Origin of the sequence: Mitsuaria sp. BK037 (genome assembly GCF_014193045.1) — a bacterium.
In the GTDB taxonomy this organism is placed as follows: Bacteria; Pseudomonadota; Gammaproteobacteria; order Burkholderiales; family Burkholderiaceae_C; genus Roseateles.
This window is the reverse complement of the sequence record NZ_JACHYS010000004.1, coordinates 281,000-338,670: the sequence shown is the minus strand read 5'-3', so window position 1 is coordinate 338,670 and position 57,671 is coordinate 281,000. Positions and strand designations below refer to the sequence as shown.

General features: G+C 69.2%; 48 protein-coding genes and 1 pseudogene (2 of these 49 running past the window's edge). 32 read left to right on the top strand and 17 right to left on the bottom strand.

What is annotated here, in order from left to right:
* From FHT37_RS22455 to eutC, 3 genes are all read left to right on the top strand, one after another.
* Positions 1-869, top strand: the 3' portion of a protein-coding gene (locus tag FHT37_RS22455; protein WP_147240635.1) for a pirin family protein. Its footprint begins 211 nt before the window's first position; only the last 869 of its 1,080 coding nucleotides appear in the window; the start codon falls outside the window, past its left edge; it ends in the stop codon at positions 867-869.
* A 71-nt stretch (positions 870-940) separates the two neighbouring features.
* Positions 941-2,344, top strand: coding sequence for an ethanolamine ammonia-lyase subunit EutB (locus FHT37_RS22450; protein ID WP_183484777.1), 1,404 nt, complete (start codon positions 941-943; stop codon positions 2,342-2,344).
* Between the two features lie 10 nt (positions 2,345-2,354).
* Complete coding sequence (gene eutC, locus FHT37_RS22445; RefSeq protein WP_183484774.1) at positions 2,355-3,146, top strand: ethanolamine ammonia-lyase subunit EutC; 792 nt, start codon at positions 2,355-2,357, stop codon at positions 3,144-3,146.
* 95 nt (positions 3,147-3,241) lie between these two features.
* Here the strand turns inward: eutC and FHT37_RS22440 are convergent, their stop codons facing one another.
* Positions 3,242-3,583 (bottom strand): nuclear transport factor 2 family protein, encoded by a 342-nt coding sequence (locus FHT37_RS22440; RefSeq protein ID WP_091720650.1) that lies wholly within the window; start codon positions 3,581-3,583, stop codon positions 3,242-3,244.
* Between the two features lie 1,062 nt (positions 3,584-4,645).
* Here FHT37_RS22440 and FHT37_RS22435 point away from each other — a divergent pair.
* Positions 4,646-6,586, top strand: coding sequence for a LamG-like jellyroll fold domain-containing protein (locus FHT37_RS22435; RefSeq protein WP_255489909.1), 1,941 nt, complete (start codon positions 4,646-4,648; stop codon positions 6,584-6,586).
* A gap of 46 nt (positions 6,587-6,632) precedes the next feature.
* Here the strand turns inward: FHT37_RS22435 and FHT37_RS22430 are convergent, their stop codons facing one another.
* Complete coding sequence (locus FHT37_RS22430; RefSeq protein WP_255512020.1) at positions 6,633-6,794, bottom strand: DUF3224 domain-containing protein; 162 nt, start codon at positions 6,792-6,794, stop codon at positions 6,633-6,635.
* Positions 6,795-7,003: 209 nt separating this feature from the next.
* On the opposite strand from FHT37_RS22430, the gene groES reads away from it, so the two are divergent.
* From groES to FHT37_RS22410, 4 genes are all read left to right on the top strand, one after another.
* Entirely contained in the window at positions 7,004-7,294 is a 291-nt protein-coding gene (gene groES / locus FHT37_RS22425) for a co-chaperone GroES (RefSeq protein ID WP_091720640.1), read from the top strand.
* A gap of 56 nt (positions 7,295-7,350) precedes the next feature.
* Complete coding sequence (groL, locus tag FHT37_RS22420; RefSeq protein ID WP_183484771.1) at positions 7,351-8,988, top strand: chaperonin GroEL; 1,638 nt, start codon at positions 7,351-7,353, stop codon at positions 8,986-8,988.
* 328 nt (positions 8,989-9,316) lie between these two features.
* Entirely contained in the window at positions 9,317-11,398 is a 2,082-nt protein-coding gene (locus tag FHT37_RS22415; protein ID WP_183484768.1) for a DUF1631 family protein, read from the top strand.
* Between the two features lie 91 nt (positions 11,399-11,489).
* A complete protein-coding gene (locus FHT37_RS22410) occupies positions 11,490-13,841 on the top strand; it encodes a patatin-like phospholipase family protein (protein ID WP_183484765.1) in 2,352 nt (783 codons plus the stop codon).
* On the opposite strand, the gene yihA is transcribed toward FHT37_RS22410, so the two are convergent.
* Positions 13,817-14,521, bottom strand: coding sequence for a ribosome biogenesis GTP-binding protein YihA/YsxC (gene yihA / locus FHT37_RS22405; RefSeq protein ID WP_255489974.1), 705 nt, complete (start codon positions 14,519-14,521; stop codon positions 13,817-13,819). The two genes, FHT37_RS22410 and yihA, sit on opposite strands and share 25 nt — an antisense overlap.
* A 506-nt stretch (positions 14,522-15,027) precedes the next feature.
* On the opposite strand from yihA, the gene FHT37_RS22400 reads away from it, so the two are divergent.
* The 6 genes from FHT37_RS22400 to FHT37_RS22375 all read left to right on the top strand — a co-directional run bounded on the left by FHT37_RS22400 (position 15,028) and on the right by FHT37_RS22375 (position 21,812).
* Complete coding sequence (locus tag FHT37_RS22400; protein ID WP_409072721.1) at positions 15,028-15,618, top strand: c-type cytochrome; 591 nt, start codon at positions 15,028-15,030, stop codon at positions 15,616-15,618.
* 126 nt (positions 15,619-15,744) lie between these two features.
* Positions 15,745-17,883, top strand: a complete 2,139-nt coding sequence (locus FHT37_RS22395; RefSeq protein ID WP_254783165.1) for a cytochrome c biogenesis protein ResB — start codon at positions 15,745-15,747, stop codon at positions 17,881-17,883.
* A gap of 1 nt (position 17,884) precedes the next feature.
* A complete protein-coding gene (gene ccsB / locus FHT37_RS22390) occupies positions 17,885-19,303 on the top strand; it encodes a c-type cytochrome biogenesis protein CcsB (protein ID WP_183484760.1) in 1,419 nt (472 codons plus the stop codon).
* A gap of 187 nt (positions 19,304-19,490) precedes the next feature.
* Positions 19,491-20,483 (top strand): protein-methionine-sulfoxide reductase catalytic subunit MsrP, encoded by a 993-nt coding sequence (gene msrP, locus FHT37_RS22385; RefSeq protein ID WP_091720610.1) that lies wholly within the window; start codon positions 19,491-19,493, stop codon positions 20,481-20,483.
* A gap of 70 nt (positions 20,484-20,553) precedes the next feature.
* Positions 20,554-21,228, top strand: coding sequence for a sulfite oxidase heme-binding subunit YedZ (locus FHT37_RS22380; RefSeq protein WP_091720606.1), 675 nt, complete (start codon positions 20,554-20,556; stop codon positions 21,226-21,228).
* 62 nt (positions 21,229-21,290) lie between these two features.
* Positions 21,291-21,812 (top strand): GNAT family N-acetyltransferase, encoded by a 522-nt coding sequence (locus FHT37_RS22375; protein WP_183484758.1) that lies wholly within the window; start codon positions 21,291-21,293, stop codon positions 21,810-21,812.
* A gap of 8 nt (positions 21,813-21,820) precedes the next feature.
* On the opposite strand, the gene FHT37_RS22370 is transcribed toward FHT37_RS22375, so the two are convergent.
* Positions 21,821-22,270 (bottom strand): NUDIX hydrolase, encoded by a 450-nt coding sequence (locus tag FHT37_RS22370; RefSeq protein WP_183484756.1) that lies wholly within the window; start codon positions 22,268-22,270, stop codon positions 21,821-21,823.
* A 142-nt stretch (positions 22,271-22,412) separates the two neighbouring features.
* Between FHT37_RS22370 and FHT37_RS22365 the strand changes: the two genes are divergently transcribed.
* The 8 genes and pseudogenes from FHT37_RS22365 (at position 22,413) to FHT37_RS22335 (ending at position 29,896) form a co-directional block, all read left to right on the top strand.
* The gene (locus FHT37_RS22365) at positions 22,413-23,243 is read left to right on the top strand and encodes an APH(3') family aminoglycoside O-phosphotransferase (protein ID WP_255489908.1); all 831 of its coding nucleotides are present in this window, start codon (positions 22,413-22,415) and stop codon (positions 23,241-23,243) included.
* 149 nt (positions 23,244-23,392) lie between these two features.
* On the top strand, positions 23,393-24,055 hold the full coding sequence (locus FHT37_RS25730; protein WP_183484754.1) for a response regulator transcription factor: 663 nt from the start codon (positions 23,393-23,395) through the stop codon (positions 24,053-24,055).
* Between the two features lie 219 nt (positions 24,056-24,274).
* A pseudogene (locus tag FHT37_RS22355) lies at positions 24,275-25,255 on the top strand (FAD-dependent oxidoreductase); the annotation flags it as partial.
* An 84-nt stretch (positions 25,256-25,339) separates the two neighbouring features.
* Complete coding sequence (locus FHT37_RS25520) at positions 25,340-25,708, top strand: dihydroneopterin aldolase (RefSeq protein ID WP_254783363.1); 369 nt, start codon at positions 25,340-25,342, stop codon at positions 25,706-25,708.
* A 106-nt stretch (positions 25,709-25,814) separates the two neighbouring features.
* Positions 25,815-26,810 (top strand): tRNA 2-thiocytidine(32) synthetase TtcA, encoded by a 996-nt coding sequence (gene ttcA, locus FHT37_RS22350; protein ID WP_183484750.1) that lies wholly within the window; start codon positions 25,815-25,817, stop codon positions 26,808-26,810.
* A gap of 248 nt (positions 26,811-27,058) precedes the next feature.
* Positions 27,059-27,700 (top strand): DUF4136 domain-containing protein, encoded by a 642-nt coding sequence (locus tag FHT37_RS22345; RefSeq protein ID WP_091720579.1) that lies wholly within the window; start codon positions 27,059-27,061, stop codon positions 27,698-27,700.
* A 154-nt stretch (positions 27,701-27,854) separates the two neighbouring features.
* Positions 27,855-29,228 (top strand): bifunctional UDP-N-acetylglucosamine diphosphorylase/glucosamine-1-phosphate N-acetyltransferase GlmU, encoded by a 1,374-nt coding sequence (glmU, locus tag FHT37_RS22340; RefSeq protein ID WP_183484748.1) that lies wholly within the window; start codon positions 27,855-27,857, stop codon positions 29,226-29,228.
* Positions 29,229-29,419: 191 nt separating this feature from the next.
* The gene (locus FHT37_RS22335; protein WP_183484747.1) at positions 29,420-29,896 is read left to right on the top strand and encodes a hypothetical protein; all 477 of its coding nucleotides are present in this window, start codon (positions 29,420-29,422) and stop codon (positions 29,894-29,896) included.
* A 174-nt stretch (positions 29,897-30,070) separates the two neighbouring features.
* Here the strand turns inward: FHT37_RS22335 and FHT37_RS22330 are convergent, their stop codons facing one another.
* A complete protein-coding gene (locus FHT37_RS22330) occupies positions 30,071-30,901 on the bottom strand; it encodes a transposase (RefSeq protein ID WP_091720566.1) in 831 nt (276 codons plus the stop codon).
* 201 nt (positions 30,902-31,102) lie between these two features.
* Positions 31,103-31,588, bottom strand: a complete 486-nt coding sequence (locus FHT37_RS22325) for a thioredoxin family protein (protein ID WP_091724904.1) — start codon at positions 31,586-31,588, stop codon at positions 31,103-31,105.
* Between the two features lie 113 nt (positions 31,589-31,701).
* Here FHT37_RS22325 and FHT37_RS22320 point away from each other — a divergent pair, with 113 nt between their 5' ends.
* The 5 genes from FHT37_RS22320 (at position 31,702) to FHT37_RS22300 (ending at position 36,098) form a co-directional block, all read left to right on the top strand.
* Positions 31,702-32,616 carry a DUF808 domain-containing protein gene (locus FHT37_RS22320; RefSeq protein WP_183484745.1) on the top strand — a complete coding sequence of 305 codons (915 nt, stop codon included), beginning with the start codon at positions 31,702-31,704 and terminating at the stop codon, positions 32,614-32,616.
* 6 nt (positions 32,617-32,622) lie between these two features.
* Complete coding sequence (locus FHT37_RS22315; protein ID WP_091720554.1) at positions 32,623-32,865, top strand: hypothetical protein; 243 nt, start codon at positions 32,623-32,625, stop codon at positions 32,863-32,865.
* A 67-nt stretch (positions 32,866-32,932) separates the two neighbouring features.
* Complete coding sequence (locus tag FHT37_RS22310; protein WP_091720550.1) at positions 32,933-33,544, top strand: UPF0149 family protein; 612 nt, start codon at positions 32,933-32,935, stop codon at positions 33,542-33,544.
* Between the two features lie 92 nt (positions 33,545-33,636).
* Positions 33,637-35,136: a M48 family metalloprotease gene (locus FHT37_RS22305; protein ID WP_183484743.1), complete on the top strand. Its 1,500-nt coding sequence runs from the start codon at positions 33,637-33,639 to the stop codon at positions 35,134-35,136.
* Positions 35,137-35,516: 380 nt separating this feature from the next.
* Positions 35,517-36,098 carry a DUF4148 domain-containing protein gene (locus FHT37_RS22300; protein ID WP_147241951.1) on the top strand — a complete coding sequence of 194 codons (582 nt, stop codon included), beginning with the start codon at positions 35,517-35,519 and terminating at the stop codon, positions 36,096-36,098.
* A 226-nt stretch (positions 36,099-36,324) separates the two neighbouring features.
* Here FHT37_RS22300 and FHT37_RS22295 read toward each other — a convergent pair whose 3' ends face one another.
* Positions 36,325-38,994, bottom strand: coding sequence for a prolyl oligopeptidase family serine peptidase (locus tag FHT37_RS22295; protein ID WP_183484741.1), 2,670 nt, complete (start codon positions 38,992-38,994; stop codon positions 36,325-36,327).
* 142 nt (positions 38,995-39,136) lie between these two features.
* Between FHT37_RS22295 and FHT37_RS22290 the strand changes: the two genes are divergently transcribed.
* The 4 genes from FHT37_RS22290 to FHT37_RS22275 all read left to right on the top strand — a co-directional run bounded on the left by FHT37_RS22290 (position 39,137) and on the right by FHT37_RS22275 (position 41,742).
* Entirely contained in the window at positions 39,137-39,739 is a 603-nt protein-coding gene (locus FHT37_RS22290) for a hypothetical protein (protein ID WP_217648368.1), read from the top strand.
* Between the two features lie 65 nt (positions 39,740-39,804).
* Positions 39,805-40,101, top strand: a complete 297-nt coding sequence (locus FHT37_RS22285) for a hypothetical protein (RefSeq protein ID WP_091720540.1) — start codon at positions 39,805-39,807, stop codon at positions 40,099-40,101.
* 178 nt (positions 40,102-40,279) lie between these two features.
* Positions 40,280-40,855 carry a DUF6932 family protein gene (locus FHT37_RS22280; RefSeq protein WP_091720537.1) on the top strand — a complete coding sequence of 192 codons (576 nt, stop codon included), beginning with the start codon at positions 40,280-40,282 and terminating at the stop codon, positions 40,853-40,855.
* Positions 40,852-41,742, top strand: a complete 891-nt coding sequence (locus tag FHT37_RS22275) for a hypothetical protein (protein ID WP_091720534.1) — start codon at positions 40,852-40,854, stop codon at positions 41,740-41,742. The genes FHT37_RS22280 and FHT37_RS22275 overlap by 4 nt, the downstream gene beginning before the upstream one ends.
* Positions 41,743-41,786: 44 nt before the next feature.
* Here the strand turns inward: FHT37_RS22275 and uvrA are convergent, their stop codons facing one another.
* Positions 41,787-47,423 (bottom strand): excinuclease ABC subunit UvrA, encoded by a 5,637-nt coding sequence (gene uvrA, locus FHT37_RS22270; RefSeq protein ID WP_183484739.1) that lies wholly within the window; start codon positions 47,421-47,423, stop codon positions 41,787-41,789.
* A gap of 336 nt (positions 47,424-47,759) precedes the next feature.
* Here uvrA and FHT37_RS22265 point away from each other — a divergent pair, with 336 nt between their 5' ends.
* Entirely contained in the window at positions 47,760-48,281 is a 522-nt protein-coding gene (locus FHT37_RS22265) for a response regulator (RefSeq protein WP_175538143.1), read from the top strand.
* A gap of 76 nt (positions 48,282-48,357) precedes the next feature.
* Here FHT37_RS22265 and FHT37_RS22260 read toward each other — a convergent pair whose 3' ends face one another.
* The 9 genes from FHT37_RS22260 to FHT37_RS22220 form a co-directional block, all read right to left on the bottom strand.
* On the bottom strand, positions 48,358-49,203 hold the full coding sequence (locus FHT37_RS22260; protein ID WP_183484737.1) for an alpha/beta fold hydrolase: 846 nt from the start codon (positions 49,201-49,203) through the stop codon (positions 48,358-48,360).
* Positions 49,200-50,267, bottom strand: a complete 1,068-nt coding sequence (locus tag FHT37_RS22255) for a branched-chain amino acid ABC transporter permease (RefSeq protein ID WP_217648423.1) — start codon at positions 50,265-50,267, stop codon at positions 49,200-49,202. Before FHT37_RS22255 ends, FHT37_RS22260 begins: the two co-directional genes overlap by 4 nt.
* Before the next feature lie 17 nt (positions 50,268-50,284).
* The gene (locus FHT37_RS22250; RefSeq protein WP_183484735.1) at positions 50,285-51,322 is read right to left on the bottom strand and encodes a branched-chain amino acid ABC transporter permease; all 1,038 of its coding nucleotides are present in this window, start codon (positions 51,320-51,322) and stop codon (positions 50,285-50,287) included.
* Positions 51,319-52,080: an ABC transporter ATP-binding protein gene (locus tag FHT37_RS22245; RefSeq protein WP_183484733.1), complete on the bottom strand. Its 762-nt coding sequence runs from the start codon at positions 52,078-52,080 to the stop codon at positions 51,319-51,321. Before FHT37_RS22245 ends, FHT37_RS22250 begins: the two co-directional genes overlap by 4 nt.
* Positions 52,077-52,832, bottom strand: coding sequence for an ABC transporter ATP-binding protein (locus tag FHT37_RS22240; protein WP_091720508.1), 756 nt, complete (start codon positions 52,830-52,832; stop codon positions 52,077-52,079). Before FHT37_RS22240 ends, FHT37_RS22245 begins: the two co-directional genes overlap by 4 nt.
* A gap of 26 nt (positions 52,833-52,858) precedes the next feature.
* Positions 52,859-54,139: a PHB depolymerase family esterase gene (locus FHT37_RS22235; RefSeq protein ID WP_183484731.1), complete on the bottom strand. Its 1,281-nt coding sequence runs from the start codon at positions 54,137-54,139 to the stop codon at positions 52,859-52,861.
* A 173-nt stretch (positions 54,140-54,312) separates the two neighbouring features.
* Positions 54,313-55,515 carry a substrate-binding domain-containing protein gene (locus FHT37_RS22230; RefSeq protein ID WP_183484728.1) on the bottom strand — a complete coding sequence of 401 codons (1,203 nt, stop codon included), beginning with the start codon at positions 55,513-55,515 and terminating at the stop codon, positions 54,313-54,315.
* Between the two features lie 219 nt (positions 55,516-55,734).
* Positions 55,735-57,372, bottom strand: coding sequence for a methyl-accepting chemotaxis protein (locus tag FHT37_RS22225; protein ID WP_183484726.1), 1,638 nt, complete (start codon positions 57,370-57,372; stop codon positions 55,735-55,737).
* Between the two features lie 170 nt (positions 57,373-57,542).
* Positions 57,543-57,671 carry the 3' portion of a sigma-54-dependent Fis family transcriptional regulator gene (locus FHT37_RS22220; protein ID WP_183484722.1) on the bottom strand. The gene runs 1,464 nt beyond the window's last position, so 129 of the gene's 1,593 nt are visible here — the last part of the coding sequence; its start codon lies beyond the right edge, outside the window; the stop codon is at positions 57,543-57,545.

Here is a 57,671-nt window from a genome sequence, read left to right as displayed (position 1 = left end):
ACCACGGCCAGCAGGTGCCTGGCTTCCCCGCCCACCCGCACCGCGGCTTCGAAACCGTCACCATCGTGCGCCAGGGCCGCATCGACCATTCCGATTCGCTGGGCGCCGGCGCGCGCTTCGGCGGCGGCGACGTGCAGTGGCTGACGGCCGGCAAGGGCATCGTCCACGCGGAGATGTTCCCGCTGCTGCACACCGACCGTCCCAACCCGCTGGAGCTGTTCCAGATCTGGCTCAACCTGCCCGCGGACAGCAAGATGGTGGAGCCGCACTTCACGATGTTCTGGTCGCAGGACATCCCGCGGCACACCTTCGTCGACGACGCCGGACGCGCGACGGAGGTGGTGGTCATCGCGGGCGCCCTGCCGGACGCCGCTCATGCCGGCGCGACGGTGACCAAGCCGCTCGCGCCGCCGCCGGACTCGTGGGGCTCGCGGCTGCATTCGGACCTGGCCATGTGGACCCTGCGCCTGGAGCCCGGCGCGCAATGGACCTTGCCCGCGGCACTGGGCGACGGCACGCGACGCAAGCTGTACTTCTTCGCCGGCGGCCGCATCACGATCGGCGACGAGCCCGTGACCGTCGGCCATTCCATCGAGGTGCGGGCCGGCCTCGACGTCGTGCTTGTCAATGGCGAAGAACCCGCCGAGTTGCTGATGCTGCAGGGCCGTCCCATCGGCGAGCCGGTGGCGCAGTACGGCCCCTTCGTCATGAACACCGAGCAGGAGCTGCGTCAGGCCTTCGAGGACTACCGTCGCACCGAGTTCGGGGGCTGGCCGTGGCCGGACCCGGCCCCGGTGCACGGCGACCAGGAGGACCGATTCGCGCGGCATGCGGACGGCCGGACGGAGCGGCCGCCGGCGCAGGACTGAGTCACCGCCAGCGAGGCGCCGGTCACACGATCGGACAGGGACACGGTTAAGCTGGACGCAAGGAGGCAGCGATGAATGTTTCCCAGCGCGTCGGCGCCATCAGCTACCGTTTCGACAGCCTGCGCGAGCTGATGGCCAAGGCCACACCGGAGCGTTCGGGCGACCGGCTCGCCGGCGTCTGCGCCGGGTCTGAGCAGGAACGCGTCGGCGCGCAGATGGCCTTGGCCGATCTGCCGCTGAAGACCTTCCTCAGCGAGGCCCTGATCCCATACGAGGACGACGAGATCACCCGACTCATCGTCGACGGCCACGACGCCGCGGCCTTCCAGCCGATCACCCACCTGACGGTCGGCGGGTTGCGCGAGTGGCTGCTCTCGGACGCGGCGGACACCGCGGCGCTCACGCGCCTGGCGCCCGCCCTCACGCCCGAGATGGTGGCTGCGACCAGCAAGATCATGCGGAACCAGGACCTGATCCTGGTCGCTCGCAAGTGCCAGGTCGTCACACGCTTTCGCAATACGCTGGGACTCACGGGCAGGCTGTCTACGCGCCTGCAGCCGAATCATCCGACCGACGACGCCAGCGGGATCGCCGCGAGCGTGCTTGACGGTCTGATGTACGGCAGCGGCGATGCGGTCATCGGCATCAATCCCGCCACCGACAACCTGACCCAGGTCGCGCATCTGCTACGCCTGCTGGCGGAGGTCATCGAGCGCTTCGAGATCCCCACCCAAAGCTGCGTGCTCACGCACGTGACCAACACGATGCAGTGCATCGAGCGCGGCGCGCCGGTCGATCTGGTGTTCCAGTCCATCGGCGGCACGGAAGCGACCAACCGCGGTTTCGGTGTCGACCTGAAGCTGCTGGCCGAGGCGCGCGCGGCGGCCTTGTCGCTGGCGCGGGGCGCCTACTTCGACGACGGCCAACGCGGGCAGCACGTGATGTACTTCGAGACCGGCCAGGGCAGCGCGCTGTCCGCCGGCGCGCACCACGGTTGCGACCAACAGACCCTCGAGGCCCGGACCTACGCGGTGGCGAGGCACTTCGAGCCGCTGCTCGTGAACACGGTGGTCGGGTTCATCGGGCCGGAGTACCTGTACGACGGCAAGCAGATCATCCGGGCCGGGCTGGAGGACCACTTCTGCGCCAAGCTGCTGGGCCTGCCGATGGGCTGCGACATCTGCTACACGAACCACGCGGCGGCGGATCAGAACGACATGGATGTGCTTCTCACGCTGCTGGGCGTGGCGGGCTGCAACTTCATCATGGGCATCCCGGGCTCGGACGACGTGATGCTCAACTACCAGACCACCTCGTTCCACGACGCGCTGTACGCCCGCCGGGTGCTGGGCTTGCGCGCCGCGCCGGAGTTCGAGCGCTGGCTCGAACGCATGCGCATCGCGCGACCCGGCGCGCCGGGGCATCTGGTCGACGCCATGTCCCCGGCCTTCGCTGCCTTGCTGCCATCGTCGTGAGCGAAACACCATGAGCGACGCGATCACTCCCAATCCCTGGCACACGCTGCGGCGCCACACGCCGGCGCGGATCGGGCTGGGCCGAGCGGGCGTCAGCCAGCCGACGGTGGCGCACCTGGCCTTCCAGTTGGCCCATGCGCAGGCGCGGGACGCGGTGCATCGCGAGCTGGATCAGGTGGCGCTCGCGGCGGCCCTGAACGAGGCCGGGTTGGAGACGCTCGATCTGCACAGTGCCGCCGCGGATCGGGCGGCGTACCTTCAGCGACCGGATCTCGGTCGACGGCTCGACGACCGGTCGACGGCCGTGCTGTCCTCGCTCGATGCGCAACAGCAGCCGGATCTGGCGCTGGTCGTGGCCGATGGCCTGTCCGCGTTGGCGATCGAGCGGCATGCGGTCCGGTTCGTCGAAGCGCTCCGGCCGCTGCTCGCCGACGGCTGGCGTTGGTCGCCCGTCGCCATCGTCCGTCAGGCGCGCGTCGCGATCGGAGATCCGATCGGTCAAGCGCTGGGAGCGAAGCTCGTCGTGGTGCTCATCGGCGAGCGCCCTGGATTGAGCTCCCCCGACAGCATGGGCGTCTACGTCACCTGGGCGCCTCGCCCCGGCCGCGTGGACGCGGAGCGCAACTGCATCTCCAACGTGCGACCGGAAGGATTGGCGCCGGCCACCGCGGCGGCGCGGCTGGCGTGGTTGCTCCAGGAAGCGCGGGCTCGTCAGGTGACGGGTGTTGCGTTGAAGGATGAAAGCGTGGAAGTGGCGCCGGCGGTCGAGACTCGGGAGCCGTTCCGGCTCGACAGGCGCTGATCGCGGAGGCAGCGGCCGCCGCGGATATCGATGGCTGCGTCCGATGGTTCCGACCGTTGTCAGGTTGATCGGACTCGGTGGGCGGCTCCGGGACGCTAGACGACGAAAGCGCGCAGTTCAGCCAACAAGCCATCACGGAAGCGCCAGACATCGCAGTACTCATGCCGGGAGGCTTCCCCCTTGTCGTCCTTGAGCGTGATCTCGCCGATCGCAATGACGAAGTCGCCCTCTGCCACCATTCGATGGACGTCGAACTCGGGGGGCTCGCGATAGGTGTCGGCCATCCACTTGCGAACGGCTTCCTTGCCCCTGAGCGTCCGCTCGCCGACAAAGGTCCACTCGGTATCCTCGGTGCAGAACTGCAGGAATCCTTCGAAGTCGCGCTTGACGATGGCTGCGTTCGCCTTCTCAAGAATCGATTTATGGGCGTGAGACATGCAGGTTCTCCTGGTCAGATCGGTCCCAACAACAACGGCAACCCGCTTGCCATCTGGATCCGTGTCCGTGTCCTGTCGCAAGGCGTCTCGTTCGACACGACTTCTGTAATTCCCGTTGCGGCGCCGTTACCTCATGTAGCGAATTCCAGGGGCACCGCATTCAACGCCCGACCTATCATGCCGCCGCAACGATTTAACGCTAAATCGCCGCAAACACTCGAGTAGCCCGGCATCTCGCTGCAATCGGTCATCGACGCCAAAAGCGGCTCGACGTCGTGCTGGCTCGCAGCGAGGGGGAGCGCAAGGCGGGTCGCACGACGCGAGAGAGGGGGCTCGCCATGGCGACGCTGCAGCCCGGTGTGGCCGGCGCCGCCACCGTGATGCGTGAACCGCGCCAGCCAAGCCATCCGGTTGCGTGACGAAGTGGCGAGATCAGCCACGCGATCACGCGCCGTTATGACTGCCGCGCACGCCGGCCATAGCGTGGCGCACTTCAACAAGACCACCGCAATGACGATATTCAGACCCGGGGCGGAGCACGCGGCCCTTGACGACTTTCCGGACGCGCACCGGCGCCTGCTGACCTTGGGCGTCGGCCTGTTCCCGATCCTGCCGCTTCTGCCGGGATGCGGCGGCGGCCCGGTCAGCGAGGCGGGTACCCCGTTGCTCGGCGGAGCGGATGAAGCGGCGGCGGGCATCGGGACGCCGCCGCCGCCAGACACGACACCGGATCCTCGGCCCGACGATCCGATTCCAGCCCCCGCGCCGGCGCCGGCGCCCCCTCCCGCCCCGACCGAGCCCATGCCGCCCGCCCCGGCTGCGCCTGCACCCGCGCCTTCACCGGCGCCCGCACCCGCACCCGCACCTGCGCCTGCACCTGCACCTGCACCTGCACCTGCACCTGCACCTACACCTGCGCCTGCACCCGCACCTGCACCTGCACCTGCGCCTGCGCCTGCGCCTGTGCCTGCACCTGCACCTGCGCCCGCACCGGCACCCGCGCCTGCGCCAGGCGGGCTGGTCCATCCGGGGCTGCTTCATACGCAGGCGGACCTTCAGCGCATGCGCGATCAGGTCGCCGCCGGCAGGCAGCCGTGGCTCGGCAGTTGGAACCTGCTGCTCGCCGCGCGTCGTGCCGAGCTGGGCGTGAAGCCCTCACCGCTGGAAGTCGTGAGTCGCGGCGGAACCGGCGAGAACTTCTGGGTGATGGTCACCGACATGATGCGCGCGTATCACCTCGCGCTGCGCTGGAAGGTCACCGGCGACGAGGCCTATGCGAAAGACGCGGTGAAGTTCCTCAATGCCTGGTCGTCGACCTTGAAGCGGCTGGCCGGCGATTCCAATCGTTACCTGGCGTCGGGCCTCTACGGCAACCAATGGGCCAATGCCGCCGAGGTGATGCGCACCTATCCGGGTTGGGCCAAGGAGGACGTCGCACGGTTCCAGACCATGCTGCTCAACGTGTTCTATCCGGAGTGCCACGCGTTCCTCACCGACCACAACGGCACCGAGATCAGAAAGGTCACGCACTACTGGGCCAACTGGGACCTGGCGAACGTCTGCAGCATGTATGCCATCGGCGTGTTCTGCGACCGACAGGACATCGTCGCTGAGGCCAGCAACTACTACAAGAACGGCCGGGGCTGTGGATCGCACGGCAACAACGTCTACTACCTGCATCCCGGCTACCTGGGCCAGTGGCAGGAAAGCCACCGCGACCAAGGACACTCCACCCTTGGCATCGCGCTGGCCGGCATGCTGTGCGAGATGGCCTGGAACCAGGGCGAGGACCTCTACGGGCTCTGGAACAACCGCCTCCTCGCCGGTGCGGAGTACGTCGCGAAGACCAACGTCCTGGTCGGACCGCCGCCCGACTACATCGCGTACCCGATGCCCTTCACCCCCTACACCGGCGTCCATGGATCCAGCACCACGGTGTCCGGTGGGGACAACCCTCGCCCCTGCTGGGAACTCATCCTCAACCATTACGTCGCCCGCAAAGGCCTGTCGGCCCCATGGACCCAGAAGATGGTGAACAAGCAGCGTCCTGAACGGGTGGACGGTGGGGATTCGCCGGGCCTGGGATCCTTGCTTTACGTCCGTGACGCCGTCGCGCCCGCCCGGCCGAGCGGCCTGAGCGCCGTCCTCCATGAGGGCAAGGTGCTGATGTCGTGGTGGGGCAGCGCCGATGCAACGGACTATCTGGTGCAGCGCGCGAGTTCCTCCGCCGGCCCCTTCACCACCCTTGCGCGAGTGACCGACCCGCGCACCTACACCGACGCACCGGCTGCGGGCACCTGGTACTACCGCATCAGCGCCGTCACCGGCCAGGGCGAGCGGGTCGGGGCGGACACCCTGCGCGTGGCGGTGCCCGGAGAACTGTGGCTGCATCTGCCACTCAACGGCAGCACCGATGACCTCAGCGGCAACGGCCGATATGGCGTGCTCATGGAAGGCGCGACCTGGGGCGAGGGGCGCAACGGCAGCACCTGCGTCGTGTTCGACGGCCGCCGTGCCCATGTGCGCCTGGTCGATGGCGTGGTGTCGGCATTGGGCGACTACACGGTGGCGATGTGGGTCTACTGCGACAACACCGGCCCCAGTTCGCGCTTCTTCGATTTCGGCTCCAACGACGTGTCGTACATGGCGCTCACCCCGCGGGAGTCGACGCGCCCGCCCGTCCCCAGCCTGATGCGCCTCATGTCCACACGCAATCAGTTCTGGATGCCGTCGCCCTTGGCGGCGCCCATTCCGCCCAACGGTCGCTGGACCCATGTGGCCATCACGCTCTCTGGCACGGTCGGCACGCTTTACGTCGACGGCTCACCGGTCGCCACCAGTCCCGAAATCTGGATGGCGCCCTATCAGTTCGGCCACACGACGCGGAACTGGCTGGGACGCTCGCAGTACGGGGGCGATCCATTCTTTAAGGGGCGGATGCAGGACTTCCGGATCTACAGCGGAGCGCTGACCGCCGCCGCCGTTGCGAACCTCGCCCGCTGACAGCCTTGCCCCCGCCCTTGGGCGGGGCAAGGCGAGCGCGGAAGCTTCACGTCAACTCATACGCCAGCTCAGAGAAATGCCGCCCGTCCCGGATGTCGACGCTCAGTTGCCCGCTGAGCCCGGTCAGCCCGCCGGTCCCTGAATCCGGCACCACCTGCACGGTCAGTGTCGGCTGGCCGCGGTTCATCTCGCCGGTGTGCATCAGCACGAAGCTCCCCTCCCAAGTTAGCTGAATGTCGACACCCGCCCTTGAAAGCGCCAAGCCCGTCCATATAATCTCCCTGCTAGCACTCGCGTCGGTCGAGTGCTAACAAGCCCCACGACGTCCCTCGCGGGGCTTACTTCTTGTGGGGGTTGGCCAGTGCGAGAACCGCACGGCGGGCCCTTGAAGCAAGTCCGCACAGTCAAGGAGATCTGATGAAACTGCGTCCTCTGCACGATCGCGTGATCGTTAAGCGCCTGGAAAACGAAACCAAGACGGCCTCCGGCATCGTCATCCCCGACAACGCCGCCGAGAAGCCCGACCAGGGCGAGGTGCTGGCCGTCGGCCCGGGCAAGCGCAACGACAAGGGTGAATTCATCGCCCTGAACGTCGCCGTCGGCGACCGCGTGCTGTTCGGCAAGTACAGCGGCCAGACCGTCAAGGTCGACGGCGAAGAGCTGCTCGTGATGCGCGAAGAGGATCTGTTTGCGGTCATCGCCAAGTAATCGGCGACCACCCTCACAGACCCCATTCATCTAGATAGAGATTCGGAGAGATACACATGGCAGCAAAAGACGTTGTCTTCGGCGGCGAAGCCCGTGCCCGCATGGTCGAAGGCGTGAACATCCTGGCCAACGCGGTCAAGGTCACGCTGGGTCCCAAGGGCCGTAACGTGGTGCTGGAGCGCTCGTTCGGCGCCCCCACCGTCACCAAGGACGGTGTCTCGGTCGCCAAGGAGATCGAGCTCAAGGACAAGCTGCAGAACATGGGCGCCCAGATGGTCAAGGAAGTCGCTTCCAAGACCTCGGACAACGCCGGTGACGGCACCACCACCGCCACCGTGCTGGCCCAGGCCATCGTGCGCGAAGGCATGAAGTACGTGGCCGCCGGCATGAACCCGATGGACCTCAAGCGCGGCATCGACAAGGCCGTCGCCGCCCTGGTCGAGCAGCTGAAGAAGGCCTCCAAGGCCACCACCACGTCCAAGGAAATCGCCCAGGTCGGCACGATCTCGGCCAACTCCGATGACTCGATCGGCAAGATCATCGCCGACGCGATGGACAAGGTCGGCAAGGAAGGCGTGATCACCGTCGAGGACGGCAAGTCGCTGGCCAACGAGCTGGACGTCGTCGAAGGCATGCAGTTCGACCGCGGCTACCTGTCGCCCTACTTCATCAACAACCCGGAGAAGCAGTCGGCGATCCTGGACAACCCCTTCGTCCTGCTCTACGACAAGAAGATCTCCAACATCCGCGACCTGCTGCCGACGCTGGAAGCCGTAGCCAAGGCCGGCCGTCCGCTGCTGATCATCGCGGAAGAAGTCGACGGCGAAGCGCTGGCGACCCTGGTGGTCAACACCATCCGCGGCATCCTGAAGGTTGTCGCCGTGAAGGCCCCGGGCTTCGGCGACCGCCGCAAGGCCATGCTGGAAGACATCGCCATCCTGACCGGCGGCAAGGTCATCGCCGAGGAAGTCGGCCTGTCGCTGGAGAAGGTCACGCTGGCTGACCTGGGCCAGGCCAAGCGCGTCGAAGTGGGCAAGGAAAACACCACCATCATCGACGGCAACGGCGCCGGCGCCGACATCGAGGCGCGCGTCAAGCAGATCCGCGTCCAGATCGAGGAAGCCACCAGCGACTACGACCGCGAGAAGCTGCAGGAACGCGTGGCCAAGCTGGCCGGCGGCGTGGCCGTCATCAAGGTCGGTGCCGCCACCGAAGTCGAGATGAAGGAGAAGAAGGCCCGTGTCGAAGACGCGCTGCACGCCACCCGTGCCGCCGTCGAGGAAGGCATCGTGGCCGGTGGCGGTGTCGCGCTGCTGCGCGCCCGTCAGGCCGCTGGCGACATCAAGGGCGACAACGCCGACCAGGACGCCGGCATCAAGCTGATCCTGAAGGCCATCGAAGCCCCGCTGCGCGAGATCGTCTACAACGCCGGCGAAGAAAGCTCGGTCGTCGTCAACAACGTGCTGGCCGGTTCGGGCAACCACGGCTACAACGCCGCCAACGGCACCTATGGCGACATGATCGAGATGGGCATCCTGGACCCGACCAAGGTGACCCGCACCGCGCTGCAGAACGCCGCCTCCGTGGCCTCGCTGATGCTGACGACCGAGTGCATGGTCGCCGAAGCGCCGAAGGATGAGTCCGCCGCGCCCGCGATGCCGGGTGGCATGGGCGGCATGGGCATGGACATGTAAGAGTCCGGCCGAGCCCGCGACGATCGACGCCCGCCGTCGATCGTTGACGCTCAGCAAAAGGGGTCGCTTCGGCGACCCCTTTTTTTCATTGCGCGGGCCGCAACGGGAAAAAGATCGCCGCCCGGGGGCCGCTCTGTTTCCGTTGGATACGAACCGGGCAACGCGCTTGCTGGTCATCCCGGTCGGCATGCGCCCAGAATTGCCGGACCCGCCAGCCTCTTCGGCTCGGCACCGCAGGGGCTTTCCCCAGGTCGCACGGCCCCACGGGCCTGGGGGATGTCACTTGAATCAGGGGCGACCATAATGCGCTGACAACTTGTCACAAACGATGGCCCACGCCGCTTCGCCTTCCCTTCAAAGCCTGGTCGACGAGACCCTCGCCCACGTGCCCGCGCTGTCGCATGCGGTCTACAACGGCTTGCAGGACGAGCTCAAGAGCCGGCTGGAGCACCACCAGTTGCTGGCCGGATGGTCCAAGCGACGCGCCCACTTCGCGTCCGACCTCGAAGGCTCGCTGGGTCGCCTGCTGGGCTTGGCGCGCGAAGGCGGCGATCCGCTGCAGCGCGAGCGGCAGGCGGCGGGTCGCGGGGAGCTGTCGCTGAGCCTGGTCGACGAGGGCCAGGCGCTGAAGGACGTCGCGATCGCGCACGTGATCACCGCCATCGAGGACCAGTCGCGCGCCGAGCTCCACCAGCTCGGCAATTTCTTCGCGGCGCTGCGTGGCATCGCCCGGCCGCTGAAGAACGACAACCCGCTGCGGGCTGCGCTGTTCGCGCAGGCGCTGTCCCGCGCGATCGAGGGCGTGGACCTCGATGCCGAAGGCCGTTATGCGCTGATGCGCATGGCCGCGCTGCCGCTGGCGCTGAAGCTGCAGCCGATCTACGCCTCGCTGTGCCAGGGCCTGCGGCAGGCGCAGCTGAGCGGCATGCTCACCAGCCACGGCGCCGCGCTGAAGGAATCGGACCTGCGGCGGCGCCAGTTCAAGAGCATCACCGAGACGCCGACGCAGAACGCGACGCTGGACCAGGTTGCGCTGAAGCTGGACCTGATGAACACCCGCGCGGCCGAGCTGACCCCGGCGATGGCGCACCCGGGCCCCGCCGGCGCCGCGCCGGCCGCTCCGCCGCCCAGGCTCGGCCCCGGCACCGGCGCGCCGGGCACCGACCTGCTGTCGCGTCTGTACGACCAGATCCTGGCCGACGACAGCCTGCAACCGCCGCTGAAGGTGCTGATGGGCCGGCTGCAGGTCGCGATCGTGCGACTGTCCCGCGCCGACGCGACGCTGCTGCGGCGCCAGGACCATCCGACCTGGCAGCTGCTGAACCGCATCGCCGCGCACGGCGCGGGTTTCCAGCGGCCGGACGATGTCGACCTGAAGGCCTTCCTGCAATTCCTGGAGCGCGTGATCCAGCCGCTGCTGGACAGCGCCCATCCCTCGGCGCTGCAGTTCCAGCAGGCGCTGACCGAGGTCGACAGCCACATCCGCGCCCAGGCCGAGGCCCGCGGCCAGCGCAGCGCGGTGGCGCTGGAGCGGCTGGATCGCGAGCAGCGCCGGCAGGAGTGGCAGCGGATGCTGCGCGACCAGCTCGAGCACCAGCTCGACGACGCGCAGGCCGGCAAGCTGATGCGGCGTTTCCTGCTCGGGCCCTGGGTCGAGGTCATCGCGCATGCGATGGTCCAGCACGGCCGCGACGCGGTGGAGGCGCAGACCTCGATCGAGCTGGTCGACGCGCTGCTGCACAGCGTGTCGCCGCAGCCGGACGAGGCGGCGCGCCAGCGGCTGCGCGCCCAGTTGCCGGACCTGGTCCGGGCGCTGGAACGCGGCATGGACTCGATCGCGCTGCCGCCGATGCAGCGCCAGACCTTCCTCGACGAACTGATGCGCCAGCATGGCCGCGTGCTGCGCGGCCTGCCGGCGCTCGAGGAAGCGGCGCCGGCAGCGCCCGCGGCGCCGAGTCCGCGCCGCCCGGCCCGGACGCCGGAAGAGCTGCTGCAGCAGCTGCTGGACGAGCGCGAATCGCAGCTGCCCTCGCGCTGGGCCTACGAGCGGGTCGACCGCGGCCAGTTGCCGACCGTGCCGGTGGCGCTCTACAGCGAGGAACATTCGCCGCACGCGCAGGCCGCGCTGCAGGACTGGATCGCCGGCGTGCACATCGGCGGCTGGTACCACCTGTTCCACCGGAGCGAATGGATCACCGCGCAGATCGCCTGGATCAGCGACAGCCGCCAGATGTTCCTGTTCATCGGCCAGGCGCCGGAGGAGCGCCACTCGGTGACGCGCGGCGCGCTCGAGCAGCTGGTGGCCGCCGGCCTGATCACGCAGCTCGAGGATGCGCCGCTGCTGCAGCGCGCGATCGGCACGCTGATGCTGGACCTGGACCGCGCGCCCGCCCAAGGCGACGACCGCTGACGGACACGGCCGGCCGCCGGGGCCGGTTCGGGTCACAATGCGCGCGCCCCGGGCGCTTGCCGCGGGGCGTTCCGTCCCCCGTCCGCCGTCGATGCCCGCCGTGTTCCGCGATTCCCGAGCCGTTTTCCGCCTCGCCGGTGTTCCCGGCCTGCCTGCCCTGCTGCTGACGGCCGTGCTGGCGACCGTGCTGGCCGCGCCCGCGGTGCTGGCCCAGACCGTGCCGCCCAACCCGCCGCCCGGCCCGGTGCCGACGCCCGCCGCCGACCAGGCGCAGCGGCCCAAGCTGGCGCTGGTGCTGTCCGGCGGCGGCGCGCGCGGGCTGGCCCACGTCGGCGTGCTGAAGGTGCTCGAGCGCGAGCACATCCCCGTCGACATCGTCACCGGCACCTCGATGGGCGCCATCATCGGCGGGCTCTACGCCAGCGGCATGTCCGCCGAGGACCTGGATCGCGAGCTGTCGAGGATCGCGTGGGACCGGCTCTTCGCCAGCCGCGTCGATCGGCAGGACCTGTCGCAGCGCCGCAAGGAGGAGGACTTCGAGTTCTCCGCGACGATCGAATTCGGCCTGCGCGACGGCGAGGTGCGCGTGCCCACCGGCACCCTCTCCAGCCGCGGCCTGGAGGCGCTGCTGCGCCGGCTGACGCTGCCGGTGCGCAACGTGCGCCAGTTCGACCGCCTGCCGACGCCCTTCCGCGCCGTCGCCACCGACATGGAGAACGGCCAGGAGCGCATCCTGGCCGAGGGCGACCTGGCGCTGGCGCTGCGCTCCAGCATGAGCGTGCCCGGCGTGTTCGCGCCGGTCGAGTGGGAAGACCGCATCCTCGGCGACGGCGGCCTGGTCAACAACCTGCCGGTGGACGTGGCGCGCGAGATGGGCGCGACGCGCCTGATCGCCGTCAACGTCGGCACGCCGGTGGGTGGGCGCGAGACGCTGAACTCGCTGATCGGCCTGACGGCGCAGATGATCAACATCCTGACCGAGCAGAACGTGCAGCGCTCGATCGCCAGCATGTCCGCCGGCGAGGACCTGCTCATCACGCCGCAGCTGGGCAAGCTAACCTCGGGCGACTTCGACAAGGCGCGCGACTTCATCCGCGCCGGCGAGGAGGCGGCCCAGGCGCTGCTGCCGCAGCTGCGCGCCTATGCCGTCGACGACAAGACCTATGCCGACTGGCAGTTCGCGCGCATCGGGCTGAAGCCGCCGGCCGTCGTGCTCGCGGCGGTCAAGCTGGAGGGCTCGGACAACACCAATCCGGAGCGCTTCCGCAGCCAGCTCGAATCCAAGCCCGGCCAGGTCTTCAACAATGAGACGGCCGAGCGCGACATGCGCTTCCTCTCCTCCAGCGGCGACTACAACCGCGTCGACTACCACGTCGAGCAACGCGCCGACGGCGAGACGCTGGTCTTCAACATGGAGGACAAGCCCTGGGGGCCGAACTACTTCCGCGTCGGCATGGACCTGTCCACCGACTCGGGCGGCGACAGCTTCTTCAACCTGCGGCTGAGCCACAACCGCCACTGGCTGACCAGCAAGGGCACCGAGTGGCGCAACCAGATCACCATCGGCGAAACGCCGCGGCTCTACACCGAGCTCTACCACCCGCTCGGACTCAAGCTCGGCGTGGCCGACGACTGGTTCGTCAGCGCCTGGGCCGAGGCCAACCAGCGCAAGCAGATCGTCTATGACGACAACGACCCCGACAACGCCAGCCTGGGCCAGGCGCGGCTGGTGCGGCGCGACGGCACGCTGGGACTGGACGTCGGCCAGCCTTGGGGCCGCTGGGGCGAGGTGCGGCTGGGCGTGATCAGCCAGGTCCGCCATGCCAAGCCCGACCTGATCACCGTCGCCACGCCCGCGATGGGCAAGCTGCGCTGGACCAGCTACGAGCGCGGCTTCCGCCTGCGCACCGTCGTCGACCAGCTGGACTACGCCAACTTCCCGCAGCACGGCTACCGCTTCACCGTCGAGGCCCAGGGCGGCCGCCAGGACAACCGCAACCTCAGCAGCGGCCGTTTCCTGCGCCTGAACATGGACGGCAACATGGTGCGCAGCTTCGGCGGCCACACCGTCAGCCTGTACGCGCGGGCGGTCGGTTCGCAGCAGCCCGACGACACCGGCCTGGGCGGCTACACGCTGGGCGGCTTCCATCAACTGTCGGGCTACAACCCCAACCAGCTCAGCGGCAACTCGCTGTTGTTCACACGGGCGACCTACTACCGGCGGCTGAACGACCAGCCCTTCCTGTCCCGCGGCTTCTTCGTCGGCGGCACGCTCGAGGCCGGCAACACCTGGCTGTCGCGCCGCGACATCAACATCAAGGACCTGCGCTACGCGAGCAGCGTGTTCCTCGGCTCGGACACGGGGCTGGGTCCGTTGTACGTGGGCATCGGCTACGCGCCGCGCGGCGGCACCGCGCTCTACGTGTTCATCGGCCGGCCCTGATCGGGCTCGGCGTCGACGTCGGCGTCCTCATCGGCGCCGGCGTCGGCGTCCTCATCGTCCGATCGCAGCGCCGGCTCGCGGTGGGCCCAGTCGTAGAGCACCTCGGCCACGTCCTCCAGGCCCTGCTTGCTGAGCGCCGAGAACAGCGTGATGCGGATGTCCGAGTCCTCGGTGGCCAGCACGCCGATGTCCTTCTCGACCTGCGCCAGGACCGCGGCGCCTTCCTTGCGGTTGAGCTTGTCGGCCTTGGTCAGCACGATCAGCAGGCTGACCTCGCCGGCGGTAACGCGGTCGGAGACGAACTCCAGCAGCTGCTTGTCCAGATCGGTCAGGCCCAGCCGCGAATCGACCATCAGCACCACGCCCGACAGCGATTCGCGCTGGCTGAGGTAATCGGCCATGACGCGCTGCCAGCGCAGCTTGGCGTCGCGGGCGACCGCGGCGTAGCCGTAGCCCGGCAGGTCGGCGAACAGCGCATCGGGCGCGTCGCGCGGGCCCACCGCGAACAGGTTGATGTGCTGCGTGCGGCCCGGCGTCTTGGAGGCGAAGGCCAGGCGCTTCTGCTGCGCCAGCGTGTTGACCGCCGTCGACTTGCCGGCGTTGGAGCGGCCGACGAAGGCGATCTCCGGCAGCTGGCGCGGGGCCAGGTCGTGCGCGAGCGCCTCGCCCTCGCTCGCCAGCGCGGAGCCGGCGTCGCCTTCGGGTGCGCCGACGTCGGCGTCGTCCAGGAATTCGTCGAACTCGTCGTCGCCCGCGGCCTCGGCGCGGGCCTGGGCCTCGGCGGGCAGCACGCCGTTGACGGGCAGATGCTTGAGCTGGCTGGCGGTCGTCAGGAAGCGCGCGGTGTGCGTCCACGCCAGCGCGCGCTTGCCGGCCGTCAGCGGTTCGGTGCTGGCCGGCTTGACCGGCGGGGGCAGGCCTTGCGCCTTGAGCTTCTCGTTGGCCTTGGCACGCGCCTTGGCTGCGGCACGCTGGCCGGTCTTGCCCGGACCGGGCTTCTTCTTCGCCCCCCCTGCGCGTCCCGCACCACGGCCTGCGGGTTTCCCTGGGGCCGCGGGAGCGGGTTTCTTGTTGGAATCGGTCATCGCGCTGCGGGGCTCAAAAGAGGTGCCATTGTAAGATCCCACGGTTGCGCTCACCCAACCCTCAACAATTCATGAAGACTGTCGCTTTCTTGTTGTCGAGTATGGTTTTGATGTCCGGCGCCGCCAACGCCGCCGAACCGCAAGCAGCCACCAAGCCCGATCTGACCAAGGGCCAGGCCATCAGCTCTCAAGTCTGCGCCGCCTGTCACACGGCGGACGGCTCCCGCGGCAGTCCCGCCAATCCCATCATCGCCGGCCAGCATGCCGACTACCTGGCCAAGCAGCTGCACGAGTTCAAGTCGGGCAAGCGCAAGAACGCGGTGATGTCGGGCATGGCCGCGCCGCTGTCGGATGCCGACATCCGCAACGTCTCGGCCTTCTACGCCAGCAAGGGCGCCAAGCCCGGCTTCGCGAAGAACAAGGAACTGATCGCCCTGGGCGAGAAGATCTACCGCGGCGGCATCGCCGACAAGCAGGTGCCCGCCTGCGCCGGCTGTCACAGCCCCAACGGCGCCGGCATCCCCGCGCAGTACCCCCGCCTGGGCGGCCAGCACAGCGACTACACCGAGGCCCAGCTGACCGCGTTCCGCGCTGGCGGCCGGCCCAACAGCCCGCAGATGCTGGCCATCGCCGCGAAGATGAGCGACCGCGAGATCAAGGCGGTCTCCGACTACATCGCCGGCCTGCGCTGAGCGGCCGTCTCCGCCACGCCCCTTTCGGGGCAGGTGCCGACGAACGAGGCCGGTGATCCGATCACCGGCCTTCGTTTTTGCCGGCCCTCGCCCGATTCGTCGTTCCGGGCAACGAGAATGCCGGCCATGACCGAGAAGTCCCCCGACCGTCCCCCCAGGCCCGCCGCCCAGGTGGCGGCCCGTGTCGCGCTCGACGACGCGATGGAGCTGCTGGCGTCGATGCGTTTCGCGATCGCGCTGCTGACGGTGATCTGCATCGCCTCCGTGATCGGCACGGTGGTGCAGCAGCAGCAACCGATGACGAACTACGTCAACCAGTTCGGGCCGTTCTGGTCGGAGCTGTTCGGCAAGCTCGACCTCTACACCGTCTACAGCGCCTGGTGGTTCCTGCTGATGCTGGGCTTCCTGGTCGTGTCGACCAGCCTGTGCATCGCGCGGCACACGCCCAGGATCCTGCGCGACCTGAAGACCTACAAGGAGACGATGCGGGAGCAGTCGATCCAGGCCTTCAAGCTCAAGGCGCTGGGCTACCTGCACATGAATCCGGAAGCGGCGCTGGGCCAGGTCAACGCCTGGCTGGCCGCCGAGGGCTGGAAGGCCCGCGCGCAGGTGCGCACCGGCGGCGTGATGATCGGCGCACGCAAGGGCGCGGCGCACAAGATCGGCTACCTGGCGGCGCACTCGGCCATCGTGCTGATCTGCCTGGGCGGGCTGCTCGACGGCAACCTGATCGTGCGCGCGATCATGTGGGCGCAGGGCAAGCAGATCTACCAGGGCGCCGACCTGAACCAGATGACGGCGGTCAACCGGCTGGGCACCTCCAATCCCAGCTTCCGCGGCAACCTGTTCGTGCCCGAGGGCAGCCGCTCGTCGACCGCGCTGCTGTCCATGCCCACCGGCGTGGTGGTGCAGGACCTGCCCTTCGACGTCGAGCTGAAGAAATTCATCGTCGAGTACTACGCGACCGGCATGCCCAAGCTGTTCGCGAGCGACATCGTCATCCACGACCGCCGCGATGGCTCGTCGACGAAGGCGACCGTCAAGGTCAACGAGCCGGTCACCTACCGCGGCGTCACGCTCTACCAGAGCAGCTTCGAGGACGGCGGCTCGGGCATGAAGCTCAAGCTGCGCTCGCTGCAGTCGCCGCACGACACGCCGCTGGACGCCAAGGTCAACGGCACGACGACGCTGACGGTGGACGGCGAGTCCTACGGCCTCGAGTTCACCGGGCTGCGCGTCATCAACGTCGAGAACTTCGCCAACGACGGCAAGGACCAGGCCGGCACCGACGTGCGCAAGGTCGACCTGGTGGGGCGGCTCGAGCAGCACCTGGGCTCGGGCGCGAACGTCAGCGACCGCAAGACGCTGCGCAACGTCGGCCCGTCCTTCAGCTACAAGCTGCGCGACGCCAGCGGCCAGGCGCGCGAGTACAACAACTACATGCTGCCGCTGGAGCTGGAGGGCCACCGGGTCTACCTGCTCGGCGTGCGCGACACGCTGGCCGACAACTTCCGCTACCTGCGCGTGCCGGTGGACAGCAAGGACAGCATGGAAAGCTGGCTGGCGCTGCGCCGCGTGCTGGCCGATCCGGCGCAGCGGCTGCTCGCGGCGCGGCAGTACGCGCTGGGCGCCAGCCCGCCCGACAAGCCGGCGATGCAGGCGCAGCTCGAGGCCACGGCGCTGCGCACGCTGACCCTGTTCGCCGGCGCCGAGGGCCTGAAGGCCGATGCGCCCGCGCAGGGCGCGGCGCTGGGCGGTCTGCCGGCGCTGTCGCAGTTCATCGAGCGCGAGGTGCCCGAGCCCGAGCGCGCCCGCGTGTCCGAGGTGCTGCTGCGCATCCTCAACGGCAGCCTGTTCGAGTTGCACAAGCAGGCCGAGGAGCAACTGGGCCGTCCCAAGCCGACGCCCGGCGACGCGACGCAGGCCTTCATGACGCAGGCGGTGCTGTCGCTGTCGGACGCGATGTTCTATCCCGCGCCGGTCCTGATGCAGCTGGACGACTTCCAGCAGGTCCAGGCCAGCGTGTTCCAGGTGACCCGCGCCCCTGGACAGACCCTGGTCTATCTGGGCGCCGTGTTGCTGATCGTCGGTGTGTTTGCGATGCTCTACGTCAAGGAGCGGCGGCTGTGGCTGTGGCTGGAGGCCGCGCCGGGACGCAGCGAACAGACCCGGGTCCGCATGGCCCTGTCCAGCAACCGCGATTCGCCCGACCTGCCCGTCGAATTCCAAGCGCTCAAGCAGCGGCTGCTGCATGAGGAGGCCTGACATGAACAGCACCTACTCCCCCGCCGAGTCGTCGGCCCTGCCCTCGCAGCTGCCGGGCGCGCACGAGGCGACGCCGCAGCGCTCGCTGGTGATCGGCCGGCGCGGCTACTTCCATGGCCGCAATGCGTTCGACTGGATCTTCGCGGCGCTGGTGCTGATCGGCGCGGGCTTCGCGTTCAGCCGCTATCACGCGTCGATGGACGTCTACGAGAAGGGCATCCTGGCCGGCGCGGCGCCGGCGCTGATCGCGCTGGGCTGGTTCTGGCGGCCGCTGCGGCCGCTGTGCCTGATCGTCGGCGCGGCCAGCCTGTTCGCGATCCAGCTCTACCTGCGGCAGACCGACGACTTCGGCGCCGACCTGGCCGCGGCCGACAAGGTCTTCTTCCTGAAGTACATGCTGTCCAGCCAGAGCGCGATCCTGTGGATGAGCGTGCTGGTCTGGATGAGCACCCTCTTCTACTGGCTGGGCTTCTTCCAGAAGGCCGGCGGCCACAGCGCGGCCGAGGCGATCGGCACCCGGCTGGCCTGGGGCGCGGTGGGCATGGCGCTGATCGGCACGATGGTGCGCTGGTTCGAGAGCCACCAGATCGCGCCCGACATCGGCCACATCCCGGTGAGCAACCTCTACGAGGTCTTCGTGCTCTTCACCTGGCTGACGACGCTGATGTACCTGTACTACGAGCAGCGCTTCGCCACGCGCGCGCTGGGCGCCTACGTGATGCTGGTGGTCAGCGCGGCGGTCGGCTTCCTGCTCTGGTACACGGTGGCGCGCGAGGCGCATGAGATCCAGCCGCTGGTGCCCGCGCTGCAGAGCTGGTGGATGAAGATCCATGTGCCGGCGAACTTCATCGGCTACGGCAGCTTCGCCATGGCGGCGATGGTGGCGCTGGCGACGCTGCTCAAGACCGCGACGCCGCGCGCGCTGGTGATCGGCCTGATCGGCGTGCCGGTGGGGCTGGTGGCGGTGCTCCTGGCCTTCCGCTTCGGCGCGAACGTGTCGCCGGAGCTGGCCGCCGGCCTGAACGGCTGGGCCGGCAAGATGGCCGGCGTGGCGGTGTTCCTGGCGGCGAGCGTCGCGCTGCGCGGCCCGCTGACGGCGCGGTTGCCGGCGCTGTCGACGCTGGACGACCTGGCCTACAAGGCGATCGCGCTGGGCTTCGCCTTCTTCACGATCGCGACCATCCTGGGCGCCTTCTGGGCCGCCGAGGCCTGGGGCGGCTACTGGAGCTGGGACCCGAAGGAAACCTGGGCGCTGATCGTCTGGCTGAACTACGCGGCCTGGCTACACATGCGGCTGATGAAGGGCCTGCGCGGCGTGGTGAGCGCCTGGTGGGCGCTGATCGGCCTGCTGGTCACGACCTTCGCCTTCCTGGGCGTCAACATGTTCCTGTCGGGCCTGCATTCCTACGGCACGCTGTAAGGCGGCACGGCCACGATCGAGGGCGGCGTCGGGCGAGGAGTCCACGCCGCCCTCCTTCTTTCGAGGTAGGCCGCGCCACGCGCCGGGTCCCCTCCGGGCCCTGAACGAGGGGACTTAAGCGCGATCTCATGAAATCCCGCAGCAGGCGGCGTAAGGTGCGAGGCTTCCCTCCCCCCGAAGGTCAGCCATGCATTTCCACAAGCCACGCGACGGCCAGCGCATCCCCGCTTCCGAGATCACGCCCCGCGAGGTCCACGACGCCCGCCGCGACTGGCTGAAGACGGCGGGCGCGCTGGGCCTGACCGGGATCGGCCTGAGCGGCCTGTCCGCGGGCGTCCAGGCCCAGACGGCGGGCCCGGGCAAGCTGGCGAAGCTGCCCGGCGCGAAGAGCGCCGTCGCGGGCGCCACCGTCATGGAGAAGCTGACCGCCTACAAGGATGTCACTTCCTACAACAACTTCTATGAGTTCGGCACCGACAAGTCGGACCCGGCGGAGAACGCCCACACGCTGAAGCCGCGGCCCTGGTCCGTGGTCATCGAGGGCGAGTGCGCCAAGCCGGGCCGCTTCGGCCTGGAGGACCTGCTCAAGGTCGCCCCGATGGAGGAGCGCGTCTACCGGCTGCGCTGCGTCGAGGGCTGGTCGATGGTGATCCCGTGGGTGGGGTACTCGCTGTCGGAGCTGCTGAAGAAGGCGGAGCCGACCGGCAAGGCCAGGTACGTCGAGTTCACGACGCTGGCCGACAAGGCGCAGATGCCGGGCGTGCGCTCGGGCGTGCTGGACTGGCCCTATGTCGAGGGCCTGCGCATCGACGAAGCGATGCATCCGCTGACGCTGATGGCCTTCGGCCTGTACGGCGAGGTGCTGCCCAACCAGAACGGCGCGCCGCTGCGGCTGGTGGTGCCCTGGAAGTACGGCTTCAAGTCGGCCAAGTCCATCGTCAAGATCCGCTTCGTCGAGAAGCAGCCGGTGAGCAGTTGGACCAAGGCGGCGCAACAGGAATACGGCTTCTATTCCAACGTCAACCCGACGGTCGACCACCCGCGCTGGAGCCAGGCCACCGAGCGCCGCATCGGCGAGGACGGCCTCTTCGCCAAGCGCCGCCCGACGCTGATGTTCAACGGCTACGAGGCGCAGGTCGGGCAGCTGTACGCCGGCATGGACCTGAAGAAGAACTTCTGAGCGCGGCGCGCCGCCCGGCCCCACCGCGGCCACCGGACGCCGCCGCCGGCCATCGCCATTGCATCCACCGATGACCTCCGTTCCCCCTTCCACCGCTGCCACGTCCACCTCCGCGACGGCGCCGGCTGCCGCGCGCCGCGCGCCGGCGAGGCGTCATCCGCTGCTGCATCCGGCGGCCAAGGTCGTGCTTTTCCTGCTGTGCCTGCTGCCGCTGGCCTGGTACGTCTTCGGCGCCTTCACCGAGCGGCTGGGCGCGAACCCGGCCGAGACGCTGATCCGCGGCCTGGGCGACTGGGCACTGCGCCTGCTGTGGATCACGCTGGCGGTGACGCCGCTGCGCACCTGGACGAACCAGCCGGCGCTGGCGCGCTTCCGCCGGATGCTGGGCCTGTTCGCCTTCTTCTACGCCAGCCTGCACCTGCTGGCCTACGGCTGGCTGGACAAGGGGCTGGACCTGGCCGACATCCTGCGCGACATCGGCAAGCGGCCCTTCATCCTGATGGGCTTCACCGCCTGGCTGCTGCTGGTGCCGCTGGCGGCGACCTCGTTCAACCGCGCGATCAAGGCACTGGGCGCGCCGCGCTGGCAGGCGCTGCACAAGCTGGTGTACGCGATCGCGATCGTCGGGCTGATGCACTTCATCTGGATGCGCGCCGGCAAGAACAACTTCGCCGAGCCGCTGGTCTATGGCTCGATCCTGGCGGTGCTGCTGGGATGGCGGGCGTTTCGGCGGATGAAGCGCTGAACGGGCGCGGCGGTCGCGGTCGCTACGCCGCTATGCTCGGCGACTTCGGCCGCCGTTGACTCATGCTGAGCCTGCACCCCGTCTCCGAGCGCGACGTCGTCGCGCTGCGTCGCTTCGAAATCGACAACCGTGCGTTCTTCGAGTCGCACATCAATGCCCGGCCGCCGGCCTATTACGACGCGGGCGGCATCGAGGCCGCCGTCGCCACCGCGCTGCGGGAGGCCGCTGCCGACATCGGCCACCAGTACCTGATCCGCGATGCGGATGGCGAGCTCGTCGGACGCATCAACCTGAGCCATGTGCGCCGCAGGCATTTCCACTCGTGCGAGTTGGGCTACCGGATCGCGGAGCGGGCCAATGGCCGGGGCCATGCGAAGGAGGCAGTGAAGCTGGTGCTGGCCAAGGCCTTCGACGAGCTCGGCCTGGTCCGGATCGAGGCGAAAGCACGAGCCGGGAACCTCGGCTCGCTCAAGGTCCTGCGACACAACGGCTTCACCGAGTTCGGCCGATCCATGCGCAGCTTCCAGCTCCACGACGAGTGGGAAGACATGCTGCACTTCGAGCGCCGAGCGCCCGGTCGCTGAGCCGGTCGCTACCGGCGCTCGACCGCCCGCAGCAAGTCGGCCAGGCGCTCCGGCCACACCGTCTCGGTGGTGGACGCCAGCTCCTCCGCTGACCACCAGCGGTGATCCGCCATCACCTCCTGCTCCAGCGCCGTCCAGCCCTCGCGAGACAGCCGCCGATCGGCGACGCGTACGACGAAGAAGCGTTCCTGCGCCCACACGCGTTCGCCGTCGGGCAGCAGCAGTTCAAAGTCGCGCGACGCGATCGCCGGGCCGATCTCGCGCACGACGATTCCCGTCTCCTCGCGCAGCTCGCGGATCGCGGCCTCGGCGAAGCTCTCGCCATCCTCGACGCCGCCGCCCGGCGTCGCCCAGAAGTCCTGACCCGCCATCGGGCCAGTCTTGTGCACGAAGCGGAAGAGCAGCACATGGCCCTCAGGATCGAGGACGAGCAGTCGCGCCGAAGGGCGACGTCGCATCGAGGCTGGAGGAACGGTCGAATCGGTCTGAGCAGTCGGAGCGGTCATGGGCGGCGATTCTCTGCGCGAGGCGCCTACCGTGTCCTCCGGCCTGTGCGTGCCACACGCCGATACTCGCGCGATCGCCTCTCCTTCACGCGACATGACCGACGACGCCGAGACCGACGACCTCCGTGAGATGCCCGCTTCCGCGCCGTCGCTGCCACCGTCGCTGGCCGGGGCGCTCGCAGGCCGCGAGTGGCACCGCAATCTGGTCGGCGAGGCCGGCGCCCTCGTGCATCGGCTGCGGCGCGAGGGCTCGCCCGATCTCTACCTGAAGCACGGCGATGGGGAAGCCGCAACAGCCATCGTCGATGAATTCGCCCGGCTGCGCTGGCTCAGCGGGCGCTGGCCCGTGCCGGCGATCGCGCATTTCGAGGCAACGGGCGGGACCGCCTGGCTGCTGACGCAGGCCCTGCCCGGCCGCACCGCCTACGAATGGCTCGAAGCGGCGCCGGATCGCGCGCCGGCGATCGTCGCGTCGATCGGGCGCTGCCTGCGCCGCCTGCATGCGCTGCCGGTGGAGACCTGCCCGTTCAGCGCGAGCCACCGCCTGCAACTGGACCTCGCCCGCCAGCGGCTCGAGGCCGGGTTGATCGACGCCGACGACTTCGACGACGCGCGCCAGGGCTGGACGCCCGAGCAGGTGTGGCGCGCGCTCGGCGACCTGCTGCCGCTGGAGGAAGACCGCGTCGTCAGCCACGGTGACTTCTCGCTCGACAACCTCCTGATGAGCGCCGAGGGCGAGGTGGCCGGCGTGATCGACGTCGGCCGCGCCGGCATCGCCGACCGTTATCGCGACCTCGCGATCCTAGCCAACGGCCTCGACGAGTTCGGTCCGGCGCTGGGCGAGGTCTTCTTCTCGGCCTACGGCATCACCGCGCCTGACGCACGCAAGCTCGAGTTCCATCTGCTGCTGGACGAGTGCTTCTGAGGCCGCGGCGCGCTGTCGCCGCCCCTGCCTCCGGCTGAGCCGACCTATACCAACGCAGGATGTCGGCGGCCGCGTCGCGCTCCTACCCTTGCGCCCGGGGTCGACGCTCGGCGCGCGGCCCGCAGGACCGAGTAGAAAGGACGCCCGCCGTGTTCCATGCCGCCTTCGCCCGCATCCAGGTGCGGGTCGCCCATTCCGACCCCGTCGTCGCCGCCGGCCTGGCCAGCCTGCTGTCGCGCGAGGGGGACATCGACGTCCTCGACGACCGCATCGAGCTGCCGGGCGTCGCGCGCGCGGGCCGACGGACCGACGTCGTCATCGCCGACTACGCCCGCGCCATGGCGCTGGCCGCCCTGCGCGCCAGCGACGACGCCGACCGCGCGACCGGCTTGGGCGAGACCTCCGCGCCGCGGGTGATGGTCCTCACCGCCCACGACCGCGAACAGGACGTGCGCAGCGCGCTGGAGGCCGGCGTGGACGGGTATGTCGAGCTGGGCTGCGCGTCGCAGGAACTGGTGGCCGGCGTGCGGCACCTGGCGCGCGGCTCGCGTTACCTGAGCGCGCTCGCCGCCCGGCGCGTCGCCGACAGCATGACGCGCTGCCGCCTCACCGGCCGCGAGCGCCAGGTGCTGCGCCTGGTCGCCGACGGCAAGAGCAACAAGGCGATCGCGCTGGCGCTGGACATCTCGGCCGGCACGGTGAAGACACACATGAAGGGCATCCTGGGCAAGCTCGCCGCCGCCACCCGCACCCAGGCGGCCACGATCGCGCGGGAGCGCGGCCTGCTCGCGGCCGACAGCGCGGTGCTCTGAGCGCGCGGGCCGGTCGGGAGATCCGACCCGGTCGGCCGTGACACGCGTCACCGGCTGGCGCCCCGTCGCGTCCGCAGAAGGCCCCCGATGGCGGTTTCCGGCGCTCATCCGGGATAATCCCCGGTTTGCTCGGGATGGCGGACGCCGCCTCGCCGGGCCCGGGCCGGGCTGACCGGCCTCCCTGCGCCGGCGCCCCGCCGGCCGACGCCACGCCTGCCCATGTCCCAGAACTCGCCCGACCGCCTGCCCGCCAGCCTGCCCGCGCTCGTCGATGCCGCCATCGTCGGCGGCGGTCCGGCCGGATGCAGCGCCGCCAGCTGGCTGACCCAGCTGGGCCTGAGCGTCGCGCTGATCGAGCGCGCCCCGCGCCTGTGCGACAGCCTGCGCCCGCTCGAGTACCGCCAGGACTGGTTGCTCGGCGCGCCCGGCGAGTCGCTCGCCGAGCTGGGCGAGCGCTACGCGGCCCACATCACCGCCCAGTCCGGCGTGCACGCGCTGACGGACCAGACGATCCACCACCTCGATTGGCAGGCGGAACAGGGCTGGACGCTCTACTTCGACGGCGGCCCGGCCTTCGCCGTCAACGCGCCGGATGCCGCCGACGCCCCCGGCGCACGCGACGCGGCCGGCCTGCGCCCGCTGCGCGCCCGCGCGCTGCTGCTCGCCACCGGCCTGACGCCGCGCCATCCGGCGCCGCTGTACCCCGCCAGCGACCGCCACGACCGGGTGCTCGACGCGGTCGAGCTGACGGCGGTCCGCGACCGTCTGCCGCCCGGCAAGGTGCTGCTGCTGGGCGGCGGCGACAACGCCGTCGAGAACGCGCTGTACCTCGCCGGTCGCGGCCATGCGGTCACGCTCTGGTCGCGCTCCGAGTGGCGCGCGCAAAGCCACCTGGTCCAGCAGCTGGACAGCCTGCCCGGCCTGCGCCGCCGTCCCGCTCAAGCCTTGCCGACCGCGGTCACCGCCTCGGCCGAAGGGGTGGTCGTCACCTCCAAGGCGCACGGCGAGGAAGCGTTCGACCATGTCGCGGTGCTGCTCGGTTACGAGCCCGAGCCCTCCGCCTGGCTCAAGGTCGCCGATGCGCTGCAGCGGGCCGGCGTCACCGCGCCCTCGCAGCCCTTCCGCGACGAACCGCGTTTCGGCGTGCTGGGCCTGTTCGTGGCCGGCGACGCCAGCGGCCGCCAGCATCCCTGCGTGCAGACCGCGCTGGGCGACGGCGTCGTCGCGGCCAAGCAGATCGAGGCCTTCCTGCGCCCGCTGCGCGAGTCGCAGCCGCCGCCCGCGCTGCGCCGCAACAACCGCCAGGTCATCCACATCAACGGGCTGCGCTTCGGCGCCAACCTCGGCGTGCTCGACTTCGAGCGCGAGGGCCCGCAACCGATCCAGGTCGACGCCGAAGTGAACCTCGGCGCCCAGACCATCGTCTCGCGCGATGCCGACATCGGCCACGTGCTGGACTACCGCCGCGTGCGCGCGATCATCATCGACGAGTGCACCGCCGAACACACCGACCTGCTCGAGGCCCTGCTGGGCAAGCTCAGCGTCCGGCTGATGAAGCTGCCGGGCGTGGTGGGCGTGCGCATCAAGGTGACCAAGCTCGAAATCTTCCCCGACTGCCAGGTCGCGATCTCCGCCGAATGTGGCACCTGGTAGGACCACCCCCTACGCGCTGACGCGCGCCCCCTCAAGGGGGCGGGCCTGGCGGCCCGGCAGTGCCGGTTCCGCAGGCCCCGCTTGACGAATACATTGAGGACAGAACATGACCGACTCGACCACCACCCTTGAAGGCCTCGACCTGGCCGCCGCGGACGCCGCGGCCAAGAAGCATGCGCATGAGATGAACAAGCTCAGCAAGCGCCTGCATCGCCAGGTGGGCCAGGCGATCGCCGACTTCAACATGATCGAGGACGGCGACAAGGTCATGGTCTGCGTGTCCGGCGGCAAGGACAGCTACTCGCTGCTGGACATCCTGATCAACCTGCGCGACCGCGCGCCGATCAAGTTCGACATCGTCGCCGTCAACCTCGACCAGAAACAACCCGGCTTCCCGGAGGACGTGCTGCCGGCCTACCTGAAGTCGCGCGGCGTGGACTTCCACATCGAGGAGCAGGACACCTACTCCATCGTCAAGCGCCTGGTGCCGGAGGGCAAGACGACCTGCTCGCTGTGCTCGCGACTGCGTCGCGGCATCCTGTACCGCGTGGCGGGGGAACTGGGCGCGACCAAGATCGCGCTGGGCCACCACCGCGACGACATCGTCACCACGCTGATGCTGAACATGTTCTTCGGCAGCCGGATGAAGGGCATGCCGCCCAAGCTGGTCAGCGACGACGGGAAGAACGTCGTGATCCGGCCGCTGGCGTATGTGAAGGAGTCGGACCTGGAACGCTGGGCCGAGCACCGCGAGTTCCCGATCATTCCGTGCAACCTGTGCGGCAGCCAGCCCAACCTCCAGCGCGCGACGGTGAAGGCGATGCTGCAGGATTGGGACCGCCGCTTCCCGGGGCGTGTCGACAACATGTTCACCGCGATGGGGAACATCGTGACCTCGCACATGATGGATCGCGAGCTGTTCCCGTTCCAGACGATCAAGGCCACCGGGGCGCCGGTCGCCGATGGGGACATCGCGTTTGATGAGGATGAGCAGTGCGGCACGCCGGCGCCGGCCACCGGCGTCGTCAAGTTGGTCCGCCCCGGGCAAGCCCCGGCACCGCTGGACGACGCCGGCGAGGCCTATCCGGCCGCCGACGAGTGAGCGCCCATCGCTGGAGTGACAACGGTTCATGCGTGAGGGCTAGCGACCGTAGCAGTGATGCCGCACGCCGGCTTCGTGCTTCCATACGAAGAGATACCCCGCATTGACCGTGCCGTCACGCGGCGCCCACACACGGGTCAACCGCGCGAGGCCACAATCGTTGCACCGTCACGCCGCGTACTGGCGTCACCGGGCGCGGCAACTGCCCCGGCTGACGACCGTCAGCGGCATTTGACCTGGAGGTTTCCATGTTCACCTTGAATCGTCGACTGGCCCTGGCGAGCCTCGGCGCGGCAGCCGTGCTGTCGCTCACCGCGTGTGCCTCGCTCAATTCCGTTTCGGCCGATGCCCAGAGCTTCGGCTCCTGGCCCGCCGCCCGGCAGGCGGGCACCTTCGCCTTCGAGCGGCTGCCCTCGCAGCAACGCGACGCCGCGGGTCAGGCGACGCTCGAGGACGCCGCCCGTGGCGCGCTGCTCAAGGCCGGCTTCACCGAGGCCAGCGATCCGAAGGCGGCGGACGTGCTGGTGTCGCTCGGTGCCCGCATCACCCGCACCGCCACCGCGCCGTGGGACGACCCGCTGTGGTGGCGCTGGAACGGCAGCTACTGGGGCTGGCGCTACGGCCCGGCCTGGCGGCCGTACTACAGCCGCTGGGGCTACGCCTACCCGATGGACCCGATGATGGAGCGCCGCTACGACCGCGAAGTCGCCATGCTGCTGCGCGACCGCAAGTCCAACGAGCCGCTGTACGAGGCCCGCGCCTCCAGTGACGGCTTCACCGAGGGCGGCAAGGAGCTGTTCGGCGCGCTGTTCGAGGCCTCGATGGCCGACTTCCCGGCCACCCGCCCCGAGCCGCACCGCGTGAGCGTGCAGCTGACGCCTTCCAAGTAAGGCCTTCGGGCGCCGGACCCCGGTGGGTCGCCGCGGACGGCGCCCGCCGCCGGTGCCAACAAACGGCGACAACCGGTCACGGCGCCGCCCTCAGGGGCGTCGCGGGCGACCCCGATAATCGCGGTCTCTCCAACAGGGAACCGCGATTTTTCTTATGTCGCTGAACATCGTCGTCATGGCCGCGGGCAAGGGCACCCGCATGAAGTCCAGCCTGCCCAAGGTGCTCCACAAGCTGGCCGGCCGCGCGTTGCTGCGACACGTGCTGGCCAACACCGCGTCCCTGCAGGCGGACGCGCGCATCGTCATCACCGGCCACGGCGCCGACCAGGTCGAGGCGGCCATCGGTGGCGAAGGCGTGCGCTTCGTGCGTCAGGAGCCGCAGCTGGGCACCGGCCATGCGATCCAGCAGACCGTCCCGGCGCTCACGGCCGGCGGCAGCACGCTCATCCTCAGCGGCGACACCCCGCTCATCAGCACCGCCACGACGCGTGCCCTGGTCGAGGCCTGCGGCGGCGAGCGGCTGGTGCTGCTGACCATCGAATACGCCGATCCCACCGGCTACGGCCGCATCGTGCGCGATGGCGAGCAGGTCAAGGCCATCGTCGAGCACAAGGACGCCAGCGACGAGCAGCGCCGCCTCCGCGAGTGCTACACCGGCATCATGGCCGCGCCGACCGAGGCGCTGAAGCGCTGGGTCGGCCAGCTCGACAACAAGAACGCGCAGGGCGAGTACTACCTGACCGACATCGTCGCGATGGCGGTCGCCGAGGGCGTGCCGGTGGTCGGCGTGAAGACCGCGGACGAGACCGAGGTCCTGGGCGTCAACAGCCCGTCCCAGCTGGCGCACCTGGAGCGCCGCTTCCAGCTCGTGCAGGCCGAGGCCTTGATGACTGCCGGCGTGCGCCTGGCCGATCCTTCGCGCTTCGACCTGCGCGGCACGCTGCACTGCGGCAAGGATGTCGAGATCGACGTCAACTGCGTCTTCGAAGGCGAGGTCACCTTGGGCGACGGCGTGCGCATCGGCGCCAACTGCGTGATCCGCAACGCCACGATCGGCGTCGGCGCCCGCATCCATGAGTTCACCCACATCGACGGCGAGGCCGCTGGCGCCAGCGTCGGCGAGGGCGCGCTCATCGGCCCCTTCGCGCGGCTGCGCCCGGGTGCCCGGCTGGGCGCCGAAGTCCACATCGGCAACTTCGTCGAGGTCAAGAACTCCACGCTGGCCAAGGGGGCCAAGGCCAATCACCTGGCCTACCTCGGCGATGCCACGGTGGGCGAGCGGGTCAACTACGGCGCCGGCAGCATCACTGCCAACTACGACGGCGCCAACAAACACCGCACCACCATCGGCGCGGACGTGCACGTCGGTTCCAACTGCGTGCTGGTGGCCCCGGTCACCCTGGGCGACGGCGCCACCATCGGCGGAGGTTCCACCATCACCAAGGACGTCGAGCCGGGCGGGCTCGCTGTGGCGCGCGGCCGACAAACCGTGATTTCCGGCTGGTCCCGCCCCAAGAAGGTGAAGTGATTCACCCAAATAGGCCAGGAACTGCGTAAGCTCTGCCATTCGTGTCACGAAGTGTGACAAGTTCACGGGATTGAGATCCACGGCGTTTGCCGGGTTGGCGTTCCCCCCAAGCTGCGGGAGGCGCGTTTGCCACGGCTTCCCTAGGATCCTTTCCGTTGACCGGCTGACCCGCTGTTCCCAGCTGAATCCTTATGGCGAACTCCAAAACTGCTGCTCTGCTGCTGCCCCAGGATGACGACGTGACGGTCGTGCCGCCGGCGTCTGCCGCGCTGGATGCGTTGGCGGATGGTTCCGAGGATCCGGCGGCGCAGGCGGCTCGTGCCGAGGCGCTGGAGCAACTGGCGATGTCGCACGCGATGTGCGATCAGGCGGCGGATGCCTGCTTCTACTTGTGCCGGAGCCTGGGATTGGCGCGTCAGCAGCAGACGCCGGATGCAGCGCCTGATCTGGAGTTGCTGTTCCAGCTGTTGGGTGCGCTGGCGGATTTGCCGAGCGAGGTCTCGGCGCTGCCGCTGCCGGAAGGCGAGGCCGATGGTCTGGGCGTGGCGGAACTCTGTCATCAGCTGAGCGCAGCCCGTGACCTGACGACCGCCGCGTGGCACGAAGCCACCGAATCCGACGCCTCGATCGCCGCATGCCCTGCGGCGCCCGCTCACGCGCTGCACTGACTCCGTCGCGCCCTACCACGGGCTTTCGGCAACCGCCACTGGCCTTCCGCCACGGCTTTTCGCCCGCCACGGCCTTTCGCCCGCCACGGCAGCGCTAAAAGGCTGCCAATCTAGGCGCAAAGCGCAGCCATAGCGGGGCTATGGCGAGCATTTGCAACGACGAGTGGCAGCCTTTTAGCGCTGCCGTTCGTGGCAGGAGATGAGGCGGCTGACGCGGGAAACCGACAAGCCGAGTTCGCGGGCGAGAGCAGTCATGGACTGGCCGCCTTCGGTGTGGGCTCGGTAGAGCGCTTCTTCGCGACTGGCGGAGGCTTTGAGCCAGTCGCCCCAGCGTCTTGGGCGTGGGGTACGAGGCGGATGCTCGCTCTGCCGCACGGTGCGCTGCACGAAGGCCGCATCCCCAAGAAAGATCTGGTGCCGCAACTGCCCCCAGATATCGAGATCCGGTTCCGACTCCACGATCGCCTGGTAGCGCTGCGCCGCCTTGCGCCGATCCGCCGCGTTCTGCGGTACGCGCCCCAGCACGTTGGTCCACAGCCCCTCGACCTCCAGCCACTCCGGCGCCGCCACCAGCCCCGCATGCGCCTGCAGGCTGCTCCAGCGCCACGCCGCCGGCGACGACGCCAACCCGGCGCGCCGCCCGATCAACTCCACATACCGGCAGGCATCCAGCAGCAGATGCTCCCGATCCACCAGCACCGCCTTGAAGCGCCCCTGGAACACATGCCCGATCTGCCCATGCCGACGGTTGTGCGCCTGCGTATACACCCCATTGAGATGCCGCATCAATCGCGACAGATTCGCCTGCCGCGTGAACAGCAGCAGCTCGTAATGCTCGCGCCCCAGCCCGTAGGCCAGCACCTGGGCATCGAAGCGCTGGGCGGCCTGCTCGATCAGGCCCAGCATCGCCAGCCTGTCCTCGTCATCCGCGAACACGGACGCATCACCACGCGTCGCCACGTGATAAACGGCGCCGGGGAACTCGATGCGAAGCGGCCTGGCCATGCCCAATAACTAGGCGAAGACCGCACAAAAGACAAGCGCCCGGACCGCTGTCGCGGCCACGGGCGCAAGACTTGACCCCTGATCGCGGGGCCCGCGTCCCCCGGTCGATAGCCAGAGCGCTATCGGGGGTCAGGACTCAACAGCAAAGCCTGGAACCGGATGCCTGCCTATGCATGGGTCCGCGCCCCGCGAAGGCTGCGCTCAGGACTTGCCCAGCGATTCCAGCACCCGCATCACGGCGTCCTCGCCCATGTTGCGCGCATCGGCGAGCTCGCCGCCCTTGGTCGTGCCCAGCACCTGGCCGTCGGCGCCCAGCACCGCGACGGTGGGGATGCCCTTCTTCAGCGTCACGCCCATCTGGTTGGCGAGGTCGACGTTCTTGTCGAAGCGGCCGACATTGACCTTGACCGTGACGAAGCGCTTGTCGACCGCACCGCCCAGGTGGCCCTGGCCGAAGCCCTTGTTCAGCGCCAGGCAGTCCTTGCACCAGTTGGCGCCGTAGACCACCAGCACCTGCTTGCCTTCCTTGGCGGCGCGGGCGACGGCGGTGTTGATGTCGGCGCGGGCGTCGGCCTGTTCGTCGTACGGGCCCGGCCCGCCGGCAGCGGCGTCGGCGGCGTGGACCGCGGTGGCGGACGCCGCGACGAGCGCGGCGGCGAAGAGCTGGGTGGCGGTGCGGCGTTTCATGGCGTCGGAGTTTGCCACCACCGGCAAGACCGCGACGAAGCTGAGGCCCGGCTTCGGGTACAAAGACGGGCTTCGCACAAATCATCACCCTCAGGGAACGGGACACCTCCGCCATGGCCTCCAGCCTGCTCGCACTGCTCGACGACATCACCACGGTCCTGGACGACGTGGCCCTGCTCTCCAAGATGGCCGCCAAGAAGACGTCCGGCGTCCTGGGCGACGACCTGGCGCTCAATGCGCAGCAGGTCACCGGCGTCAGCGCCGACCGGGAACTGCCCGTGGTCTGGGGCGTGTTCAAGGGCTCCCTGATCAACAAGGCCATCCTGGTGCCAGCGGCGCTGGCCATCAGCGCCTGGGCGCCCTGGCTGGTCACGCCGCTGCTGATGATCGGCGGCGCCTACCTCTGCTTCGAGGGCGTCGAGAAGCTCGCCCACAAGTGGCTGCACACCGCCGACGACGACGCCCACGAGGCCGCGCTGGCCGAGGCCGCCAGGAACCCGGCGATCGACCTGGCCGCGCTGGAGAAGGACAAGGTCAAGGGCGCGATCCGGACCGACTTCATCCTCTCCGCCGAGATCATCGCCATCACCCTGGGCACGGTGGCCGAGGCCAGCTTCATGACGCGCGTGCTGGTGCTCTCCGGCATCGCCCTGCTGATGACGATCGGCGTGTACGGCCTGGTCGCCGGCATCGTCAAGCTGGACGATGCCGGCCTGTGGCTCAGCCGCAAGGCCGCGGCCTGGCAGCAGGCGCTGGGCCGCGGGCTGCTCTGGCTGGCGCCGTGGCTGATGAAGGCGCTGTCGGTCGCCGGCACCGCCGCGATGTTCCTGGTCGGCGGCGGCATCCTGACGCACGGCGCGCCCTTCCTTCATCATGCGATCCAGCATGTAGTGGAAGCACTCGGCGCCAGCGGCTTCGCCCGCACCCTCGTCGAGCTGCTCGGCGACGGGATCACCGGCATCCTGGCCGGCATCGTCGTCGTGGCCGTGGTCACCGGTATCCAGCGCCTGCGCCATCGCCGAGAATGACGCCCCATGAAGACGCATCACATCGAAGTCCAGAAGTTCAAGGCCGCCTCGAATTCCAGCACCAGCGGCCTGGTGACCTTCAAGGTGGACGCCCTCGTCAAGGAGCGCGAACCGGTCGAGGGCATCGAACCCAGCACGCTGCTGGTCATGACCGAGGCCAACGCCCGCGTCCTGATGGCGCTGCTCAAGACCCAGCTCACCGACATGGACGGCCGCAAGCCCAAGAGCCGTCACGGCCGCCACGGCTGAGCGCCGGCCCTCGCCTTCTCCGCTTCCCCGACTCCGCCCGACCCCGCCCGACTTTCCAGGATCCGACATGGACTTCCCGCAGTACCAGCCCGACAAGGCGCAATACACCCCGCTGACCGACGATGAGCTGTCGGACCTCGACGACTTCCTGTCCGAGATCGACAACGACGCGGCGATGAACATCGAGGCGCTCGACGGCTACCTCAGCGCGCAGCTGCTGAGCCCGCTGTCGCTGAGCGACAAGCCCGGCGCCGAATGGATGAGCCCGGTGTGGGGCGGCGGCGACCCCTTCGCCAGCGGCAAGCAGCGCAAGAAGATCGCCTTGCTGCTGCTGCGCCACGTGCACAGCCTGGCGGTGCAGTGGTCGTCGAAGCAGGACGAATGGGAACCGATCTTCAGCGTCGCCGAGGAAGGCGACCAGCAGCTGGTCGATGCCGAGGACTGGTGCACCGGCTTCATGATCGGCGTGGACCAGGACGGCGAGGCCTGGGCGCCGCTGTTCGAGCACGTCAAGACCGCGGCCGCGCTGGCGCCGATCGCGCTGCTGGGCGGCGACGAGAGCCAGCTCAGCGCCGAGGACCAGGACAAGCTCACCGACCTGCACTGGCGCGACGCGCTCAGCCGCGAAGTGCCCGAGGGCGTCCTGACGCTGTGGACGCTGCGCCAGCAGGCCACCTGAGCGCTCCCCGCCTTGCCGCCGGCGGGCCTCACGCCCGCCGTCCCGCCCTTCCCTTTTCCCTTTTCCCATTTCCGTCACGCCGAGTTGATCCGATGAAGCGCCACTTTCCGTTCGCGGTGCTGGCCACCGCCGCCTTGCTGACGATCGCCGGCTGCGGCACCCAGGTCGTCAACCCGGTCTCCGGCCGCACCGAGCGCAGCGCGATGAGCCTGCAGCAGGAGGTGGCCGCCGGCCGCGAGGCCCACCAGGGCGTGCTCAAGGAGTACGCGGTCGTCGATGACGCGCGGCTGCAGGCCTACGTCACCGCGCTGGGCAACAAGCTCGCCGCGCAGTCGCACCGGGCCGAGCTCGAGTGGCATTTCACCGTGCTCGACAGTCCGGAGGTCAATGCCTTCGCGCTGCCGGGCGGCTACGTCTACGTCACCCGGGGCATCCTGGCCTACATGGAGAACGAGGCCGACCTCGCCGGCGTCATGGGCCACGAGATCGGCCACGTGACCGCGCGCCACGGCGCGCAGCGGGCGACGCGCCAGCAGAACGCCGGCATCGGCGTGCTCGCCGCGACGGTGCTGGGCGCGGTGCTGGAGTCGCGCGGCGTGGGCGGCGCGACGGACATCGCCGGGCAGCTCTCGCAGAACGCCGCGGCCGGCTACATCGCCTCCTACAGCCGCGAGCAGGAACTGCAGGCGGACCAGCTCGGCGCCGAGTACCTGGCTCGCAACCGCTACGACCCCAGGCACATGGTCGACGTGATCCAGGTGCTGAAGGACCAGGAGCAGTTCGCCGCCGACCAGGCGCGGGCACAGGGCCGCCAGCCGCAGACGGGCAACAACTGGCTGGCCTCGCACCCGAGCAACGAGCAGCGCCTGCAGCGCATCCGCGACGAGGCCTCGCAGCTGACCGCCGGGCAGGCGGTGGACGAGAACCGCGCCGCCTTCCTGCAGGCGATCGAGGGCATGGTCTTCGGCGACAGCCCGGCGCAGGGCCTGGTGCGCGGGCAGCAGTTCCTGCACCCGGACCTGGACTTCGCGCTGACGGCGCCGGCGGGCTGGGCGATCCAGAACGGCAATGACGCGGTGACGGTCATGAGCCCGCAGCGCGACGCGGCGCTGATCCTGCAGCCGGTGCCGGCCAAGGCGGGCAACTCGCACGACGAGATCCTGCGCAACCTGGGCGCCGAGCAGGGCCGCACCGACGCGAAGACGATCAACGGGCTGAAGGCGACCCACTTCGCCGGCGTGCGTCGCAACGCGCAGGGCCAGCGCGGCAACGCCGAGTTGACGCTGGTGACGAGTTCGAAGGGCGCGGTCTACGCGCTGGTCTACGCCGCGCAGGACGGCCAGGCGCTGCAGGCGCGGCGCGAGGGCCTCGCGCAGGCGGAGGGCAGCTTCCGCGCGCTGAATGCCGACGACCGCAAGCAGGCCCGGCCGTGGAAGATCGCGCTGCGGCCGTATCCGGCGGGCGACTTCGCCGAGATGGCGAAGAGCTCGGTGCTGACCGAAGCGCAGCTGAAACTGCTCAACGGCCGTTACGGTGGCGAAGCGCCGCCCAAGCCGGGCGAGCGCGTGAAGACGGTGGTCGCGGCGCCCTGAGCGCGCGCCGTCGCCCGTCCTGCGTCCTCGCCGCGCCCGCGGCAGCCTTACGGCTTCGGCGACTGATCGTTGTCGTTGAGCCGGCGCCGGTGGCCATGGTCATCAAGACCGACATGAATGTGAGACGGGTGGCGCGTCGAGCGTCGCGGAACGTCGGTGGCCCCGGACATGAACCGCGCATGAGCAGCACATGAACAGCGCAAGCAGGGGCTTGCTTTCATGATCCGTTCATCTCTCGCTCACATTCGATTAACTGGGCTCGCCGCTGACGTTCATTGCGGGTTCTGAGAATTCATCCTGCACCGCGCAGTGGTGCGACGTCCGACAGGCAGCACGCCATGTCCGGCCGTCTGACAGGAAGTGAAAGGAACAGCAAAGTGATGAACCGCAACACTCGAAGCACGACCCGGACGGCCCTGCTGTCGATCCTCGCCGCCGCCGCTGCGAGTGCCTCGATGTGGGCGCATGCCGAAGACGCGACCGCGCGTCCCCCGACCCGGGATGAAGTCAAGGCCGAGCGCGACCGCGCGCAGGCCTCCGGCGCCATCGACGCGGCGTTCGACGAGAACGGTCAGCACTCCAAGGAAGAGCTCGGCGTCAAGGGCAAGAGCACCAAGACGCGCGAACAGGCGCGCCAGGCCCTGACCGAAGCGCGCAAGTCCGGCGCGAAGCGCGACGCCTTCCACGAGTCGGCCGCCCACGCGAAGACCCAGAGCACGGATGCCCAGACCAGCGGATCCAAGACGCGGGCGCAGGTCAAGGCGGAGCTGGCGACCGCGCGCGCCAACGGCGACGTCGACCACGCCTTCCACGAGTCGCGTGCCCACGCGGGGCCTGGCACGGCCGGCGCAGCCAAGAAGCCGGCGACCACCCGCCAGGACGTGAAGCAGCAGTTCGACGAGGCGCGCCGCAGCGGCGAGCTGCGCCGCATCAACGACAACGACCAGTCGGCCAAGCCGTGAGGGGCCGCCCGCCGCGAGGCGGGCGGGTGGGTGTCCCTCGCCGACTCCTGGACCTGGCGCTGCCCCGGCTTGACGGGCTGGACCTGTGCCGCCTGCTGCGCGCCCAGGGGAGCCAGGTGCCCGTCCTGATGCTGGCGGATGCCGCGAGCTCCGGACGGCGTGAGCGGCCGGCCGGGCGTCGTGACAGGCGACATCCGCGGCTCAGGGCACGGGTAGGCTTGGCGTCCTACTTGCGCTGCGCCGCCCCCAGGTGTGCCAGCCAGAACGCCTCGTACTTGCGGTGCCAGCCCGCCGGCTTCACCGCGCCACCGAGGGCGTGCTCGCCGTCCGGATCCAGGAACAGCTCGACCAGCCCTTCCTTGCCCGACTCCAGCAGCGCGCGGTACACGTTGACCGTGTCCTGATAAAGCACGTTCGGGTCCTGCATGCCGTGCACCAGCAGCAGCGGCTTCTTCAGCTGCCTGGCCAGCGGCAGCAGCGAATACTTGCGCAGCACCGGCTTGGTCCGGTCCACCTTGCCGATGGTCCGGCCGCTGTACCAGCTGTTGTAGTTCTCCCATTCGGTCGGACCCGCTCCGGCGATGCCGGCCGCGAACAGGTCGGGCTTCGTATACATCGTGTACTGGGTCTGGAAACCGCCGAAGCTCCAGCCATTCAGGCCGATGCGCTGGCCGTCGACGCCCAGGTTGGCCTTCATGTAGGCGACCAGGTCTTCCAGGTCCTCGGTCTGCGGCGCGCCCGGCTGCTCCCAGTTGGCATCGGCGAATTTCTCGCCGTAGTTGGAATGCCCGCGCGGATCCACCGTCACCGTGACGTAGCCATGCTTGGCCGCCATGTACATCGCGAAGACATAACCGGTCGGCTGGAAGCTGTCGGTCTCGACCGAATGGCGATCATTCAGCGGCCCGCCGTAGGTGTAGACGACCGCCGCGCGCTTGTCGCTCGGCGCCCAGCCCAGCGGCTTGAAGACGTAGGCCGGGATCATGTCGCCGTGGCGGTTGCGGAAGCTGAAGCGCTCCGGCCGCAGCACGTCGACCTGGGCCCAGGCCGGGTCGTGGCTCTGCGTCAGCAGCTTGCCGGGCTCGGCACCCGACGCGGCCGCCTGGCCCTTCAGCAGCTTCAGCTCGGGACGCTCGGCCCAGTTGCCGGCCACCGCCGCCGCCCACTGGCCATTGCGCGCCACCGCCGCGTTGCGGTGGTAGTCCGGCGAGCGGCCCAGCGCCGTCATGCGGCCGTCCTTGAGCTCGACGCGCCAGACATTCATCGCCGCGTAGTCGTCCTTGTTGGACACGACGAACATCGTCTTCGCATCCGGCGTGAAGCCCAGCACCTGGAAAGCCTCGAACTCGCCCTTCACCAGCGGCGTCACCGAACGGTCGGCGCCCGCCGCCAGGCTCATCGCGTAGGGCTGGCGCCAGCCGTTGTCGGCCAGGATCAGCACCAGCTGCTTCGAGTCCGGCGTGAACGACGGCGTCATCACGTTGACCAGCTCGTGGTGGATGGGCGCGCGGCGCTCCAGCACCATCTCCGGTTTCGCGTCGCCGGGCTTGCCGAGGTAGACGCGCAGCAGGTCCTTCTCGCGCTCGAAGGTGGTGAAGGCGTAGCGGCTGCCGTCGCGCGCCCACACCACCGGCGAAATCTCGAACCACGCGTCGCCGCCCGGGTGCGTGAACACCGGCTCGGGCTGGCGCTCAGGCGCGGCGCCGGCCGCAGGCACCTTGCGGATGTAGATCGCCATCGAGGGCAGGCCGCGCTTGTCGTCGGAGACCTCGCGGTCCACCTTCTTCGCCGTCGCGAAACGGTCGCCGTAATTCATGATCTCGACCTGCCTGCCCGGCTTGGGCAGCGGCTTGCCGTCCGCGTTCACCAGCGGCGCGTTGGCCACCAGCGCCATCCAGCGGCCGTCCTCGCTCAGCGCGGTCTGGGCGATGCGGAACTTGCGGTCCTCGTCGTCCGGGTTGAACAGCTCGCGGTTGATCACCTCGATGCCGGCCGTGGCCAGGCGCACGCGCAGCACGCGGGTCTCGTCCTGCACGATCAGCGACTGGTCGTCCGGCGCGTAGGCGACCGGCTTGAGCGTGCGACCCGTCGACAGCAGCGGCTCGGCGCGGTCGGCGCCCGCTTTCCAGCGCAGCAGCTGGCCGCGGTAGGCGAGCACCAGTTCATCCGCCTTGGACGCCCACACGAACTGCGAGACGCCGGGGTACAGGTCCTCGGGCTTGAGCTTCTCGCGCTCGCGCTTCTTCTTCAGTTCGTCGCGCAGCTCCCAGAGCGCCATGTCCTTGGGATCCTTGGCCGGCTTCTTCGCCTCCGCGGCGGAAGCGCCCGAGGCCGGCGCCGCGGCGGCGGCCGGTGCGTCGCCCCAGGCCGCCTTCTCGGCCGCCTTGCGGGCGTCCTCGCGCGCCTTGCGCTCGGCCAGTTCCACCTTCAGGTCGGCAATCGCCTGGCGCTCCCATTGATCCAGGTCCACCGGCTCGCCGCGCAGGTAGGCGGCCTGCGCCTCCTCGCGGGCCTGGCGCTGGGCCAGCTCGTCGCGCTTCTGCTTGAGCTTGCGGGCGTAGCGCTCCAGGTTCTCCGGCGTCTCCACCACGGCCATCAGCGCCGGCGAACTCACGCGGACCGTCCGGCCCGCCTGGGTGTCATGGACGTAGAGGTCGCTGCCGGGCTCGCCGAACGGGTTCCAGAGGTAAGCGACGTAACGGCCGCTCGCGCTGAATTTCAGGTCTTTGGCGGACTCGCCGCGGTAGGACTCGGCGCGGAACAGCTGTTCCAGGGTCAGCGGCCGGTTGGCCACGGCGACGGGGGCCGTCGTCGTCTGCGCCAGCGAGGGCTCGCCGGCGCCCAGCCCCGTCGCCAGGGTCGCCAGCGCCAGGGAAGTCAGGATCCATTGCTTCAAATCGTTGCTCCACGCCCCGCAAGGTCAGCAGGGACGCGGGATTCTAGGGAGGGGTCAACAACTGCTTACCGCTGCGCTGTGCACCGGATCCGTCAAGCGCGCGTTAACCGTCCATACTTTCCCTAGGTAGGTCGGAGGTTCCATGAAGCACCTGATCCAACGCATCCTCGGCGCCGTGGCGCTGACCGCCGGCGTGCTGGCTGCGCCAACGGCCTTCGCAGGCGACGTGGGCGTGTCCATCAGCGTCGGACAGCCCGGCTTCTATGGCCGCATCGACGTCGGCAACGTCCGCCCGGACGTGATCTACGCGCAGCCGATGGTGATCGAGCGGGTCTACGACCCCGCCCCGCCGTTGTACCTGCGCGTGCCGCCCGCGCATTACCACGCCTGGTCGCGCCACTGCGGCTACTACCGCGCCTGCGGCCGGCCGGTGTATTTCGTCCGTGAGGACTGGTACACGCGGACCTACGCCCCGGTCTACTACGGTCGCCCGCGCGTGCATCCGATGCCGGTCTATGCCCCTCCGCCGCCGCCCCGGTGGGAGCCGGTGCGCCGGGATTGGGATGGCCGCTGGGATGGCCGCCGCGACTGGCACGACCACCGCGACGACCATCGCGGCTGGGAGGGCCGGCGCTGGGAAGAACGCCGCGATGACCATCGCGGCGGCGGTCGCGGCGGCTGGGACCGCGACGGTGATCGCGGTGATCGTGGCCACGGACATGGACGCGGCCATCATCGCGACTGAGGTTTTCCCCTCGCGTATAGTCGGCCGCTTGCACGCCAGCAAGGCGTGATTCACCGCGCCGACGTATGTTCGCCAAAGTCATCGCCGCCCTTGGACTGCTGATCTGCGTGCTGCTCGCGATCGACATGGCCTTGCCGCGGCGGCACCAGATGGCCTGGCGCGCATGGGTCCGGCGCCCGGGCCTTCTGATGGGCAGCGGCATCGGCCTGAAGGGTCGCTTCAATTCACGCGACCGCCGTCGCGCCGCCCATGACGCGGCCCTCGACGCAATCGCCCGCGCGAAGCACCGCTCAGGCACCTGGGACGGCAACGTCTATCACGGCGACGACTTCGAGCAGCGCCAGCGGCGCAAGCCGCATTGAGCCGGCCTGCGCGTGGCCTGTGGGTCGCGCTTCAGGGCGCAGACGCCGCTCACGACTCAGTCCCGTCAGCTCACTTGCATTCAGCTCGCTCGGTCTCCTTTAAAGTCGTTGATCCGATGAGCTGAGGCCCAACCCTTTGGGGCCGAACGATGCAGACCTGGATTGAGGAGCAAGATGCATGATTCCTGCCTGGAACCTGCAGGGTGTGATCCCACCTGTTCGCCCTGGGGTCGCAGGCCATCACGCCGACCGATCTCCTTACAAGGCCACCTTGGACGCTTTTGTCGACGCGATGGGGAACTCTCCGCCCCGTCTTGCAATCGTGGAAGGCCTGCTCCGCTTCCGCTCGGAAATTCGGGCAGCCGGGATAACAGTCGGATTTCAATGGTTGGATGGGAGCTTCTTGGAGCACGTGGAAGCCACCGAAGGACGGGATCCTCGGGATGTGGACGTGGTCACATTCATAGAAATTCCCCCGGGTGCGACTGAGGCCGCGCTTGTGGCCGCCAACCCGCATCTCTTCGATAACGCCCACGTGAAGAAAACTCATCAGGTGGACTCGTACTGGGACGTGCTAGGCGGCTCAATGAACGAAGCTTCGGTTCAACGGATCGCGTATTGGTACAGCATGTGGTCACACAGGCGGGACGGCCTGTGGAAGGGCTTCGTTCAGATTGATTTATCGCCTGCCAATGATCTGCTGGCGGCACAGGCAGTTGCTCAAGCAAAGCTTGCCTTGGGGATCACGCCATGATTGATCGCAGGGACGCGTTGTCATCGGAGATTCAAGAGCTCGAGCTGATGCTCAATCAGCTTCCCGGCTCCGCAGCAATCCAACGGCTCTCGCTGGAGAATCGCCTGAAATCCGCGCGGGACGCTCTTCTGAGGCAAGAGTCGGTGCCGCGGCCGGAACGCGCGCGGCTGACCTTTCGCGGTCGCCCTGTGACGGGCAGTCGCGGAATCTCGGCAGATTTCGCAGGCAAGGCGTCCAATGCGTTCGCGGATGCCTTCGCGGCGGTGGTCGCAGGTCTCAACGACAGCCTCCGCTTCATGGGCCCCATACCCGATCGAGCAAAGAATCAATTGCTGCTCACGGGCACCGCCGTTGGCTCCTTCGGGTTTGAGTTCGAACTCCCTGCGGGAGGCCTGTTCCCAGATCAAGAGAAGGCTGAAGACGCACTTCAGAAGATGCAAGGACTGTGGGAAGCCGCAGCATTGAAGAGCGACGACGAGGTCGCGGAACTTGTAGACACGATCCATCCCCGAGCGGTGAAAAAGATCTCGGAGTTCCTTGAACTCTTGCAGCAACATCAAGCCTGGTGCGGACTGGAGTTCAAGCAGCGGATTTTTAGGTTTGAGGGTCCTGATCAACTGAAGCAGTCCGCTGACCGATTGGAAGAAGGCAATATCAAGGAGGACCGAGAACAGCACCAAGGCGTATTCGTCGGCGTACTCCCCCACAGCCGCTCCTTTGAGTTCCAGACCAGCAACGCTCTAATCAAGGGAAGAATTGGTAGCGCAGTGGAAGATCCGGACCTCATCAATCGGGAATGGTTGAAGCGTCATACCAATATCACCTTGGACGTGGTGCAAGTCGGCCAGGGGCGTCCGCGATACACACTCAATGCATTGCCAACCTGAATAGAAAACGGCCTCTTGCGAGGCCGTTTCAGTTGGCGGGCTGATCAGCCTCGCGCCAGCACCGGTGCCAGCGCCTTGCCGGTGTGCGTCCCTTGCGCCACCAGCGTCTCCGGCCGGCCCTGCGCGACCACGCGTCCGCCCGCCGAGCCTCCCTCCGGTCCCAGGTCCAGCACCCAGTCGGCTTCGGCGATCACATCGAGGTCGTGCTCGATCACGACCACGCTGTGCCCGCCGTCGACCAGGCGATGCAGCACGCGGATCAGCTTCTCCACGTCGGCCATGTGCAGGCCCACCGTCGGCTCGTCCAGCACGTACAGCGTGTGCGGCGGCTTCTGGCCGCGGCGCGTCACGTCGTCGCGCACCTTCACCAGCTCCGACACCAGCTTGATCCGCTGCGCCTCGCCGCCCGAGAGCGTCGGGCTCGGCTGACCCAGCGTCAGGTAGCCCAGCCCCACGTCCTGCAGCAGCTTCAGCGGATGCGCGATCGAGGTCATCGCGGCAAAGAACTCCACCGCCTCGTCGACCTCCATCTGCAGCACCTCGCCGATGCTCTTGCCGCGCCAGCTCACCGCCAGCGTCTCGGGGTTGAAGCGCTGCCCATGGCATTGGTCGCAGAGCACCTTCACGTCCGGCAGGAAGCTCATCGCGATGGTGCGCATGCCCTGCCCTTCACAGCCCGGGCAACGGCCCTCGCCGGTGTTGAAGCTGAAGCGGCCCGGACCATACCCGCGGGCCTTCGCCTCCAGCGTCTCGGCGAACAGCTTGCGGATCGCGTCCCAGAAGCCGATGTAGGTCGCCGGGCAGCTGCGCGGCGTCTTGCCGATCGGCGTCTGGTCGACCTCCAGCACCCGGTCCACCTGCTGATGGCCCTCGATGGCGTCGCAGCCCAGCCAGGTCGACGGCGCCCGGCGCAGCGGCACCGCCGCCGCCATGTTGGCCAGCAGCACGTCGCGCGCCAGCGTCGACTTGCCCGAGCCCGACACCCCGGTGATGCCTACCAGCCGGTGCAGCGGCACGTCCACCGTGACGCCGCGCAGGTTGTGCAGCGTCGCGTTGAGCACCGTCAGCTTGGGCGCGTCGGCGTCCATCTCGCGGCGCTCCTTGAGCGGATGCACCAGCGGTTTCGACAGAAAACGGCCCGTCAGCGAGTCGGGGTTCTTCGCGATCTGCTCGGCCGTGCCCTCGGCGATCACGCGGCCGCCGCGCTTGCCCGCGCTCGGCCCGATGTCGATGATGTGATCGGCGCGCCGGATCGTGTCCTCGTCGTGCTCGACGACGACCAGCGTGTTGCCCTTGTCGCCCAGCGTCGACAGCGCCTTGAGCAGGATCTGGTTGTCGCGCGGATGCAGGCCGATGGTCGGCTCGTCCAGCACGTAGCAGACGCCCTGCAGGTTGCTGCCGAGCTGCGCCGCCAGGCGGATGCGCTGGGCCTCGCCGCCGGACAGCGTGGGCGCCGCGCGGTCCAGCGTCAGGTAGCCCAGGCCGACCTCCTCCAGGAACTCCAGCCGCCCGCGGATCTCCGCGATCACGTCGCGCGCGATCTCGGCGTCACGGCCGGTCAGCGCGAGGCCCGCGATCCACTCGCGCGCCTCGGTCACGCTCCACGAGGCCACCGTGCCGATGGTCTCGTGCTCGAAGCTCACCGCGCGCGCCACGGGATTCAGCCGCGAGCCGTGGCAATCCGGGCAGGGCGCGTCGCTCAGGTCCTCGATCTCGGCTTCCTCGGCGGGGAAGCTCTGCTCGCGGCCCCGGTTGTCCTTGTCCTGCTGACTGTCGTCCAGGGCCTTGCGCTGCTCGCGCGTCAGCGCCAGGCCGGTGCCGACGCAGGTGGTGCACCAGCCGTGCTTGGAGTTGTAGCTGAACAGCCGCGGATCCAGTTCCGGATAACTCGTGCCGCACTGCGGGCAGGCGCGCTTGGTGGAGAACACGCGCAGCTCGCCGATGCCGCGCGTCGGCTTCGCATTGCGCAGCGCGTCGTGCAGTCCGTCCAGCGGCGACAGCACATGCACCACGCCCTTGCCGTGGTCCAGCGCCTTGGCCAGCAGCTCGCGCAGCTCGGCCTCGGTCTCCGGCGTGACGGTCATGTCACCCACCGGCAGTTCGATCGTGTGTTCCTTGAAGCGGTCCAGCCGCGGCCAGGGACTGGTCGGCAGGAACTCGCTGTCGACGCGCAGGTGCGTATGGCCGCGCTGCTTCGCCCACTTCGCCAGGTCGGTGTAGACGCCCTTGCGATTGACCACCAACGGCGCGAGCAGCCCGATGTGGCGGCCCTTGTAGTCGCGCAGCAGCTGCGCGGCGATGGCCTCGACGCTCTGCGGCTTCACCGGCGTGCCGTCATTGGCGCAGTGCTGGACGCCGAGCTTCACGTAGAGCAGGCGCAGGAAGTGCCAGACCTCCGTCGTGGTCGCCACCGTGCTCTTGCGGCCGCCGCGCGACAGGCGCTGCTCGATCGCGACCGTCGGCGGAATGCCCCAGACCGCGTCGACCTCGGGCCGGCCCGCCGGCTGCACGATCGAGCGCGCATAGGCGTTCAGCGATTCGAGATAGCGGCGCTGGCCCTCGTTGAACAGGATGTCGAAGGCCAACGTGCTCTTGCCGGAGCCCGACACGCCGGTCACGACGTTGAACTTGCCGCGCGGGATGCTGACGTCGACCGACTTCAGGTTGTGCTCGCGCGCGTTGACGATGCGGATCGCTTCATCGGCTTTGCGGCGCTGGCGCAGCAGCGATTGCAGCGGCTTGCCTTCGGCGACCTTGACCGGCGCGCGGTCCATCTCGGCCGCGTACTCGCGCAGCGCCTGCGCGGTGTGCGAGGTCGGATGGTCCTTCAGCGTCTCCGGCGTGCCGACCGCGACGACCAGGCCGCCGTCCTCGCCGCCCTCGGGCCCGAGGTCGATGACCCAGTCCGACGCGCGGATCACGTCCAGGTTGTGCTCGATCAGGATCAGCGAGTGCCCCGCCGACAGCAGCTTGCGCATGGCGCGCATCAGCTTGGCGATGTCGTCGAAGTGCAGGCCGGTGGTCGGCTCGTCGAAGAGGAACAGGGTGCCCTTGGTCGCGGTCGCCTGGCGCGGCTTCGAGGCCGCCTCCGCCAGGTATCCCGCCAGCTTCAGCCGCTGCGCCTCGCCGCCCGACAGCGTCGGCACCGGCTGGCCCAGCGTCAGGTAGTCCAGGCCGACATCCGACAGCGGCTGCAGCTTGTTCAGCACCTCGCGGTCGTCCTTGAAGACGCCCAGCGCCTCGGCCACCGTCAGGTCCAGCACGTCGGAGACGCTGAGCTGCCGTCCGGCGCGCTCCAGCTTGACCTCGAGCAGCTCGGCACGGAAGCGCTTGCCGTCGCAGTCGGGGCAGCGCAGGTAGACGTCGGAGAGGAACTGCATCTCGACGTGCTCGAAGCCCGAGCCGCCGCAGGTCGGACAGCGGCCGTCGCCGGCGTTGAAGCTGAACATGCCGGCGCCATAGCTGCGCTCCCTGGCCATCGGCGTGTCGGCGAAGCGCTTGCGGATCTCGTCGAACACGCCAACGTAGCTGGCCGGGTTCGAGCGCGCCGTCTTGCCGATCGGCGACTGGTCGACGAAGACCGCGTCGGCCAGCCAGTCCGCGCCCAGGAGCCGGTCATGCGCGCCCGGCGCCTCGGTGGCCTGGCCGAACCAGCGCGCCAGCGCCGGATAGAGCACGTCCTGCATCAGCGTGCTCTTGCCCGAACCGGAGACGCCGGTGACCGCCACCATGCGCTGCAGCGGGAACTCGACGCTGACGTTCTTGAGGTTGTGCTCGCGCGCGCCCTCGAGGATCAGTCGCGGCGTGTTCTCCTCGACGACGCGCTTCAGGCCCATGCCCACGTGCCTGCGCGCGCCCAGATAGGCGCCGGTCAACGTATCGGCGGCGCGGATCTGTTCCGGCGTGCCGTCGAAGACGATCTGGCCGCCCTGCTGGCCGGGGCCGGGGCCCATGTCGATGAGCCGGTCCGCCGCCAGCATCACCGCCGGGTCGTGCTCGACGACCACCAGCGTGTTGCCCGCGTCGCGCAGGCGCTGCATCGCCTCGACGATGCGGTTCATGTCGCGCGGGTGCAGGCCGATGCTGGGCTCGTCCAGCACGAACAGCGTGTTGACCAGCGAGGTCCCCAGCGCCGTGGTCAGGTTGATGCGCTGCACCTCGCCGCCGGACAGCGTGCGGCTCTGGCGGTCCAGCGTCAGGTAGCCGATGCCGACGTCGACCAGGTACTTGAGCCGGTTGCGGATCTCGTCGAGCAGCAGCTTCAGCGCCTCGTCGAGCATCGAGCCCGGCAACTGGAGCTCGTCCATGAAGCGTCTGAGCCGATGGATCGGCAGCTGCATCAGGTCATGGACCGACAGCCCCGGCAACGCCTCGAGCTGCGCGCGCGTCCACTTCACGCCCTCCGGCATGAAGCGCTGCGCGGCCGGCAGTGCCGCGTCGGCCAGCGCCTTGGAACCGATGCGCCACAGCAGCGCCTCGGTCTTGAGGCGCGCGCCGCGGCAGGCCGGGCATTCGGTGTAGCTGCGGTACTTGGACAGCAGCACCCGGATGTGCATCTTGTAGGCCTTGCTCTCCAGGTAATCGAAGAACCGGCGGACGCCGTACCACTGCTTGTTCCAGTTGCCGTTCCAGTTCGGGCTGCCTTCGATGACCCAGTCGCGCTGCGCCTGCGTCATCTGGCTCCAGGCCGTGTCGCGCGGGATGCCGGCATCGCCGGCGTACTTCAGCAGGTCGTCCTGGCATTCCTTCCAGGCCGGCGTCTGCATCGGCTTGATCGCACCGCCGCGCAGCGTCTTGCGCTCGTCGGGGATCACCAGGCCCAGGTCCACGCCGATCACGCGGCCGAAACCGCGGCAGGTCTCGCACGCGCCCATCGCCGAGTTGAACGAGAACAGCGCCGGCTGCGGGTCGGCGTAGCGGATGTCGCTCTCCGGGCAATGCAGGCCGGTCGAGTAGCGCCACAGCACCGGCTCGGCACCCTCCTCGGCCGGCAGCACGTAGACCGTCATGCGGCCGCTGCCGCGCTTGAGCGCCAGCTCGATGGCCTCCATCACGCGCGCCTGCTCGACGCCCTGCATGCGGAAGCGGTCCGCCACCACGTCCAGCACCTTGCGGCCGTTGACGACGCGCTCCGACTGCACCCGCGTGAAGCCGGAGGCGGAGAGCCACTGCTCGACCTCGCCGGCGCTGACGGTCTCCGGCAGCTCGACCGGGAAGGTCAGCACCAGGCGCGGATCGCCGTCGACGGTGCGCGCCAGCAGCTCGGCGTGGATGGTCTGCGGCGTGTCGTGGCGCACCGGCAGCGCGGTGTCGCGGTCGAAGAGGTCCGCGCCGCGCGCGAACAGCAGCTTCAGATGGTCGTTGAGCTCCGTCATCGTGCCGACGGTGGAGCGGCTGGTGCGGACCGGGTTGGTCTGGTCGATCGCGATGGCGGGCGGCACGCCCTCCACCTTGTCGACGGCCGGGCGGTCCATGCGGTCGAGGAACTGGCGCGCGTAGGCGGAGAAGGTCTCGACGTAGCGGCGCTGGCCTTCCGCGTAGAGCGTGTCGAACACCAGGCTGGACTTGCCCGAGCCGCTCGGCCCGGTCACCACGGTCAGTTCTCCGGTCCGGAGATCCAGGTCGAGGTTCTTGAGGTTGTGCTGGCGGGCGCCGCGGATGCGGATATCGGCGTCGGACATGAGGTGTGGGCTCGGGAGCCTCGAAAAAGGCAGTGGGCGATGATTCTAGGGAGGGCGGCCGCCATGAATTGGCAGCAGCCGGCGGGACGCGCGCGAGGTGACCGGCGCGACGCAGTGGTAAGCAATTGAAAGCAGGAGACCGTTCAGGAAGCCTTCGCATACCTCTTGTCAAGGCCTCCGACCGATGACTTCCGCACACTTGCTAGTCTTCGGGGGGTGCGGCAACAATGGACCCCGTCGCCGCCGAGCAACACCGACCCCGGTTCGACCTGAACGGCGGGCGACGTTTTTCAGGGAATACCTCGCCTCCCGACCGGAGCGGGGACGACAAGCGACATGGACAGAAACGACGGCCATCCCATTTCCGAGACCACGCTGGTCTTGATGACGTCGGACGCGTCCGCCAAGCCGTCGCCCCCTTCCTCGATGACCGATCCGACGATTTCCGGCCAGCGCCCGGCCCCGGGCGAGCCGTTCGTGCTGCTGGTCGAGGACAACCCGATCAACCAGGTGGTGGCGCTGGAATTCCTGGCGCTGATGGGCTTGAAGACGCAGCTCGCGCGCAATGGCCAGGAAGCGCTGGACCTGTGCGAGCACGCGGCGCCCAGCCTGGTGCTGATGGACATCCAGATGCCGGGCATGGACGGCCTGGAATGCGCGCGCCGGCTGCGGGAGCAGCAGGCGCAGGGCAGGCTGCCGCGCTTTCCGATCCTGGCGCTGACGGCGCACGCGCTGGACAGCGACGTGGCCGACAGCCTGAAGGCCGGCATGGACGAGCACCTGACCAAGCCGCTGGACTTCCTGACGCTGCGCCGGCGGCTGGCGCGCTGGCTCGATTTGCCGCAGCTCAACGACTGACCGAAGCTGACAGTCGCCTTCGGCGGCATCCTCGGCTGGCTGATCAAGCGATGAACGCCATGACGCGCACCGACCGTCAGCCCCCCGCCAGGAAACCCTCAACGATCGCGAAGTGCTCCGGCACGTTCAGTGCGGGCGCGTGCCCGCAACCCGGCACCGTCACCACCTCCGCCCGGGGCCCGCGCACCCGCATCGCCTCGGCCGTCTCCGGCAACAGCAGATCGGAGCTCTCCCCGCGCAGGCACAGCACCGGCAGGCTGAGCGAATCCCATTCGGTCCAGCGCTTGTAATCGTCCGGATGGACGAAGAACTGGCGCACCATCGCCGGGTCGTAGTGCGGCGTCACCCGGCCGTCCGGCAGGCGGCGTGTCGAGGTCTCCGTCAGCCGGCGCCATTGCGCCGCGCTCATCCAGCCGTAGGGCTGGTAGATCTGACGGAAATAACGCTCCAGCTCGCTCACCGTGTCGAAGGCCGCCGGGTCACCGGCATAAGCACGGATGCGCTGGATCGCGGGTTCGGCGAGCTCCGGCCCGATGTCGTTCAGCACCAGCCGGCGGATGCGGCCGCGCAGCGAGGTCGCCGCCGCCAGCAGCCCGATCGCGCCCCCCATCGACGTGCCCACCCAATGGCAGTTGGCCAGCCCGAGCTGGTCCACCAGCGCCACCGCCAGCTTCACGTAGAAGGCCAGGTGGTATTCGTTGTCCGGGTCCGGGCTCCACTGCGACAACCCTCGCCCGATCGTGTCCGGGCAGATCACGCGATAACGCCCGGACTGCGCCAGGTGCGCCGCCAGATCGTCCATGTCGCGCCCGGTGCGCGCCAGGCCATGCCAGGCGATGACCGGCGCCGCGCCCGGATCGCCCCAGTCCATGTAATGGAGTTCGCGGCCCTCGCAGCGCAGGTAGTTCGACGTCGACTTCAAGTGCTTCTCCTCGCCTGCCGCAGGCGCCCGACCAGGCCGTTCGGGAAGTGGTACACGGCCAGCACGAACAGCACGCCCAGCCACAGCAGCCAGCGCTCCGGCGCGATCAGCTGCGACAGCACCGGCACGCCCTCCACCGCCGACGCGCCGACCCGCATCAGGTCCTGCAGGTAGCTCTGCGCCAGCACGAACAGCGCGCTGCCGATCACCGCGCCGTAGATCGTGCCCATGCCGCCGATCACGACGATCAGCAGGATGTCCAGCATGATCTCGAAGGACAGCGAGGTGTCCGGCCCGTTGTAGCGCAGCCAGATCGCGAGCAGCGCGCCCGCGAGCGTCGCGAACATCGCGGCCAGCAGTGTGGACAGCGTCCGGTAGGTCACCAGGCGGTAGCCGATGGCCTCGGCGCGGAAGTCGTTGTCGCGGATCGCCTGCAGCACCCGCCCGAACGGCGAATTGACGATGCGCAGCAAGGCCAGCACCAGCACCAGCGTCACGACGAACAGCAGGTAGTAGCTCAGCAGCCGGCCGTCGACGGACACGCCGAGGAAGGGCTCCTCCAGGAATTCAGTCGACGGCGACAGCAGCGCGGGCAGGCGGAAGTTCAGGCCGTCCTCGCCGCCGGTGAAGTCCGACAGCTGCGACGCCAGGCCCTGGAAGGCCGCGGCGACGGCCAGGGTGATCATCGCGAAGAAGATCGCCTTGACCCGCAGCGAGAACAGGCCGATGACCAGCGCCAGCAGCAGCGACAGCCCCAGCGCGCCGCCGATGCCGATCGCCAGCGCCGTGAAGCCCGGCTCCAGTCGCGTGCTCGCGATGGCCACGCCGTAGGCGCCGATGCCGAAGAACATCGTGTGGGCGAAGCTGACGATGCCGGTGTAGCCCAGCAGCAGGTCGTAGCTGCCGACCAGCACGATGAACACGAGGATCTTGGCCGCCACGTTGAGCGCCTTCGTGCCGGGGAACACGAAGGGCGTCAGCGCCAGCGCCAGCACCGTGAGCAGCAGCAGCGCCGCCAGCACGCGGCTGCGCGGCAGGTCGTGGGACAGCAGGGATCGGATCAGGGACATGAGGGCTCCACTCAACGGTGGCTGACCGGATAGAGGCCCTGCGGCCGCCACAGCAGCACGGCGACCATCAGCGCGATGTTGGAGAACAGCGCCGCCTTGGGCGCCAGGAAGCCGCAGTAGTTGGCCATCAGTCCCACCAGCAGCGCGCCGGCGAAGCAGCCCAACGTCGAGCCCAGGCCGCCGATGATGATGACGATGAAGATCAGCGTGTTGACCTGCGCCCCGATCTGCGGGATCACGCTCTGCTGGTACAGCCCCCACAGCACGCCGCCCAGCCCCGCCAGACCGGAACCCGCGACGAACACGGCGACGAACAGCCGCCGGATGCGGTAGCCCAGGCTCTCCACCATCTCGCGGTCCTGCACGCCGGCGCGGATCAGCAGGCCCAGCTTGGTCCGGTTCAGCAGCCACAGCAGGCCGGCGAAGACCAGCAGCCCCACGACGACGGCCAGCAGCCGGAACTTCTCGACCGCCACGTCGCCGACGATGAGCGCGCCGCGCAGCGACTCGGGCGGCTGCAGCGGGATCATCTGCGGCCCCCAGACGAGCTTGATCAGCTCCTCGCCGATGATCATCCCGCCCATCGTGATCAGGATCTGCTTCAGGTGCATGCCGTAGACCGGCCGCACCAGCACCCGCTCGAACACCAGCCCGAGTGCCGCCGCGCTGACGATGCCCGCCAGCGCGGCCACGGCTACCGCGCCCAGGTTCGCGGCCAGCGAAGGGCTCGCCACGAACCCGCCCATCGCGCCCATCACCGTCGTCGCCACGAAGGCGCCCAGCGCGATGAACACGCCGTGGCCGAAGTTCAGCACGTCCATCAGGCCGAAGACCAGGGTCAGTCCCGAGGCGATGACGAAGACGATCAGGCCCATCGCCAACCCGGCGATCGTCAGCGTCGCCCAGCTCGACGCCGACCCGATCAGCGGCAGCGCGCCCAGCGCGAGCGCCGCGATCAGCAGCAGCGGAATCAGGTCGAAGCGCGCCTGAGGCACCGTGTCGGTCGCCGGCGACGGCGCGGCGGAGGATGGCGTCGAGAAGGCGTTCATTGGTGCGCCGCCAGCGACAAGCCCAGCAGGCGCTGCTGCAGCGCCTCGTCGGCCGCCAGCTCGGCCATGCGTCCGGCGTGCACGACGCGGCCGTCGTCCATCACCGCGACCCCATCGCCCAGCGCCTGCGCGACCATGAAGTTCTGCTCGACCAGCAGCACCGTCGTGCGCGCGCCGTCGCGGCCGCGCTTGATCTCCTGCAGCGCCTCGATCAGGTTGCGGATGATGGCCGGCGCCAGGCCCTTGGTCGGCTCGTCGATCAGCAGCAGCCGCCGCGGCTCCACCATCGCGCGCGCGATCGCCAGCATCTGCTTTTGTCCGCCGCTGAGCTTGCCGGCCGGGTACAGCCAGAACTTGCGCAGCGCCGGGAACAGGCCGAAGAGCCAGTCCAGCCGCGCGGTGTCCAGCTCGTCCAGCGAGCGCGCCCCGCGCGCCGCCAGCAGCAGGTTCTCGCGCACCGTCAGGTCGCCGAAGATGCCCATGTTCTCGGGCACGTAGGCGATGTCCAGGCGCGCGATCTCCGGCGTCGGCAGCGCCTGGATCGGAAGCCCGTCCAGCAGCACGCGACCGGCGCCCGCGCGCCACAGTCCCATCACCGTGCGCAGCGTCGTCGTCTTGCCGGCGCCATTGCGGCCCAGCAGCATCGTGACCTCGCCCTCGCGCGCCGCGAGGTCGACGCCATGCAGGATGTGATACGCGCCGATGTGCGTGTGCACGCCCTCCAGGCGCAGCAGCGCACGGTCCGTGGCGGCGCTCATGCGGCCTCCGGCATCGCCAGGCCCAGGTAGGCGTTCTGGACCACCGGCGAGGCGATCACCGCCGCCGGTTCGCCGTCCGCCACCAGTTGCCCGTTGTGCAGCACGACGATGCGGTCGGCCAGCTCGCGCACCACATCCATCTTGTGCTCGACCAGCAGGATCGTATGGGTGCCCTCCGCCTTCAGCGCGCGGATCAGGTCCAGGATGACCGGCACCTCGTCGACGCTCATGCCGGCGGTGGGTTCGTCGAACAGGTAGACCTTGGGGCGCAGCGCCATCAGCATCGCCACCTCCAGCTTGCGCTGGTCGCCGTGCGGCAGGCTGGCGGCCGGCGCGTCGGCGCGATGCCCCAGACGGACGCGCTCGACGATGGCCTGCGCCTCGTCCAGCAGCTCCCGGTGATGCAGCCAGACCGACAACATCCGCAGTCCCTCGCCACGGCGCGACTGCACGGCGAGCCGCACGTTCTCCCGCACGCTCAGCGTCGGGAACAGCTGCGTCAGCTGGAAGGCCCGCCCCAGCCCGCGCCGGGTGCGCAGCGGCGCGGCCATGCGCGTCAGGTCCTCGCCGTCGAGCAGCACGCGCCCGGCGCTCGCGCCGAGCTGGCCCGAGATCAGGTTGAAGTAGGTCGTCTTGCCGGCGCCATTGGGCCCGACGATGGCGGTCAGCGTGCCCGGATGGAAGGCGCAGCTGACGCGGTCCACCGCCGTGTGGCCGCCGAAGCGGATGGTGAGGTCGCGGGTCTCGAGCATGCGTGCAGGGGTGGCTGGCCGGCGCCTCAGGGGCAGGTGCCGATCACGTAGTAGTTGGGCGCGGTCCGCTTCAGCGTCGTCGTGGCGTAGATGTTCCACAGGCCCATGGCCTGGTTGGAGCCATTCGCGTAGGTCAGGCCGTACAGCGCGTAGGCGCGGCCGGAGACGGTGTGGGTGTAGTTCGACGAGGTGAAGCAGACCGGCGCCGGCGTACCCGGATCGCCGGGGTCGCCGGGATCGCCGCCCGACACCTGGTCCACCATCGCCTTGAGCGCGGCGACCTGCGTCCCGGCCTTCTGCGCGAAGTTGGAGCCGTACCAGCCCACCCAGTCCCAGCAGCCGTTGGGATTGGGCAGCAGGCCGCTGGCGGCCGTCGAGCGCGCGGTGTTGTCCACCCGGGTCTGCGGGAACAGCACGACGATGCTGTTGGTGTCGGCCCAGCGCGAGAAGCCGGTGTTCCTCACGAACTTGTCGCCGATGGTCGCGTAGTTCTGCTGGCAGCCATGCAGCGCGACATGCAGCTTGCAGGACTGGCCCGCCGCGCAGTTGGCCGGGATGTAGGCCCAGCCGCTGGTGGCCAGGCCGGGGTTGGTGCTGAACGCGGTCTGGTCGAACTCGACGTAGTTGGCGGCGGCCGGGCTGTCGTTGCGCGCGTTGAGCGGGCCGTACAGCTGCGTCAGCACAGCCTTGGCGCCGTCGTAGCCGCAGTTGGCGATGTAGGGCGAGGCGCTGGTGCCGCAGCTGGTGTTGCCGCTCGCGTCGAAGTCGGTGGGCAGCACGTGCGCGGTGCCGCTGCGCTGCACGTAGGAGAGATTGGCCGCCGTCACGCCGTTGTCGAGGTACTGCGTCTGCACGGCGTTCATCGGGTTGGGCCCGACTGTCGCGTCGCTGGTGCCGACGAACAGGTAGACCTTCTGCGCGGCCACGTTGCTCTTGGCGTCGATCGCCGTGCCGCTCCAGTTGTTGAGGTCGGCCTGCATCGTGCTCAGCGCCGATGCCGGGATCGTCGCGTTGTACATGCAGGCCGTGTAGTTGCTGTGGCCGGCGCACATGTAGGGCCCGCCGGCGAAGACGCCCACGCCCTTGAAGGTCGATGAATGCGCGTAGCCGAGCTGGTTGGCCATGAAGCCGCCGGACGACAGCCCCGAGACGGTGATCTTCGTCTTGTCGATGTTGAGCGCCGGCAGCGGCGCCGCCGCCTGCGCGGCGCCCGCCGCGGCCAAGGCCAGCGTGACCGCCAGGGCGAAGGCCGGCGCGGCGGGCGCCAGCGCCCGGATCGTGGAACCACGGACTGGGGAAGACTTCATGGAAACCTCCTGGACGTCGGGGACGGTGGTGGGTCGCCGGGCCGCGCCGCGACCGGTCGCCACGGGTTGGCGACCAGATCGCGAGCCAGTCGCGGGCGGTGGCGATTCGGCAGCGGCGCTCATGCGCCGGGGATCGGTGGACGGGCGAGGGCCGCGGGACGGGCCGCCGCCGGTCAACGCGCGTTGCGGATGGGGATGGCCATCTCCTCCGGCTTGATCTCGCGCACCAGCTCGGGCACGCCCCAGGCGAAGGCGGGGTCGACCTTGATCTTGAAGTGGTACATCGACTGCATCGCCTGGTGGTCTTCCGCGCGGAAGGTCATGCGGCCCTTGGGCGTCTCGAAGCTCATGCCCTCCATCGCCTTGATGAGCTTCTGCGTCGTCGTGTCGCCGCCGGTCTTCTTGAGCGCCTCCACCACCGCGATCGCGGCGCTCATGCCGCCGGCGGTGAAGAAGTCGGGCGGCGACTGGAAGCGCTTGTAGTGGTTGGCCACCAGCCACTCGTTGACCGGGTTCTTCGGGATGCCGAAGTAGTAGTAGGTCGCGCCCTCCATGCCGGGCAACGCCTTGTAGGCGGCCATCGCCGGCAGGATGTTGCCGCCGGTGGCGATCTCGATGCCGTAGCGCTTGAGGTCGAGGTCGGCGATCTTGAACGGATTCCCGGCGCCGGCCCAGATGATGAAGATCACCTTGCGACCGGGCTGGTCCTTGAGCTTGTCGATCAGGCGCTGCGCGCCGGCGGTGAAGTCGGTGGTCGTCGTGGGCAGGTACTCCTCATGGAGGACCCTGGCCTTCTTGATCGCATCCTTGAAGGCCTTCACGCCGTCGCGGCCGAAGGCGTAGTCCTGGGCCAGCGTCGCGATCACGGTGCCCGGCCGGTCCAGCGCCACCGCATTGGAGATCGCGTCCTGCGAGCTGTTGCGTCCGGTCCGGAAGATGTACTTGTTCCACTTGTCGCCGGTGATCGAATCGGCGACGGCCGGCTCGACCAGCAGGATCTTCTTGTACTCCTCGGCCACCGGCAGCAGCGCGAGCGCCACGCCCGACGAGGACGGCCCCACGGCCAGGTCGGCCTTGTCGTCGCCGTAGGCCGCCGCCAGCTGGCTCTTGCCGACGTCCGGCTTGCCCTGGTCGTCCTTCTCCAGGACGACCAGCTTGCGGCCGGCGACCGTCATCGTGCCGCCGGTCGCGTAGTCCAGGCCCATCAGGAAGCCGGTCTGCGTCTGCTTGCCGTAGGCCTCGAGCGGGCCGGTGCGGCTGTAGACGTGGGCGATACGGATCTCCTTGCCTTGCGCGAACGCGGGAAGGCTCGCGCCGAAGGCGGCGCTCAGCGCCAGGGCCGCGCCAGCGGTGGCGCGGATGAAGCCAGGGGTCATGGGCCGGGTCTCCTGTGGGGCGGACCGGTCGTGCGCCGGTCTCGTGCCCCTCCTTCGCAAGGCCCGTGCCGTGCGGGAGAACCCTCGGATTCACCGCACCCATGGCCACGCCACCGTCCAGACTCCAGACAGTGGCGTGCGGTGGCGAACACAAGCCTGTCCGGACTCCAGACGCTGTGTCCGGAGTCCAGGCGGTGCGCGCGGCCCGGCCGCGCGGGCTCAGGTGCGGAAGGTCGCGACCTGCGCGTTGAGCAGGCGGGCCTGCTGCTGCAGCGATTCGGCCGCGGCGGCGGTCTGCTCGACCAGCGCCGCGTTCTGCTGCGTCATGTCGTCCAGGTGGGCGACGGCCTGGTTGATCTGCGCGAGGCCGTCGGACTGGCCCGCGCTGGACTGGCTGATCTCGGCGACGGTGCCGCTGACCTGCTGCACCGACTGCAGGATCTGGCCCATCGCCTCGCCGGCGCGGCCGACCTGGGCGCTGCCGGCGTCGACGCGCGAGACCGAGTCGTTGATCAGCGCCTTGATCTCCTTGGCGGCGTTGGCGCTGCGCTGCGCGAGCGCCCGCACCTCGCTGGCGACGACCGCGAAGCCGCGTCCCTGCTCGCCGGCACGCGCGGCCTCCACCGCGGCGTTCAGCGCCAGGATGTTGGTCTGGAAGGCCACGCCGTCGATGACCGAGATGATGTCGGAGATCTTGCGGCTGGCGCCGGCGATGCCGTCCATGGTCTGCACCACCTCGCCCATCACGTCGGCGCCGAGCTTGGCCCGGTCCGCCGCGCCGATGGCGAGCTGGTTGGTCTGGTGCGCCGCCTGCGCCGAATTCGTCACCTGCTGGGTCAACTCCTGCATCGAGGCCGCCGTCTGCTGCAGGCTGGAGGCCGCCTGCTCGCTGCGCTGCGACAGGTCCTGGCTGCCCATGGCCACTTCCTGCGAGGCATGCTGGATCGAGTCGGTGGCGTCGCGGATCGCGCGCACCAGGTCGCTGAGCCGGACCTGCATCGCCGCCACCTGCGTCAGCACCACACCGATCTCGTCGCTGCCGGCCGCCTGGTTGCCAAGCACCTGGGCGCGCAGGTCGCCGTTGGCCACGGCCTCGACGACTTCACGCATCTGGTCGAGCCGGCGCTTGAGGCCGCGCGCGAACCACTCGACCGCCACCATCGCGGCGATGCCCACCGCGATCACCAGCGTCAGCGCGATCGTCGCGTCGCGCCGCGCGATCGCGGAGACATCGTCGATGTAGACGCCCGAGCCGATGACCCAGCCCCAGGGCTTGAAGCCGGCGACGTAGGAGCGCTTGGGCTCGGGATCCTTGGCGCCGGGCTTGGGCCAGAGGTAGTCGACGAAGCCGCTGCCCTGGCTCTTGACCGTGTCGACGAAGGCGACGAACAGCTTCAGGCCGTTCGGGTCCTTGTTGCCGGACAGGTCCTTGTCGTTGAGCTCCGGCTTGATCGGGTGCATGACCATCTTGGGGCTCATGTCGTTGATCCAGAGGTACTCGTTGCCGGAGTAGCGGATCTTGCCGATCTCGGCCGCCGCCTGCTTGCGGGCCTCGGCCTCGGTCAGGCCGCCGGCGCCGACGCGGTCAAAGTAGCGCTTGGCGATCTGCTCGGCGTTCTTGACCTGCTCCACCGTCGTGATCATCTTCACGTCCAGCAGGCTCATCGCCGACCGGTGGCTGAGCCACATCACCAGCACCACGAAGCCGACCACCGCCGCGAGCACCGCGACGCGCAGCTTGGTCGCCAGCGTCCAGGCCCGGCGCGATGCCGGTCTCGCCGTTCCCGTGGCGCCTGCGGTGGAAGCAGTGGGCGCGGTCGCATGGAAACTGGTCGCGGGCGTGGTCAGCGTGTTCATGGGGTCTCCTGGGCGAGCCGGTGGGTCCGGCCCTTGTCGTGTTCCTTGCCCTGCAATATGCGCATGCCGCCCCGCGCGCGGCAAGCCCTCGAACCCTCGATGAAGCCCATGAACACGGCGCAAACGTGACGATGTGGCGCCGGGCTCACGCCGGGGTGCTGGCGTACGCGTCAGCCTGAAGCCAGTTCCGGGTACTTGGCGAGCTTCTCGTAGAGCGTGGCGCGGGAGATCGCCAGCAGGCGCGCCGCGGCCATGCGGTTGCCGTTGGTGCGGCGCAGCGCCTGCGCGATGGCGGCGCG

Bases quoted from the DNA above. Each gene is read 5' to 3' on its own strand.
- glmU (WP_183484748.1), top strand. From the start codon at position 27,855: ATGTCGCTGAACATCGTCGTCATGGCCGCGGGCAAGGGCACCCGCATG.
- FHT37_RS22245 (WP_183484733.1), bottom strand. From the start codon at position 52,080: ATGAGCGCCGCCACGGACCGTGCGCTGCTGCGCCTGGAGGGCGTGCAC.
- FHT37_RS22375 (WP_183484758.1), top strand. From the start codon at position 21,291: ATGCTGAGCCTGCACCCCGTCTCCGAGCGCGACGTCGTCGCGCTGCGT.
- groES (WP_091720640.1), top strand. From the start codon at position 7,004: ATGAAACTGCGTCCTCTGCACGATCGCGTGATCGTTAAGCGCCTGGAA.
- FHT37_RS22290 (WP_217648368.1), top strand. From the start codon at position 39,137: ATGAAGCACCTGATCCAACGCATCCTCGGCGCCGTGGCGCTGACCGCC.
- FHT37_RS22435 (WP_255489909.1), top strand. From the start codon at position 4,646: ATGCGCGATCAGGTCGCCGCCGGCAGGCAGCCGTGGCTCGGCAGTTGG.
- FHT37_RS22370 (WP_183484756.1), bottom strand. From the start codon at position 22,270: ATGCGACGTCGCCCTTCGGCGCGACTGCTCGTCCTCGATCCTGAGGGC.
- FHT37_RS22225 (WP_183484726.1), bottom strand. From the start codon at position 57,372: ATGAACACGCTGACCACGCCCGCGACCAGTTTCCATGCGACCGCGCCC.
- ccsB (WP_183484760.1), top strand. From the start codon at position 17,885: ATGAACAGCACCTACTCCCCCGCCGAGTCGTCGGCCCTGCCCTCGCAG.
- FHT37_RS22410 (WP_183484765.1), top strand. From the start codon at position 11,490: ATGCCCGCCGTGTTCCGCGATTCCCGAGCCGTTTTCCGCCTCGCCGGT.
- FHT37_RS22275 (WP_091720534.1), top strand. From the start codon at position 40,852: ATGATTGATCGCAGGGACGCGTTGTCATCGGAGATTCAAGAGCTCGAG.
- FHT37_RS22365 (WP_255489908.1), top strand. From the start codon at position 22,413: ATGACCGACGACGCCGAGACCGACGACCTCCGTGAGATGCCCGCTTCC.
- FHT37_RS22400 (WP_409072721.1), top strand. From the start codon at position 15,028: ATGGTTTTGATGTCCGGCGCCGCCAACGCCGCCGAACCGCAAGCAGCC.
- FHT37_RS22440 (WP_091720650.1), bottom strand. From the start codon at position 3,583: ATGTCTCACGCCCATAAATCGATTCTTGAGAAGGCGAACGCAGCCATC.
- FHT37_RS22235 (WP_183484731.1), bottom strand. From the start codon at position 54,139: ATGAAGTCTTCCCCAGTCCGTGGTTCCACGATCCGGGCGCTGGCGCCC.
- FHT37_RS22310 (WP_091720550.1), top strand. From the start codon at position 32,933: ATGGACTTCCCGCAGTACCAGCCCGACAAGGCGCAATACACCCCGCTG.
- FHT37_RS22250 (WP_183484735.1), bottom strand. From the start codon at position 51,322: ATGAACGCCTTCTCGACGCCATCCTCCGCCGCGCCGTCGCCGGCGACC.
- eutC (WP_183484774.1), top strand. From the start codon at position 2,355: ATGAGCGACGCGATCACTCCCAATCCCTGGCACACGCTGCGGCGCCAC.
- FHT37_RS22305 (WP_183484743.1), top strand. From the start codon at position 33,637: ATGAAGCGCCACTTTCCGTTCGCGGTGCTGGCCACCGCCGCCTTGCTG.
- FHT37_RS22300 (WP_147241951.1), top strand. From the start codon at position 35,517: ATGAACCGCAACACTCGAAGCACGACCCGGACGGCCCTGCTGTCGATC.
- FHT37_RS22395 (WP_254783165.1), top strand. From the start codon at position 15,745: ATGACCGAGAAGTCCCCCGACCGTCCCCCCAGGCCCGCCGCCCAGGTG.
- FHT37_RS22325 (WP_091724904.1), bottom strand. From the start codon at position 31,588: ATGAAACGCCGCACCGCCACCCAGCTCTTCGCCGCCGCGCTCGTCGCG.
- FHT37_RS22230 (WP_183484728.1), bottom strand. From the start codon at position 55,515: ATGACCCCTGGCTTCATCCGCGCCACCGCTGGCGCGGCCCTGGCGCTG.
- FHT37_RS22320 (WP_183484745.1), top strand. From the start codon at position 31,702: ATGGCCTCCAGCCTGCTCGCACTGCTCGACGACATCACCACGGTCCTG.
- groL (WP_183484771.1), top strand. From the start codon at position 7,351: ATGGCAGCAAAAGACGTTGTCTTCGGCGGCGAAGCCCGTGCCCGCATG.
- FHT37_RS22380 (WP_091720606.1), top strand. From the start codon at position 20,554: ATGACCTCCGTTCCCCCTTCCACCGCTGCCACGTCCACCTCCGCGACG.
- FHT37_RS22315 (WP_091720554.1), top strand. From the start codon at position 32,623: ATGAAGACGCATCACATCGAAGTCCAGAAGTTCAAGGCCGCCTCGAAT.
- ttcA (WP_183484750.1), top strand. From the start codon at position 25,815: ATGACCGACTCGACCACCACCCTTGAAGGCCTCGACCTGGCCGCCGCG.
- FHT37_RS22345 (WP_091720579.1), top strand. From the start codon at position 27,059: ATGTTCACCTTGAATCGTCGACTGGCCCTGGCGAGCCTCGGCGCGGCA.
- FHT37_RS22330 (WP_091720566.1), bottom strand. From the start codon at position 30,901: ATGGCCAGGCCGCTTCGCATCGAGTTCCCCGGCGCCGTTTATCACGTG.
- FHT37_RS22335 (WP_183484747.1), top strand. From the start codon at position 29,420: ATGGCGAACTCCAAAACTGCTGCTCTGCTGCTGCCCCAGGATGACGAC.
- FHT37_RS22280 (WP_091720537.1), top strand. From the start codon at position 40,280: ATGATTCCTGCCTGGAACCTGCAGGGTGTGATCCCACCTGTTCGCCCT.
- FHT37_RS22265 (WP_175538143.1), top strand. From the start codon at position 47,760: ATGGACAGAAACGACGGCCATCCCATTTCCGAGACCACGCTGGTCTTG.
- uvrA (WP_183484739.1), bottom strand. From the start codon at position 47,423: ATGTCCGACGCCGATATCCGCATCCGCGGCGCCCGCCAGCACAACCTC.
- FHT37_RS22240 (WP_091720508.1), bottom strand. From the start codon at position 52,832: ATGCTCGAGACCCGCGACCTCACCATCCGCTTCGGCGGCCACACGGCG.
- FHT37_RS22285 (WP_091720540.1), top strand. From the start codon at position 39,805: ATGTTCGCCAAAGTCATCGCCGCCCTTGGACTGCTGATCTGCGTGCTG.
- FHT37_RS22415 (WP_183484768.1), top strand. From the start codon at position 9,317: ATGGCCCACGCCGCTTCGCCTTCCCTTCAAAGCCTGGTCGACGAGACC.
- FHT37_RS22450 (WP_183484777.1), top strand. From the start codon at position 941: ATGAATGTTTCCCAGCGCGTCGGCGCCATCAGCTACCGTTTCGACAGC.
- msrP (WP_091720610.1), top strand. From the start codon at position 19,491: ATGCATTTCCACAAGCCACGCGACGGCCAGCGCATCCCCGCTTCCGAG.